This window comes from Anaerococcus hydrogenalis DSM 7454 (assembly GCF_000173355.1).
Classification (GTDB): domain Bacteria; phylum Bacillota; class Clostridia; order Tissierellales; family Peptoniphilaceae; genus Anaerococcus; species Anaerococcus hydrogenalis.
The window spans coordinates 1-57,671 of record NZ_ABXA01000003.1; the positions used below are offsets into that span (position 1 = coordinate 1).

General features: G+C 29.1%; 55 protein-coding genes and 6 pseudogenes (1 of these 61 running past the window's edge). 6 read left to right on the forward strand and 55 right to left on the reverse strand.

Annotated features, from left to right (window positions below):
- Positions 1-383, forward strand: a 383-nt coding sequence (locus ANHYDRO_RS00545; protein ID WP_004812319.1) for an IS110 family transposase, incomplete at its 5' end; no start/stop codon positions are given.
- 181 nt (positions 384-564) lie between these two features.
- On the opposite strand, the gene ANHYDRO_RS00550 is transcribed toward ANHYDRO_RS00545, so the two are convergent.
- The 19 genes and pseudogenes from ANHYDRO_RS00550 to ANHYDRO_RS00630 all read right to left on the reverse strand — a co-directional run bounded on the left by ANHYDRO_RS00550 (position 565) and on the right by ANHYDRO_RS00630 (position 20,255).
- Positions 565-771, reverse strand: a complete 207-nt coding sequence (locus tag ANHYDRO_RS00550) for a helix-turn-helix transcriptional regulator (protein ID WP_004812321.1) — start codon at positions 769-771, stop codon at positions 565-567.
- Between the two features lie 9 nt (positions 772-780).
- Positions 781-1,098 carry a DUF6442 family protein gene (locus ANHYDRO_RS00555; RefSeq protein WP_039913630.1) on the reverse strand — a complete coding sequence of 106 codons (318 nt, stop codon included), beginning with the start codon at positions 1,096-1,098 and terminating at the stop codon, positions 781-783.
- Between the two features lie 498 nt (positions 1,099-1,596).
- On the reverse strand, positions 1,597-2,019 hold the full coding sequence (locus tag ANHYDRO_RS00560) for a DUF5301 domain-containing protein (RefSeq protein WP_039913632.1): 423 nt from the start codon (positions 2,017-2,019) through the stop codon (positions 1,597-1,599).
- 319 nt (positions 2,020-2,338) lie between these two features.
- A complete protein-coding gene (locus ANHYDRO_RS00565) occupies positions 2,339-4,837 on the reverse strand; it encodes an FtsX-like permease family protein (RefSeq protein ID WP_039913634.1) in 2,499 nt (832 codons plus the stop codon).
- Positions 4,824-5,513, reverse strand: a complete 690-nt coding sequence (locus ANHYDRO_RS00570; protein WP_004812330.1) for an ABC transporter ATP-binding protein — start codon at positions 5,511-5,513, stop codon at positions 4,824-4,826. Before ANHYDRO_RS00570 ends, ANHYDRO_RS00565 begins: the two co-directional genes overlap by 14 nt.
- Before the next feature lie 98 nt (positions 5,514-5,611).
- Entirely contained in the window at positions 5,612-6,589 is a 978-nt protein-coding gene (locus tag ANHYDRO_RS00575) for a sensor histidine kinase (protein WP_004812332.1), read from the reverse strand.
- The gene (locus tag ANHYDRO_RS00580) at positions 6,582-7,241 is read right to left on the reverse strand and encodes a response regulator transcription factor (protein WP_039913636.1); all 660 of its coding nucleotides are present in this window, start codon (positions 7,239-7,241) and stop codon (positions 6,582-6,584) included. Before ANHYDRO_RS00580 ends, ANHYDRO_RS00575 begins: the two co-directional genes overlap by 8 nt.
- 495 nt (positions 7,242-7,736) lie before the next feature.
- Positions 7,737-7,994 carry a hypothetical protein gene (locus ANHYDRO_RS10165; RefSeq protein WP_004812334.1) on the reverse strand — a complete coding sequence of 86 codons (258 nt, stop codon included), beginning with the start codon at positions 7,992-7,994 and terminating at the stop codon, positions 7,737-7,739.
- A gap of 20 nt (positions 7,995-8,014) precedes the next feature.
- Positions 8,015-10,447, reverse strand: coding sequence for an ABC transporter permease (locus ANHYDRO_RS00590; protein ID WP_004812337.1), 2,433 nt, complete (start codon positions 10,445-10,447; stop codon positions 8,015-8,017).
- Positions 10,440-11,120, reverse strand: a complete 681-nt coding sequence (locus ANHYDRO_RS00595; protein ID WP_004812338.1) for an ABC transporter ATP-binding protein — start codon at positions 11,118-11,120, stop codon at positions 10,440-10,442. Before ANHYDRO_RS00595 ends, ANHYDRO_RS00590 begins: the two co-directional genes overlap by 8 nt.
- Positions 11,121-11,167: 47 nt before the next feature.
- Positions 11,168-11,327 (reverse strand): annotated as a pseudogene (locus ANHYDRO_RS10170) (sensor histidine kinase); the annotation flags it as partial.
- A 16-nt stretch (positions 11,328-11,343) separates the two neighbouring features.
- Entirely contained in the window at positions 11,344-13,815 is a 2,472-nt protein-coding gene (locus tag ANHYDRO_RS00600; protein WP_039913638.1) for an ABC transporter permease, read from the reverse strand.
- A complete protein-coding gene (locus tag ANHYDRO_RS00605; protein ID WP_004812342.1) occupies positions 13,808-14,488 on the reverse strand; it encodes an ABC transporter ATP-binding protein in 681 nt (226 codons plus the stop codon). The genes ANHYDRO_RS00600 and ANHYDRO_RS00605 overlap by 8 nt, the downstream gene beginning before the upstream one ends.
- A gap of 46 nt (positions 14,489-14,534) precedes the next feature.
- A complete protein-coding gene (locus ANHYDRO_RS00610; RefSeq protein ID WP_004812345.1) occupies positions 14,535-15,395 on the reverse strand; it encodes a sensor histidine kinase in 861 nt (286 codons plus the stop codon).
- Position 15,396: 1 nt separating this feature from the next.
- Positions 15,397-16,047 (reverse strand): response regulator transcription factor, encoded by a 651-nt coding sequence (locus ANHYDRO_RS00615; protein WP_039913640.1) that lies wholly within the window; start codon positions 16,045-16,047, stop codon positions 15,397-15,399.
- Between the two features lie 177 nt (positions 16,048-16,224).
- Positions 16,225-16,608, reverse strand: a complete 384-nt coding sequence (locus ANHYDRO_RS00620; RefSeq protein ID WP_052588902.1) for a hypothetical protein — start codon at positions 16,606-16,608, stop codon at positions 16,225-16,227.
- Positions 16,592-16,726 (reverse strand): annotated as a pseudogene (locus ANHYDRO_RS09495) (energy-coupling factor transporter transmembrane component T family protein); the annotation flags it as partial. The pseudogene ANHYDRO_RS09495 and the gene ANHYDRO_RS00620, both read right to left, overlap by 17 nt.
- 70 nt (positions 16,727-16,796) lie before the next feature.
- A pseudogene (locus ANHYDRO_RS00625) lies at positions 16,797-18,517 on the reverse strand (ABC transporter ATP-binding protein).
- Positions 18,501-20,255 carry an ABC transporter ATP-binding protein gene (locus tag ANHYDRO_RS00630; RefSeq protein ID WP_039913642.1) on the reverse strand — a complete coding sequence of 585 codons (1,755 nt, stop codon included), beginning with the start codon at positions 20,253-20,255 and terminating at the stop codon, positions 18,501-18,503. Before ANHYDRO_RS00630 ends, ANHYDRO_RS00625 begins: the two are co-directional and overlap by 17 nt.
- A gap of 160 nt (positions 20,256-20,415) precedes the next feature.
- Here ANHYDRO_RS00630 and ANHYDRO_RS00635 point away from each other — a divergent pair, with 160 nt between their 5' ends.
- Positions 20,416-21,408, forward strand: coding sequence for a helix-turn-helix domain-containing protein (locus tag ANHYDRO_RS00635; protein WP_004812356.1), 993 nt, complete (start codon positions 20,416-20,418; stop codon positions 21,406-21,408).
- 127 nt (positions 21,409-21,535) lie between these two features.
- Here the strand turns inward: ANHYDRO_RS00635 and ANHYDRO_RS00640 are convergent, their stop codons facing one another.
- The 7 genes and pseudogenes from ANHYDRO_RS00640 to ANHYDRO_RS00670 all read right to left on the reverse strand — a co-directional run bounded on the left by ANHYDRO_RS00640 (position 21,536) and on the right by ANHYDRO_RS00670 (position 29,726).
- Positions 21,536-23,272 carry an ABC transporter ATP-binding protein gene (locus ANHYDRO_RS00640; protein WP_039913670.1) on the reverse strand — a complete coding sequence of 579 codons (1,737 nt, stop codon included), beginning with the start codon at positions 23,270-23,272 and terminating at the stop codon, positions 21,536-21,538.
- Positions 23,265-24,987: pseudogene (locus ANHYDRO_RS00645) on the reverse strand (ABC transporter ATP-binding protein). Before ANHYDRO_RS00645 ends, ANHYDRO_RS00640 begins: the two are co-directional and overlap by 8 nt.
- Before the next feature lie 37 nt (positions 24,988-25,024).
- On the reverse strand, positions 25,025-26,377 hold the full coding sequence (locus tag ANHYDRO_RS00650; RefSeq protein WP_004812365.1) for an MATE family efflux transporter: 1,353 nt from the start codon (positions 26,375-26,377) through the stop codon (positions 25,025-25,027).
- Positions 26,378-26,389: 12 nt separating this feature from the next.
- Complete coding sequence (locus tag ANHYDRO_RS00655) at positions 26,390-27,838, reverse strand: ABC transporter ATP-binding protein (protein WP_004812368.1); 1,449 nt, start codon at positions 27,836-27,838, stop codon at positions 26,390-26,392.
- Positions 27,835-28,470 carry an energy-coupling factor transporter transmembrane component T family protein gene (locus ANHYDRO_RS00660; RefSeq protein ID WP_244261602.1) on the reverse strand — a complete coding sequence of 212 codons (636 nt, stop codon included), beginning with the start codon at positions 28,468-28,470 and terminating at the stop codon, positions 27,835-27,837. The genes ANHYDRO_RS00655 and ANHYDRO_RS00660 overlap by 4 nt, the downstream gene beginning before the upstream one ends.
- Positions 28,471-28,523: 53 nt before the next feature.
- Entirely contained in the window at positions 28,524-29,102 is a 579-nt protein-coding gene (locus ANHYDRO_RS00665; RefSeq protein ID WP_004812371.1) for an MptD family putative ECF transporter S component, read from the reverse strand.
- Between the two features lie 54 nt (positions 29,103-29,156).
- Positions 29,157-29,726: a TetR/AcrR family transcriptional regulator gene (locus tag ANHYDRO_RS00670; protein ID WP_004812374.1), complete on the reverse strand. Its 570-nt coding sequence runs from the start codon at positions 29,724-29,726 to the stop codon at positions 29,157-29,159.
- Positions 29,727-30,027: 301 nt separating this feature from the next.
- On the opposite strand from ANHYDRO_RS00670, the gene ANHYDRO_RS00675 reads away from it, so the two are divergent.
- The 3 genes from ANHYDRO_RS00675 (at position 30,028) to ANHYDRO_RS00685 (ending at position 32,076) form a co-directional block, all read left to right on the forward strand.
- Positions 30,028-30,384: a plasmid mobilization protein gene (locus ANHYDRO_RS00675; protein WP_039913645.1), complete on the forward strand. Its 357-nt coding sequence runs from the start codon at positions 30,028-30,030 to the stop codon at positions 30,382-30,384.
- A gap of 1 nt (position 30,385) precedes the next feature.
- Positions 30,386-31,717 (forward strand): relaxase/mobilization nuclease domain-containing protein, encoded by a 1,332-nt coding sequence (locus ANHYDRO_RS00680; RefSeq protein WP_039913647.1) that lies wholly within the window; start codon positions 30,386-30,388, stop codon positions 31,715-31,717.
- 155 nt (positions 31,718-31,872) lie between these two features.
- Positions 31,873-32,076, forward strand: coding sequence for a hypothetical protein (locus ANHYDRO_RS00685; protein WP_004812379.1), 204 nt, complete (start codon positions 31,873-31,875; stop codon positions 32,074-32,076).
- Between the two features lie 360 nt (positions 32,077-32,436).
- On the opposite strand, the gene ANHYDRO_RS00690 is transcribed toward ANHYDRO_RS00685, so the two are convergent.
- The 21 genes and pseudogenes from ANHYDRO_RS00690 to murB all read right to left on the reverse strand — a co-directional run bounded on the left by ANHYDRO_RS00690 (position 32,437) and on the right by murB (position 52,152).
- Positions 32,437-33,120, reverse strand: a complete 684-nt coding sequence (locus ANHYDRO_RS00690) for an ABC transporter permease (RefSeq protein WP_004812382.1) — start codon at positions 33,118-33,120, stop codon at positions 32,437-32,439.
- A 3-nt stretch (positions 33,121-33,123) separates the two neighbouring features.
- Positions 33,124-34,032: an ABC transporter ATP-binding protein gene (locus tag ANHYDRO_RS00695; RefSeq protein WP_004812383.1), complete on the reverse strand. Its 909-nt coding sequence runs from the start codon at positions 34,030-34,032 to the stop codon at positions 33,124-33,126.
- Between the two features lie 358 nt (positions 34,033-34,390).
- The gene (locus ANHYDRO_RS00705) at positions 34,391-34,987 is read right to left on the reverse strand and encodes a response regulator transcription factor (protein ID WP_004812388.1); all 597 of its coding nucleotides are present in this window, start codon (positions 34,985-34,987) and stop codon (positions 34,391-34,393) included.
- Entirely contained in the window at positions 34,968-36,125 is a 1,158-nt protein-coding gene (locus ANHYDRO_RS00710) for a sensor histidine kinase (RefSeq protein WP_004812389.1), read from the reverse strand. The genes ANHYDRO_RS00705 and ANHYDRO_RS00710 overlap by 20 nt, the downstream gene beginning before the upstream one ends.
- 2 nt (positions 36,126-36,127) lie before the next feature.
- Positions 36,128-36,766 (reverse strand): hypothetical protein, encoded by a 639-nt coding sequence (locus ANHYDRO_RS00715; RefSeq protein WP_004812391.1) that lies wholly within the window; start codon positions 36,764-36,766, stop codon positions 36,128-36,130.
- Positions 36,763-37,476, reverse strand: coding sequence for a hypothetical protein (locus ANHYDRO_RS00720; protein WP_004812394.1), 714 nt, complete (start codon positions 37,474-37,476; stop codon positions 36,763-36,765). The genes ANHYDRO_RS00715 and ANHYDRO_RS00720 overlap by 4 nt, the downstream gene beginning before the upstream one ends.
- Positions 37,473-38,135 carry an ABC transporter ATP-binding protein gene (locus ANHYDRO_RS00725; RefSeq protein WP_004812397.1) on the reverse strand — a complete coding sequence of 221 codons (663 nt, stop codon included), beginning with the start codon at positions 38,133-38,135 and terminating at the stop codon, positions 37,473-37,475. Before ANHYDRO_RS00725 ends, ANHYDRO_RS00720 begins: the two co-directional genes overlap by 4 nt.
- A gap of 368 nt (positions 38,136-38,503) precedes the next feature.
- Positions 38,504-38,935: a transposase gene (locus tag ANHYDRO_RS00730; RefSeq protein ID WP_316244749.1), complete on the reverse strand. Its 432-nt coding sequence runs from the start codon at positions 38,933-38,935 to the stop codon at positions 38,504-38,506.
- Between the two features lie 283 nt (positions 38,936-39,218).
- Positions 39,219-39,455, reverse strand: coding sequence for a hypothetical protein (locus ANHYDRO_RS00735; RefSeq protein WP_004812404.1), 237 nt, complete (start codon positions 39,453-39,455; stop codon positions 39,219-39,221).
- A gap of 76 nt (positions 39,456-39,531) precedes the next feature.
- Complete coding sequence (locus tag ANHYDRO_RS00740; protein ID WP_004812406.1) at positions 39,532-40,854, reverse strand: DNA/RNA helicase domain-containing protein; 1,323 nt, start codon at positions 40,852-40,854, stop codon at positions 39,532-39,534.
- Positions 40,855-41,280: 426 nt separating this feature from the next.
- Positions 41,281-41,538: a hypothetical protein gene (locus ANHYDRO_RS11020; RefSeq protein ID WP_316244750.1), complete on the reverse strand. Its 258-nt coding sequence runs from the start codon at positions 41,536-41,538 to the stop codon at positions 41,281-41,283.
- Complete coding sequence (locus ANHYDRO_RS11025; RefSeq protein ID WP_004812407.1) at positions 41,498-41,812, reverse strand: methyltransferase domain-containing protein; 315 nt, start codon at positions 41,810-41,812, stop codon at positions 41,498-41,500. Before ANHYDRO_RS11025 ends, ANHYDRO_RS11020 begins: the two co-directional genes overlap by 41 nt.
- A 59-nt stretch (positions 41,813-41,871) precedes the next feature.
- Positions 41,872-42,312: a hypothetical protein gene (locus ANHYDRO_RS10180; RefSeq protein ID WP_004812409.1), complete on the reverse strand. Its 441-nt coding sequence runs from the start codon at positions 42,310-42,312 to the stop codon at positions 41,872-41,874.
- A gap of 72 nt (positions 42,313-42,384) precedes the next feature.
- Positions 42,385-42,546, reverse strand: coding sequence for a TRAM domain-containing protein (locus ANHYDRO_RS10185; protein ID WP_004812411.1), 162 nt, complete (start codon positions 42,544-42,546; stop codon positions 42,385-42,387).
- Positions 42,546-44,318, reverse strand: a complete 1,773-nt coding sequence (pyk, locus tag ANHYDRO_RS00750) for a pyruvate kinase (protein ID WP_004812413.1) — start codon at positions 44,316-44,318, stop codon at positions 42,546-42,548. Before pyk ends, ANHYDRO_RS10185 begins: the two co-directional genes overlap by 1 nt.
- A gap of 19 nt (positions 44,319-44,337) precedes the next feature.
- Positions 44,338-45,296, reverse strand: a pseudogene (pfkA, locus tag ANHYDRO_RS00755) (6-phosphofructokinase).
- A gap of 10 nt (positions 45,297-45,306) precedes the next feature.
- Positions 45,307-48,757, reverse strand: a pseudogene (locus ANHYDRO_RS00760) (DNA polymerase III subunit alpha).
- On the reverse strand, positions 48,757-49,674 hold the full coding sequence (gene whiA / locus ANHYDRO_RS00765) for a DNA-binding protein WhiA (RefSeq protein WP_004812420.1): 918 nt from the start codon (positions 49,672-49,674) through the stop codon (positions 48,757-48,759). The pseudogene ANHYDRO_RS00760 and the gene whiA overlap by 1 nt, the downstream one beginning before the upstream one ends.
- Positions 49,675-49,685: 11 nt before the next feature.
- Positions 49,686-50,408 (reverse strand): tyrosine-protein phosphatase, encoded by a 723-nt coding sequence (locus ANHYDRO_RS00770; protein WP_004812421.1) that lies wholly within the window; start codon positions 50,406-50,408, stop codon positions 49,686-49,688.
- Positions 50,396-51,250, reverse strand: coding sequence for an RNase adapter RapZ (gene rapZ, locus ANHYDRO_RS00775; protein ID WP_004812424.1), 855 nt, complete (start codon positions 51,248-51,250; stop codon positions 50,396-50,398). The genes ANHYDRO_RS00770 and rapZ overlap by 13 nt, the downstream gene beginning before the upstream one ends.
- The gene (gene murB, locus ANHYDRO_RS00780) at positions 51,250-52,152 is read right to left on the reverse strand and encodes a UDP-N-acetylmuramate dehydrogenase (RefSeq protein WP_039913650.1); all 903 of its coding nucleotides are present in this window, start codon (positions 52,150-52,152) and stop codon (positions 51,250-51,252) included. Before murB ends, rapZ begins: the two co-directional genes overlap by 1 nt.
- A 158-nt stretch (positions 52,153-52,310) precedes the next feature.
- Here murB and rpmB point away from each other — a divergent pair, with 158 nt between their 5' ends.
- Positions 52,311-52,499, forward strand: a complete 189-nt coding sequence (rpmB, locus tag ANHYDRO_RS00785; RefSeq protein WP_004812430.1) for a 50S ribosomal protein L28 — start codon at positions 52,311-52,313, stop codon at positions 52,497-52,499.
- An 84-nt stretch (positions 52,500-52,583) separates the two neighbouring features.
- Here rpmB and rpe read toward each other — a convergent pair whose 3' ends face one another.
- The 8 genes in view from rpe to rlmN are tightly spaced (at most 13 nt apart) and all read right to left on the reverse strand, a layout consistent with a single transcriptional unit that may run on beyond the window.
- Complete coding sequence (gene rpe / locus ANHYDRO_RS00790; RefSeq protein WP_004812432.1) at positions 52,584-53,246, reverse strand: ribulose-phosphate 3-epimerase; 663 nt, start codon at positions 53,244-53,246, stop codon at positions 52,584-52,586.
- The gene (gene rsgA, locus ANHYDRO_RS00795; RefSeq protein ID WP_004812435.1) at positions 53,240-54,103 is read right to left on the reverse strand and encodes a ribosome small subunit-dependent GTPase A; all 864 of its coding nucleotides are present in this window, start codon (positions 54,101-54,103) and stop codon (positions 53,240-53,242) included. The genes rpe and rsgA overlap by 7 nt, the downstream gene beginning before the upstream one ends.
- Positions 54,100-55,083 (reverse strand): PASTA domain-containing protein, encoded by a 984-nt coding sequence (locus ANHYDRO_RS00800; RefSeq protein WP_004812437.1) that lies wholly within the window; start codon positions 55,081-55,083, stop codon positions 54,100-54,102. The genes rsgA and ANHYDRO_RS00800 overlap by 4 nt, the downstream gene beginning before the upstream one ends.
- Complete coding sequence (locus tag ANHYDRO_RS10190; RefSeq protein WP_244261603.1) at positions 55,059-55,319, reverse strand: hypothetical protein; 261 nt, start codon at positions 55,317-55,319, stop codon at positions 55,059-55,061. Before ANHYDRO_RS10190 ends, ANHYDRO_RS00800 begins: the two co-directional genes overlap by 25 nt.
- Before the next feature lie 13 nt (positions 55,320-55,332).
- A complete protein-coding gene (locus ANHYDRO_RS09505; protein ID WP_004812441.1) occupies positions 55,333-55,845 on the reverse strand; it encodes a protein kinase domain-containing protein in 513 nt (170 codons plus the stop codon).
- The gene (locus ANHYDRO_RS11030) at positions 55,805-56,116 is read right to left on the reverse strand and encodes a protein kinase domain-containing protein (RefSeq protein ID WP_004812443.1); all 312 of its coding nucleotides are present in this window, start codon (positions 56,114-56,116) and stop codon (positions 55,805-55,807) included. The genes ANHYDRO_RS09505 and ANHYDRO_RS11030 overlap by 41 nt, the downstream gene beginning before the upstream one ends.
- A gap of 7 nt (positions 56,117-56,123) precedes the next feature.
- On the reverse strand, positions 56,124-56,852 hold the full coding sequence (locus ANHYDRO_RS00810) for a Stp1/IreP family PP2C-type Ser/Thr phosphatase (protein ID WP_004812445.1): 729 nt from the start codon (positions 56,850-56,852) through the stop codon (positions 56,124-56,126).
- Between the two features lie 2 nt (positions 56,853-56,854).
- Positions 56,855-57,671, reverse strand: the 3' portion of a protein-coding gene (gene rlmN / locus ANHYDRO_RS00815; RefSeq protein WP_004812447.1) for a dual-specificity RNA methyltransferase RlmN. 215 nt of this gene lie beyond the right edge of the window; 817 of the gene's 1,032 nt are visible here — the last part of the coding sequence; its start codon lies beyond the right edge, outside the window; the stop codon is at positions 56,855-56,857.

Here is a 57,671-nt window from a genome sequence, read left to right on the forward strand (position 1 = left end):
TATGCCCTGTTATTACTTCTATCACTGGTATTGGTGATGTCTTAGGCGCTGCTATTTTCTCAGAAATCGGTGATGTTTCACGATTTGAGAGAGCTAATCAGTTAGTTGCTTATGCTGGTTTAGATGTTGCTGTTAAGCAATCTGGAAATTTTAATGCTACCGATACTAAGATTTCTAAACGTGGTTCTCCTTATCTTAGACGTGCTATTTGGCTTGCTGCTAGTGTTGCTGCCTTTAAAGATCCTGCTCTGTCTGTGTATTATCAAAAACTTAGACAAAGGGGTAAAGCTCATGGTACAGCTATTGGTGCAGTTGCTAGAAAACTTACTAACATTATTTTTGCTGTTTTGAGGGATAACAAAGCTTACATACCTAATATTTAATTGTTATTTAGTTTTCTAAGCCTAATTTTTAGGCTTTGTTTGACGTGCCATAAATTACAAGATTAATTATTTTCTATTTTCTCTTGACATTTGATAGCTGGTCTAATACTTAAATATAAAATCTCCCTTCAATAAACTATATTGTTTACTGTAGGGAGATTTTTAGTTTAACTATATTTGTCTAAAAATAGAAAAGATCCTCAAATTTCTTTTCCAAAGCAATGCAAAGTATCAAAGCTAATTTAGCAGTGGGGTTGAATTGACCAGTTTCAATTGAGCTAATTGTATTTCTTGAAACACCCACCTCATCAGCTAACTGTTGTTGTGAATAGTCTTTTTCTTTTCTAACTTCTTTTAAATGATTTTTGAGAACTAGTTTATCATCCATAATCCATCACTACTTCAATGTTATAAGGTTAGCTACAAATAAGGCAATTCCTATAATCGCCATAAGTATCCCCATTAACAATTGCTTTCTTTCTTTTAATTTTGTATACTTAACAAGCTCTTTCGTTGCTTCAATACTAAAATAAATACTTAGTATTCCATAATTAAAGGAATTGAAGAAAAAAGCTTCAATTCCAAATAGGATGGCAGCAACAGCTAATCCGATTTGGCTGGAAACTTCACCTGCTTTTTTAAAAATATCAACCATCATCTCATCGTGATTTCTATACTCCTCACGACTTCTTGCTAAAATTTCATCTCTTTTCATAGTCATTCTCCTTTATTCTTTTGCCAAGTTTACTTGGTATTTATATTATATCATGACAAGTTTTATTGTCAATAGTTGAGAATAAATATTTTCCCTTTTGAATGATATTCTTTAATACCCACTTGAACTCGTTTTTTTGTGCTTGAGAGGGCGGCACCGTTTGTGGGGAATCACTAGAAGAGATTTGTCATCCACATCTCACTAAAGCTATCCACCAAATCTGTATAAACCTATTTTTATTTCATACTCAATAAAACTTTCCCCAAACCATCACTTGATAAGCTAATATTTCCTAATTTCTTTATCATTATTTTCTCCTAATTCATGGATAAATATAAATAACATATAATTTTATATTCTTATTTTATTGAAATTAATACCATACTTTCGACATGGCTTGAGTGGTCTGTATAGATAAAATCAGAGATTTTGAAAAGGCTTGGTATGTGGGAATAGGTCAAGATGATAAGTTCGATAAACTCGGATGGTTGAATCTCATTATTTAATCAAATCACTACTGATTCTATCAAATGTTTCTTCTCTTAACTTCCAAATACCTGCATATGGCTGTTCAACATAACGACTGTTTTTGTCTTTATATAAATACGCAATGCTTGGACTTTCTTCTGCTTTTTTATAATGAAATTTAACGATAATACAATCCTTTATATTTGTGGGTTGATCATTAACACTTTCCTTACCAGTATCATTGGTGTTTTCCTTAATCTCTGCAATAATGCCGGATATTTCATCTTTATTCTCAATTTTCAAACTTTTTTCTGAAGTGTTCTCCATAATTTCAATTTCTTTTACTTCTTCAGCTTTTGGTAGAACTATTTCTTTATTACTGCCATTACTGCCACATGCAGTTAATGACAAAATAGTTATTAAAACGAATGCTATTCCAATATATTTTTTCATGATTTTCATCTCCATTTTCGTTTTATTGTAATGCTATCACAGTACAATTATTTTCTTTTTTAAGTCTAATTTACCCAATTTCTTTTGAAAGAATAGCTATTGCTTCCACGTGTCTTGGGTGTTAGTGTGGATAAGGTTTAATATTTCTCAAAAACCTCATATGTGGGAATATATTAATCAATGAGCATCTTATAATTATTATATCTTTTTAGAACTAAGACAAAACAGCCCTACATAATGCTCATTGAAAGAGAAACTGGTTTAGAATTCGTTAAATTACATGATAAAGGCTATGAGTTTAATGCTCACAGCCTTTTTCTTATATACTCTTGAAAGTATTATCTGAGTTTTCGTTTATTGTTTTAAAACCACTTTTTATTGCTACTAAAACTCCTGCAATCATAAATACAAATACTATTAATAGAGGGACATAATTCATATTTGTTATCAAACCTTTTATCGCAAATCCTAGTTCATAGTTGCTCCTGTAGGCTCTTAACACAATACCTATAGCGAACATAAAGATATAGACTAAGAAAATATTTTTAAACAATATTTTCCCCTCTCCAAAGACCATCTTTTCCATTTGTTTTTCTGTCATACCTGTAGTGGATAGGAGTTTAAAATCATTGGCTCTTGCTCTAAGGTTGCCTTTAAAACTATTATAGGCATTGGAAAGAGCGATTGTTATTAGAATGATTTGAATAGCTAGGTTTAAAAGTCTTTCATTCCTTGTTTGCTCTTTACTTGTTGCTTCTCTTAAAATTTCTGTAGCTGTTCCATGGTCAGACTTTGGTACATAATTTGAAATTACTTTTTCGGCATCTTCAAATACTTTTTTCTTGTTTTTTTCAGCCTTTATTTTTACAAAATAATAGTAAACAGGATCTGATTTATCTATTCCATATTCATCAATAAATTTTTTCATGGTACTTTCACTTGTAAAGATAGATATTTGATTGTCATTATAAGCTTCTAAGTCATAAGGCATTTCATCAATACTTGCGTCAATTTTTATATTTATTGGTTTGCCCTGTGCATTATATTTTAAAGTTACTTTTCCTGTATCCTTATCAGAAATTTTTATATACTCACTAAAAGCATACGGAGTTTTATTATCTTTTCTTATCTTATTAAGTAATAAATAAGATGCATTAGGGATGTTATTTTCTTTTAAAATTTTTTCAAAATCTTCATCTGTTAAAGCGTATAAACTTGCATATAGACTATCTTTTGCTATTTCCCCACTATCAAGAGAATTTTTTAAGTCTTTAGAAATAAAGTCTTTATTATCGTCAAGGTAAAACTTAGTGTCATTTCTTTGATATAGGTGAAGCTCTTTTATTCCGTCAACTTTTTCTAAATCAGCTAATAAGTTTTCATCTAAATTCTTATCAGTGTAAATACTTGAATTAAAATTGTAAGGACTTTTATAAGAGTTATATTTTTCGTTCAAAGTTCTATATGATTGGCTAACTAAGACTGTGGTCAGTACAAATGCAGAAAGAGCCATTGAAATTACAATAATTCGATAGGTTGAGCGATAAGACCTGTAATAATCTTTTGCTAAAGTCTTTTCTATAGGTCCATTTATTTTTGATTTTCCTAATTTTATATTTTTTTCTGTAATCCCATTTAAACCTTCTATTATCTTTAATTTTGCACTTTTCCTAGCAGGGATTGTCGCAGATAAATATACTGTCAAAAGCGATAATAAAATAATTATTAAAATAGAAGTAGGATCTAAATAAACTAAGTGAAAATCTGGTGCCTTAAAACTTTCTCCAATTATCTCAGACATATTCTTATAGGATACTGAGTTATTAAGCCACATTAAATACATTAATAAGTTTGCGAAAACCCAGGATAGAAGTGTACCTAAGGCTACTGGCAATGCAGATAGCTTAAAGGCTTTCTTTTTTATCATTTTTTTAACTTGTTTTGCAGTCATACCTGTGCTTTTTAATAGGGCAATTTCTTTTAAATCCCTATTGTTCCATACGTTAAATGCACCATAGATAATAAAAGCAAATAGAAGAACTAGAAAAAAATACGCACTATACTCTTCTACAGCAGATTTTATCACTGACTTAGGCGGAAATATTCCTTGAGGATAAATCAACTTATACTCTAAAATATCTGTATTATAAGATAGTCTTCCTATGTCTATTGAAGACTTCTCGTCTATATTCATAGTAGATAAAATTTCCCTAGTCTTTGTATAAGTATCTCTTGGATGCTTATACCAAATTAAGGCTTCTAAACCTCCATTGTTTTTTAATAAGTCTATCTTTTTATCACTATCAGCCAAAGTAAGAAACATAGACTTTTCAAAAGAATATCCATAATCATCATAGACTCCAACTATAATATAAGTTTTATCACTTGCAGTAATTTTAGAGCCTATATCATAATTTTTATTCTTTGTTAAAAATCTTTCTGGCACTAATAGTTCGCTTGAGTTATTAGGTTTTCTTCCTTTTTTAATTTCATAGCCAGTTAATAGGTTGCTATATTTTCCATTTTCATAAATATTTGCATTTAAATCTGTCTCTATGATTTTATTAAAAGAAATTTTTTCTATATCCGTATCATTTATTAATTTATCATATAGTTTTTCATCAACTTCAGTAATTGCTACATGGTAGTCTCCAATAGTTTTTCTTACGTAGTTATACTTGTCATATTTTAAGGATCCTACAATAAATACAACTGTACCTAGCAATATAACTGCTAAAAGTATGGAAATTTTAATAGCAAAACTGTCTTTCTTATTATCTTTTACAGCTCCATCAGCTAGATCATTAATAATTTTCATAAGTTTCATCTCCTAAGAAATTTAACCTACCATCTACCATTCTATAGACCTTATCACAAGAATTTGCTACTTTTTCATCATGAGTTATTATCATAATTGTAGAATTTAATCTCTTATTTACAAGTCTGAAAAGTCCTGTGATTTCTTCAGAATTTTTTCTATCGAGATTTCCTGTAGGCTCATCTGCTAAGATTATTGCAGGTCTTGTAATCAAACTTCTGGCAATAGCGACTCTTTGTTGCTCTCCACCGGATAATTGTTTTGGATACCTATCAAGCTTTCCTTCTATTCCTAGTATCGATAAAATTTCCTTTAAATATTCTTCATCTGCCTTTTTATTGTCTAATAAAAGAGGAAGTAAAATATTTTTTCGAACGTTGATGTTTGGAATCAAATTAAAAAATTGGTAGACAACGCCAATATTTCTTCTGCGAAAGATTGTCATCTCATCTTTGTTAAACTTGGTAATATTTTTATCTTGAATAAATATATCACCACTTGTTGGTGTATCTACTCCTGCAAGTAAATGAAGTAGTGTAGATTTGCCAGATCCACTGTCTCCAATGATGGCAACTAGGTCTCCTTTTTCTAGTTCAAAGTTTACATTTGAAAGGGCATTTACTTCTACTCCGCTATTGTAAGTTTTTGTTAAATCTACTGTTTTTACTATATTCATATTGTATCCTCCTTAACTTGTCTATATAATACTAGGCTTAAGTGACTGGAGAGTGACTAAAAAAATGGCTGTGCTTTATTTACACAGCCATGATTAAATCAGTTATAAAATCTCAGTTCAAAGGAATTTGATTTCTTTCCCTTATGATATAAAAGTTCTCCATTTTGTCTTTCCATAACAGATTTTGCCATAGGAAGCCCAATCCCATAACCTTTTGAATTTGGATCTATCTTATAAAAACGTTTAAAAACTTTTTCTAACATTTCACGATCCAAACCTTTAGAAAAATCTTCCACAAAAATACTTTTATATAAATTCGTTTCTTTTAGATGAATTTCTATATGTCTACCTTCTGTAGCTTCTATGCCATTTTTCATCACATTGAAAAGTGCTTCATAAGTCCATTTCTTATCGCATATAAGATCAAAATCTTCTCCATAAAGAGGAATTTCAATATTATCATTGATAAAATAATCTTTTAGCTTATGTATGATATCTTCAATTAACTCTCTAGCTGATATACTATCTTTTGCCATTTCTATTGTGCCAGAATCAAGGGCTGCAAGTTTTAATAAAATATCAGATAAGTTGTGGAGTCTAAGTAAATTATCTCTGAGTCTTTCTATATATTCTTCGGAAAAGTTGTCATTTTCGTCTTCTAATAAGTCTAGTAATAATAGAGATCCAGTTAGAGGAGTTTTTATTTGATGGGCAATGTCTTCAGTATATTCTCTTAAGATCTCTTTGTTTTTTTCAGCATTTTCAGCTATTCTCTTGTTTTCTATAATAATTTTAATAATCTCATCTCTGAGTTTGCCAAATTCATCGTCAATAATTTCGTAATTATCAGAGTTTATATCAAGTGAATGTAGTAGGTTAAATATATTGTTAATCTTATCCTCAAGAGCTTTTTCTTTTTTCTTTTCAATTTTTGAAATAACTATAAACAGAATTATATTTATAAGTAAAAAACCTATAAGTGTTAGAATGTCAAATCTTGGGTTGAGATAAATTACAAACAAAGACATTATCAAATTTAAAATTAAGACAAGTAAAATATTTTTGTTTTTACTCATTGTCCCACCTATATCCTATTCCTCTTATTGTTTTTATATGATTACCATAATCTCCAAGTTTAGATCTGAGTCTCTTTATGGTAACAGTTAGGGTATTGTCATTAACTTCATAAGAATCATAACCCCAAACATAATCTAAAATTCTCTCTCTTAATAGATTTATATTTTGGTTTTCTAAAAGCATTTCCAAGACAGCAAACTCTTTCAAATTCAAATCTAAATCTTTTCCATCTATTGAAGCTTGCTTTGAAAGAAGATCTAAAGATAAATTTTCAAAAGTCAATTCGTCCACCTTTTTAACTTTTCTGCTAAATACATTGTCTATTCTCGCCTTTAGGACAGGAAGAGAAAAAGGTTTTGTAATATAGTCATCTGATCCTTGGGAAAGACCTTTTATAACATATTCATCTTCATTTTTTACAGTAAGCATTATTACAGGAAGGTCAGAAAATCCCCTCAGCCACTTTAAAAAATTAAAGCCTGATCCATCTGGAAGATTGGCATCAAGTAGAATTAAATTAAAATCATTAAAATTAAGATTTTCTGTCAGAGAAAGATTGTTATAAATAATAGTTTCAATATTATGTTTGTTTAAGTAAGTTTTAACAGCAAAAGCAATTGTGCTGTCATCTTCAATCATTAGTATTTTCAATGAAATGCTCTCCCTTATATACAGCTTTAAATACATTATACCATTATCACTTATATTAAAAATAGACCCTTTACGGATCTGCTACTTGTCAATATAAGTATCAATTCCAGACTTGAATATTACCTTTAATTTCTCCTCGTAAACAACTACTTTATCTACTAATTTTAAAACAAAAATTCAATATAACTGTTTTTTCTAATTCATGATTTACTATAAACTCTAAATTTTTTCAAACTTTTTATAAATAAGGTATTTGAATCTAATATTAAATTCTCATAGCCTTATAATTTTCTATTTAATCTTCGTTGAAAAAACGGTTCCTGAATAGCTTAAGTGGTCAGTATGAATAAAGTTTCATATTTATAAAAATCTTGTATGTTTAAATATGTTAAATTATTATTTATAATGTAATTTATTATATTATTCTTAAGCACAGAAAAAACAGCTCATAAAAGAGCTGTTTAGATTATTATTTTCTTGTTTTAGACGCATTACTTATATTAGATGACCTAAAAGCATTGCTATAGGAAGTAATAAGATTAACATAATATTCAACACTATAATTAATCTGTCCTTTTCCTTTACCCCGAATATTAAACCTATTAATCCAATAATTGGGCAGACAAACATTAATGTCAGTCCAGTTAGTCTTAGACTTGTATAGCTTTGAAATATATCTACTGGAAGTAGGTAGTAAATCACAAAAATCGTGAGTCCAAGTAGAAATAATTTTCTACTGATATTTTTCTTCATACTATTCTCTTTATTTGAAATTATATTGTTCGAATTAAATCTATAGTCGGTCTGTCTAAAATTCTCTTTAAAGAAAAATGATAGATTATTAGATTAATACCATAGACGACTAGTGAGAATCCTAGGAAACTTTTGTAGTCATAATATTTTATTAGAGTACTCATTCTTAAATCAGGAGCGATTAATGATATTACAAATATAAGACCTAAGCTCACCATAATAGAAATTATAAAGGATTTTACCTGTTCTTCAATAAATTCTTTTTGATAGATGTTCTTTAACTCATCCACGTCCATCCCACAAGAGTAGAGACTGCCGATTTCTTTTTTTCTGCTCATAAGACTTAAATTAATGGATGAGTAGCCATTAGTTATATTTAGTACAAAGATGATTGATGCAATTCCTAATACAATTTTTATTAGACTTTTCAAATCGTTATATTCATTTTTTGCTGTTTCCTCACCTGTAGTAATATTAAAACGATCTTCCGGTGAGATTTTACTTCTAATCATGGCCTCTACATATTCTTTTATATCTTTGGTATCCGAATCTTTTATCTTCATATTTAATGTATAGGCATAATTTTTGTATTTCTCATCACCTGCTTCTTCCATAAGTTTAAAATAAGTGTCAAAATCTGTATAAACTTTTACATCGAAGGGGCTTGTTTTAGACTTATATTTTCCCAAATCTGTTATCGTCTTTGAAATTTTAATAGTCTTCTTATAATCATTTAAGTTAATATCTAAAGTCTGTGGGTTTTCAAAATATGGAATTCTCTTTGCCTTAGCTATTGGAATAGAAGAATCTTCTTGAATTGTATTGTAGAGAATAAATTCGCCCTTCTTTCCTCCAAGTTCTCTTAAGTCTTTTTCTTCCAAGGCGATGATAAACCCATCCATACCTTCTGACTTATGTTTTTTAATATTCTTTTTAGCTTCCTCGTCTAATCCAGCTGACTTTGCTTCTTTTGAGAATTCGTTATTGTTTTCTACTTTAACATACTTATCTTTTGAAATATATGACTTCTCGTTAGGAATTTTATCTACAATTTCATTTAATATTTTTGGGACTTGATTCTTTTCACTAAAATAATCAACAGAAAAATTATAGCCATTATCGTAACTAGAATAATCTCTGTAGTATTTTGATATGCCTATAGTGATTATAAATACTGAAATAATAATTATCCCTATTGCAGAAATATATCTCTGTGATTTTATTGAAGCTAAGTTGTTGAGTTTTAATTCCTTCCAAAAATCTTTGGCTCTTTTTTTCTTTGATTTTGAAAAATCTATATTCCCTCTTATGCCGTCTATGATATTTATTTTAGAAATCTTTTTAGCAGGGGATTTAATGGCTAGTGCCACAATCACAAAGGAAACTACAAGTATTGCCAAACTTAATAAGGGATTGAATTTCATCACTTCAAAGGCACTTACTCCTTCACCTTTTGTTATGTTTTTATACAAACAATACATAAAGAAAAATCCTGCAATGTGTCCTAAGAGTATTGGAATTGCAGTTGTAACAAGTCCTTCCTTTAGAAGTAAGAGATAAATTTGTCCATTGGTAGATCCAATAGATTTATAGATGGAAAGCTCTCTAATCTTCCTTAGTCCCCAAACCCAAAAGATATTTTTTATAAAAAACACAAATATTGCTACGCATCCAAGAACTGATAGAACAAGGACAGCCTTGCTCATTATATTTTGTAAGGGTTCATTTTCTACTCCGTAATAATTTATAAGACCTTCGGAAAATTCTAAATTAACTTTTTTACCCAAAGTCTGATTGATTTCTGCTTGTATTTTATCTCTATTTTTGTAAGCTTCTTCGAAAGAGTTAAACTTTATAAAGGTTCTAAATGTAGGGATTTTATCTTGTAGACCTAGAGCAAAACTTAGTTTACTGTACTTGTTGTAGACATCTCCATAAACACCAACTAAAGTAAAACTCTTAGAACCTTGGCTCTCAAATTTTTCTCTGTCAGTATTTGCACTTGTGGGTCCTATCTCTTCTCCGTCTAACAACCTTTTGCCTAAATAAAGTTCTAGCTTGTCGCCTATTTTAAGTTTATTTTTCTTTACTATGCTTTCAGATAGTACAATTTCATCTTCATTTTCAGCAAATCTACCTTCTTGAAGTCTTGAATACTCTCTCATTTCATTTATTGCTTCATCCTGATAATTAATGACAAGTAAATCATTATTATATTTAGCATTATCTGGATTAAGTGACATTTTCCCAATTAATTCGATATCTTCAATAGACCTTAGTTTTTCTACTTCTTCATTTGATAACTCATCCTTAATCTCAGCATGATAAAAATTATTTGACATGGCATATCCATAGTTGGCTTGTCTATTTGTATAACCATAATAAAAAACCACAGTAAAAAACAGACTTACAATAAATAATGAGATGAAAATAGGAAAATTCTTTTTATTCATGTTTCTCATCTCCTAGGATTTTTCCATCTACTATTGTAATAATACGATTTGCTTGTAAGGCTATTTCTTCGTCATGTGTGATTAGGATAATCGTCTGTTTTAAGGTTTTGTTAAAATATTTAAAAATTTCTATAATTTCCTTAGAATTTTTCCTGTCCAAATTACCTGTTGGTTCATCCGCTAATATGATAGATGGATTATAGATAAGACTTCTGGCTATGGCAACTCTCTGCTGCTGACCTCCTGAAAGTTCACTTGGAAATGAGTCAAGTTTATTTTCTATACCCAGTTTTTTTACTATATCTGAAAATTCATCTTGATTTATTTTTCTTTTATCAAGTTTTAATGGAAGCTCTATATTGTGACGAACTGTTAAATTTGGTATCAAATTATAAAATTGATAAATTAGTCCAACTTTTCTTCTTCTAAAGTAGGCTAATTCTTTTGAGGAATACTTTGAGATGTCATTGCCATCTATAAATATTTTTCCAGAACTTGGATTGTCAACTCCACCCAACAAGTGAAGTAGAGTTGACTTGCCTGATCCACTTGGTCCAACAATTGCAATAAATTCTCCTTTTTCTATTTTTAAATTAACATCATCAATTGCCCTTACAACATTTTCTCCACTTCCATAAGTTTTTGATAAGTTTTCAGTTCTAACAATTTCCATATGTACCTCCCTCTTTTTGTCTCAATAATAAAGGGTTAAAATGACTTTTAAGTGACATTGTAAAATTTAATTTTAAAAATCGCACCATCTTTTCCATTTTTTTACAGATATATCTCCATTGTTTGCCTCAACAATTGATTTTGCCATGGCAAGTCCTATGCCAAAGCCCTTAGAGTCAGGACTTTTGTAAAATCTTACTAATATTCTTACTCATAAGTCCCTCCTAGTCAAATCCTCTTATCAAATCAATGGGATCGATCTTTAAAATATTTTGTAAAGTTGTCTTGTAAATTAAAATATTTATACCATAAATCAAAATTCCAAAAGCAAGGAAATATTTATATTCAAAATAAGACAACAAAATTTTCATATCCAATGTTGGAGATATTTTTGCAATTACAAATAAAGCAGCAAAACTTACTATTAAAACTATTGCCAGTGATTTAATTTCTTCTAATATAAAATCTCTTGTATATATATGTTTTAGTTCTTCCTCATCTATTCCACAAGAAATTAAAGATCCAATTTCTTTTTTCCTTGCCATTAAACTCAAATTAATGGAAGAATATCCATTAGTTATATTTAAAATGAAAATTATACTTGCAATAGAAATTATCATAAGGCCAAAAGTTTTTACATCTTTCATGCGATTTGCCTCTACATCTTTGCTTGTAGTTAAATTATAAGTTTCATTGTAGGCAATGGAAGAATCTAATCTCTCTTTAACTTCATTCTTTATATCGTCTAACTTATTTTCATCAACTTGCATTGATAATTCATAGGTGTTTCTTCTCAATTCATTGTTGTTTTTTAAATAATATTTATTCCATTCATCTAATAATTTAAAATATGTTTCAAAATCAACGTATAAATTCACATAAAAAGGTAGTCTTCTTTGCCTAAAGTCCTTTGTGCTATCGATTAATTTATCTACTTTGATTGAATAATTGTAATCTTTTTTCTCTTCTGTTATAGAGTAATTTAAACTATTTATGTTTTTAAAATATTTTGTTGTTTCTGATCCATCAATAGGTGCATTTGGATTGACTTGGACCCTATTTAATAGCAAAGCCTCTCCCTTTTTGCCACCTATTTTTTCAAAAGTTTGATCATCTAAGGCCGTAATAATTCCATCGAGATAAAAATCTTCGCCATTATCATAATATTTGCGGATTGTTTCATCTAAATCAAGAGACCTAAACTCATCTGAATAATTTTGATCCTTACTAAGGGAAATATATTTTTCAGTTGAAAGGAAGGCTCTGTGATTTTCTGTAGTCTTCATTATATCCTTTAAGACATTTGGAACTTCAGCTTCATTTGAATGAATTAGTATATTAATATTCGTATTGTAAGTGTAAGTATTCTTCACCCTATTGTACTTTGCCATAGAGAAAACTATCAAAAAAATTGATACAATTATCATTCCAATTGCAGAAATATATCTCTGAGAAGAAATAGTTTTTAAATTATTTATCTTTAATTCCTTCCAAATATCTTTATTCCTTTTTAGTTTTATATTTTTGTCACTAAAGTTGCCCTTTATACCATCAATTATATTTATCTTTGCGATTTTTTTAGCTGGAGCAAATATTGATATGAAAATTATAAAAAAGCAAATTAATAGAACTACAAGTGAAAGGCTTGGCGAAAATTCTATATACTTGTACTTTTCCTCTACCTCTACAATCCTTTGAATTCCAAGATTGAGGAGGTTGATTCCTCCATATCCGAAAATATGTCCCAAAACTATTGGTAAAAATGAAATTTTTAATCCATCTTTTAAAAGCAATTTATAAATTTGATAATCTGTTGAACCAATTGATTTGTACATTGAAATTTCTCTTATCTTTCTTAGACCCCAAACTGTAAAAATATTTTTTACAAAAAATATAAAAATGAGGATTGTAGCAAATATTAAAATAGAGTCTACAATCACCTGCCTATTTTGTTGTAAAAGACTTCCATCAACATTATAGTAATCTTTCATTATCTCGCTAAATGCAAGTTCTACTTTATCTTTATTCAAGGCAGATGCTATTTCTTTTTCTAAATTATCTTTATTACTATAGGCTTTTCTAAAATTATCAAATCTTACAAAGCTATTGGTTTTTTGACCCTTTCCTATGACAGTAGAAGCATAAAAAACCTTCATATTTTCATTGTAAAGATTTCTTGTGAGACCACTTATTACATATTCTTTGCTATCTTTTCTTATAAATTCTTCATCCTTAGTAACACTTGAAACTGCTTTTATTTGTTTTCCATCAACCAATCTATTTCCAAATTCTACTTTTATCTTATCGCCAATTTTTAAATTTTCTTTTTTTGCAAGACTTTTTGGTATGGTAATTTCATTATCTTTTGTAGCAAAACTTCCCTCTTTTAACATATTATCTTCTAACATCTTGTTATAACCCTGGTCTATGTAATTTACCACTAAGACATTTTGAGATAGCTTGGCAGAATTATTTTCTACTGCAACTTCTCCCGCTTCTTTAATGTTTTTTATTTCTTTTAATTTGCTTGAGTCACTAAAAACTGTATCAGAAATAATTTTAGCATCATAAATTGATCTATTCCTAAAATGTTCATAATCAAACTTATTATTTACATATCCAAAGTAAACACAAAATGTAAAGAAAATTGCAGTTATAAAAAGTGAAAGTGAGATTGAGAGATTCTTCTTATTCATTATTCTCATCTCCCACTATTTTCCCATCGACAATTGTTATTACCCTTTCTGCCTCTAGGGCTATAGACTCATCATGGGTGATTACTATAATTGTCTGTTTTAAAGTCCTGTTAAAATATTTTAAAATTTCAATTATTTCTCTTGAATTCTCCCTGTCTAGGTTTCCCGTTGGTTCATCAGCGAGTACAAGAGACGGAGAATAGATAAGACTCCTTGCTATGGCAACCCTTTGTTGTTGACCACCTGATAGTTCACTTGGAAAAGAGTTAAGTTTACTTTCTATACCCAATTTTTTAACTATATCTGAAAATTCATCTTGATTTATTTTTCTTTTATCTAGTTTTAGTGGAAGTTCTATATTGTGACGAACTGTTAAGTTGGGAATTAAATTATAAAACTGATAGATTAGTCCAACTTTTCTTCTTCTAAAGTAGGCTAATTCTTTTGAGGAATACTTTGAGATGTCGTTACCATCTATGTAAACTTTTCCACCATCTGGACTATCCACTCCTCCTATGATATGTAGTAGGGTTGATTTACCAGACCCACTCGGTCCTACAATAGCAACAAATTCGCCTCTTTCAATTTCAAGGTTAACACCGTCTAAGGCAATAACCTTAGAATTACCCTCGCCGTATTCCTTTCTTAAATTTTCTACTTTTAATATTTCCATACTTTCCTCCTTAATTTAAGGTAAGTATATAAAAGTAAAGTGATTTTTAGGTGACATTGTAAAATTTAATTTCAAATCTTGCTCCACCACCATTATTTGAAACAGAAATTTCCCCCTTGTTTTTTTCGACAATTGTCTTCGCCATAGCAAGGCCAATTCCAAAACCATTTGAGTCTGGTGTCTTATAAAAGCGTTTAAAGATTTTTTTCATATTCTCTTTCTCTATTCCTCCGCCATTGTCTTCAATAATTAAGCTTGTATAGAGGGGGTTTTTGTATGATGAAAGCACAATTTTGTCACAAGTCGGTCTGTTATCAGCATTTTTCATAATATTAATGAGAGCTTCTGCCAACCAATAAAAATCTCCATTGATGCTATTTTCTTTTAAATCTGTTCTCTTTTCTACCTTCATAGATTTCTTTAAATTCAAACTATCTAGAGCATAATCTATTAATTCATCTAAACGAATTTGATCTTTTTTCATAAGATCTTTGTTTGCATCTAGGCTTGATAGTTTAAGTAAAATATCTGATAGAGAATTTAATCTGATTGTTTGCCTTTTTAAAATCTCTATATCTCTATTATCTGGAAAGTCCATCTCCAAATTTTCTATGGAAAAAAGCATAGATGTGATTGGAGTTTTTATCTGATGAGCAATATCTTCTAGGTATTCTATTTGCTTTTCGCTATTTTTAGTGCTTGTCTCTTTGGCTTCTACTATTTCTATAAAAAGCTTGTAAATTTTATCTTCTAAAATTGAAAAATCATCTTGCTTCATAGGAATTTTATAATTTTGATTTTTCATATTTTCTATCAGATCTATAAGCTCATTTATTCTATTTTTCTTTCTTTTTTTTAAAAAATAATAAAGAAGTAAAAGACTTATTATCCAAAATATATATAGCATCTCAATCCATCCTGTAACCAATTCCTCTGACAGTAGTAATAATTTCCCTATCAAGCTTTTCTCTGATTCTCTTAATAGTTGATGTGAGAGTATTGTCATTTACAAATTTATCCCTATCTTCCCAAAACATTTCTAAAAGTTGGCTTCTTGTGAAAACCCTGTGGGGATTTTTGATAAATAACAGTAATATTTCATATTCAAGTGGAGTTAGGTCTATTTGATTAGCTTTAAAATAAATTTTTGATTCTTTTAAATCTATTCTGATATCTTTATAAGCGATTTTTTTGTCTTGACTTAGAGGTATTGTTCTTAAAACTGCATCGATTCTAGCCCTTAGTATTGCAAGGGAAAATGGCTTAGTTAAATAGTCGTCTGCTCCTTGATCTAGGGCAGCGATTATAAAATCTTCGTCATTTTTAACTGTTGTTACAATAACTCTTATGTCCTTATCTTTCAATCTTTCTATCAAATGTTGACCGTCTTTATCTGGTAGATTTATATCAAGTAGTGCCACATCCACATCTACATTCATCTTATAGCTTGTTTCGTAAAAAGATGATGCAATCTCTACCTCATAACCATTATTAAGCAAATACTTTTCCATTTGTAAAGCAATTTCTTTGTTATCCTCTATAATCAAAACACTCTTCATTCTCATCCTCTCATGTATCAACTTTGAAATCTATTAAAAAATTTAGTTATATAGCAATCTTCTATAAGTAAATTAAAACTATATACAAATAATCACACTTATAGTATACCATTATCACTTATATTAAAAACAGACCCTCTAAGGATCTGTTTACTTTCAAATATTTATTTTATTTTCTCAAGAAGAGAAACTGATTCCACATGCATTGTCTTTTGCTTGGGAACATAATTTTTTATCCTCGTCATTCTTGTAGGAGCACAATTTATTAATGTCATTGTCTTTGGCGTTTTTTCTTTTATCTTTGAATTTATTAGAATTTTGACTATCTTTAACTCCTGTTTTGAAATAGAATGTTAAGTCATATGGATGAACTGTTCTGTTAAATTCCTCTATAATTTTTTTATTTTCTAAGACTTTTTTAAATTGCTTTAGTCTTTCCTTAATAGAGTTTTCATCTTTTATTGTTAACTCTAGGGTTTTCTTTTCATCAAGTAATTCTTCTTTTTGTTGTAGGGTCATAGCAGTATCCAAGGCAAGCTTGAAAACCAATAAAACAAACAATTGCTAGCTTAAAACGGATATTTATAGTATGCATAACTGTTAAGCCTTTTATGAATACAACTAATATCAATCTGATAGTATTTGGATTAAATAGAGCATTATAAGAAAAAGTAGGCATTATACAAAGCCTTATTTTTCAAAGTGTTTCTTGAATAGAGCCTTGCCTATATATGCTCCAATTATTGTTCCTAATAAATAAATTCTTCTGCCATTTTTGTTTTTCTATCAAATTCTTGTAAACTTTTGATTTTTGTAAAAGCTCTTCATGGTTTCCTTGGCTTTCTACTTTTCCATTTTCAAGAACTACTATCTTGTCTGCATTTTCTATGGATTTCATTCTGTGTGAAATGATTACAACCGTCTTATCTTTAATCAAATTATTTAAAGACTCTTGAATTTTTTTCTCGTTGTCAACATCTAGGCTTGCTGCTATCTCATCTAAGATTAGTATTGGCGCATCTTTTAAAAAGGCTCTGGCTATTGATAATCTTTGTCTTTCTCCTCCTGATAGCTCAGCACCGTTCTCACCAATAACTGTATCGAAACCCTTATCCATTTTTTCTATAAAATCTGTGCAATTTGCAAGTTTCGCTGCTCTTTTAACTTCTTCGTCACTTGCATTTTGATTTCCGATTCTAATATTTTCCATAACGCTTTGATTAAAAAGAACCACATCTTGGAAAACTATTGAGACCTTGTCAAAAAGAGATTCTGTCGATATTTCTTTTATATCTTTGCCATCAATTAAGATTTGTCCCTCGCCATAATCATAAAGTCTTGATATGAGTTTCAATATAGTTGTTTTACCGCAGCCGCTTGCTCCTACCAAAGCAGTAACCTCTCCCTGCTTTGCTTTAAAGCTTAGGCCATTTAAAACTTTTGCGTCTTTATTATAAGCAAATTCAACATCTTTTAGATCAATATCAAATTTTTGTAGATTATAGTCTTCGCCCTCTTGTAATTCTTGATTTTGAATTTCTTTTAATCTTTCAATCTTTGGTGTTAAATAAAATATCTCCATCATGCCCTCTTTAGATGCGTCTAGAGAGTCTTTTACCTTCATAGCAGCTAGTAAATATCCTACAAGGTAGAGTGTGCTTATTTCTTTATTAATAATTAGATTTACGCCAACAAGTATTACGACAGCAAGGGAAATAAAGCTAAATATTGAAGATATGGACATAATTAAGATGTTTGCAATTTCTGCTTTTAAGTGCACTTTTTCACCTTTATCCATTTTTTTATAGAGCTTTTCTTTCATTTCATCTGATAAGCCATAGGCTTTGATCTCCATTTGCATCTCGATGTTTTCTTGAAAGCTTTCTGAGTTTTCTCTTAAGACCTTATAATATTCTCTCTCTCCCTTAACTGAATGTTTTTTAGATAGTGGTATAAATATAAAGCTCAAAATCGTTGGAATAATTACAGCTAAACCCATCTTGACATTGCCAACTAGCATCATGACAGATATTAGTGGGAAGAAGAGTGCCATGCCGCCTACTTTTGGTATCGAGTGGCTCATTGCATGCTCTATACCTTCAATATCAGACATTATTGTTTGGGCTAGGTCTGAAATATCATGTTTAGAAAAGTATGATAGAGGTAGTTTTGATAAATTCTCAGCTGTCCTTATTCTTAAATCTGCACTTTCTTGATAGGTTGCCCTATATAATTTATCGTATTCGATAGAAAGCAAAATATACATTGCTATCAAGGTCAAAACTGAGAATACTATATAAAAGCCCTTGCTTCTACTCATATTTTCCAAAACTTCCTGAGCAAAAATCATTAGTAGTATGGCAGGGACCATGTTTATACAATAAACGAAAAATGAAGCCAGTGTTGCCTTAGATAAATTTCTCGCTCCTTTATCTGTAAGAGCAAATCTTTTTTTATAAAACTCCTTCATTTGAAACCCTCCATTCATTGGCACTATTAAACATCTCTTGCAGTCTCTTATAACTTGTATCCTTTGACATTAATTTTTTGTCGGAACCTCTTTCTATAATTTTTCCACCATCCATGACAATAATTTCATCAAGGTCTTTAATTGTAGATAGCCTGTGTGCAATCATGATAACTGTTTTATCTTTCATAAGATTTTTGAAAGCTTTTTGTAGTTCAAACTCGTTATCTGGGTCTATGGATGCTGATGCCTCATCCATAATAATAATTTTGGAATCCTTTAAAATTGATCTGGCAATTGCAATTCTTTGTTTTTCTCCTCCGGATAAATAAACTCCTTTTGAGCCTATGACTGTATTTTCTCTTTCTGGGAATTTTTCTAATATCAAATCACATCCAGCTAATTTTAAGGCTCTCATAACCTCATCTCTGCTCGCTTCTTTATTAGCTAAAGCAACATTATCATAAATACTTTTCTTGAATAATTTTGAATCTTGAAAAACAAAGGAAATGGCTTTAATTAAAGCTTCGTCAGAATATTCACTTATTGGAATCCCGCCTATCTTAATCCTTCCTTCATTAACATTGTAAAAACCTGATATAAGTTTTGCTACTGTTGATTTACCTGATCCAGATGAACCGACAAGTGCATAGGACTTGCCCTCTTCTAATTTAAAAGATAAATTTTCAATAACAGCCTTATCATTGTAAGCAAAGCTTACATTGTCAAACTCAATATTATAATTTTTAAAATTATTGACATTACCATGGACCAATTTATCTTTTTGCATATCTTCGTAAAGTGCCTCTAAGGTATCTACTGCATAATTTCCTTGAGAAATGTACATGGAGTACCACATCATTCTCATAAATGAAACAAAGAGAACTCCCGATAAAAATAAAATCATGATAAGCTCAAGTAAAATTACCTTTGCACTGCCTAAGCTAGTAATAAAATAAACTATAGGAATAATTAAAATTGCAATCAAACCAAAAAATAACCATTGGTACAAAACATAAGGCTTTTTACAAGATAGGGAATAATTATAAGCATACTTAGAGTAATCTTTTATCGCCTTATAAAAGCTTTTAAATGATTCGACATTTGCTCTAAATATCTTTACTACCTGCATTCCTCTAACGTATTCAACAGTTTCAGCACTTAGTTTTGATAGGGCTTCTTGGTATATGATCATAAATTCTTGCTCACCCATCATCGCCCCTAAAATTAAGCCCCCAATTATAGTAAGAGCAAGCAAAGTGATACCAACTCTTATACTTACTATAAAGCCAAGCACAAGTACAAGTATAGGTGTAATTATTGCCTGAGAACTATCGGGGATCATGTGCGCTACAACTTGATGAGTCTGTGCTGCATTGTCATCTATAATCTTTCTTATTTGACCAGATGGATTTAAGTCGAAGAATCTAAAACTAGCTTTTTCCAGACCATCGATTCCCCTTTTCCTCAAATTTGTTTCAAGCCTAAATCCCAATATGTGTGAAAATGTTCCTGAAACAAAATAAAATATCGCCCCACTTGTTAGTGTAATAACAGATTTTAATGCTATGTTCTCTGCACCAGATAAATTTGAATTAATTATTAACTTATCTAAAAATTTGTAGATTAAATAATATCCATATACTGTAAGTACAGCAGATATAGCAGAAAAAACTATAGCTAAAAAGCCAAGATATTTTTTATCCTGTACATAAGCAAATAGTTTTTTGTAAATCTTCATAATGACATCTCCTTTCTTTGATATCCCTTTTAGATATAAATTTAATTTGTTGATAATAACTATCATTGTATTTTTATTATACATCGGTTATAATTACTAATACAATAGTTTTGAATTAATAAGGCTAATTGGAATATTGTCTAAAAGGGATAGGTGTATTATGACTTATTTTGATTTTGTAAAAGATTATATGAAAGTAGATGAATGTAAGAATAATAAGAAGTATTCAAGTGCAGGCCATACTTTTTGTTGGAAAAAAGAGGACTCTACTTATGGAGAAGGCCTATATTGGTTTTATGAAGGAGACGTCTTCATTATCGATGTACATGATTTTTATATCAGAAAGGAAGTAGTTCAAAATAACACTTATAGTATGGCAGACTATGTTTCAATTTATTCAAGCTACATTGTCAGCGCAAATGGAGAAAAGTTTAGTCCTTATCAAACTTTGACCGCAAACTCCTTATGCACTCTTGATTTTGATAATATAAAAGATGACTTCCTATTTCTATTACACGAGAATTCATATTATCTTTGTGTTTCTATTGGATTTAAAAGAGAACTTTTGGAAAAGCAACTATCATCCATTAATATTGATCCAGAATCATTTTATGAGGCTTTGCTTGAGACTAATCAAATAATACTTACAAAGTCTTTAGAAAAAGTAGCAATGGAAATATTAAATTGTAAGATGGACCCTCCTGCTGCGGATTTTTTCTTTAAAGCTAAGGCAAATGAATGGGTAAGTATAGTAATTGATACCTACTTAAATAGAAAGAAATATAAAATTGAGTCAGACGATAATAAAGCACTTGAAGATGTAGCAAGATTCTTAGATGATCATTTCGCCATGAATGTAAATCAAGAAACCCTTGAAAAAATATCTAAAATGAGCGGAACAAAATTAAAAAATTTGTTCAAAGAAAAATATGGTCAAAGCATTACAGAATACACCCAAAGAAAAAGAATGAATGTGGCTGAAACTCTTCTCTTAAATACTGAACTTCCTATAAAAGAAATAGCTGAGTCTGTCGGATACACATCACATAGCAAATTTTCCATTTATTACAAAAGATACAAGGGAAAACTCCCAAGTGAGGTTCGTAATTTAGCTTGCAAACGTCATAATTTAAAATGCGATTATTGTGATTAAACTAATTTTTATATTTATACACCTTTATCTTATATGAGTTTATAGATATTTGTATAGGTATATATAAATTTGGTAAAAAGCAAAAAAAGAGACTAGCCTAATGCCAGTCTCGATATCTATAGTTCTATCAATTATTTAATTTCCATGATTCCGCCTTAGCTTTTGCATTGATAAGGTCAGAATAAAGTCCATTATTTTTAATCAGTTCTTCATGATTTCCACATTCTACTATTTCTCCATCTTTTAAGACTAAAATCTGGTCAGCATTTCTAATTGTCTTTAGTCTGTGGGCAATCATAATTACTGTTTTGTCTTTTGTTAATGATTCTATTGCTTCTTTAAGTTTATCTTCATTTTCTGGGTCTATATTTGCTGTGGCTTCATCAAATATAATTATGTCTGCGTCTTTTAGCATGGCTCTGGCTATGGAGATTCTTTGTTTTTCTCCGCCTGATAGACTTGCTCCACCTTCTCCGATGATAGTGTCATATCCTTCTGGTAAAGCTTCTATAAATTCATGACATCTTGCTTTTTTAGCAGCTTGAACTACTTCTTCATGGCTTGCGTTTTGTTTTCCAAATTTTATATTATTTTCAATTGTATCTTCAAATAGATATACATCTTGAAATACCATGGAAATAGAATTCATTAAGTTTTCTATCTTATAGCCCTTAATATTCTTTCCTCCAATTAAAATTTCTCCAGAGTTTACATCCCAAAATCTCGCTATGAGATTACAAAATGTTGTCTTACCAGATCCAGATGGACCAACTATGGCAGTCATGGTATTTTCTTTTATCTCTGTTGATACATTTTTTAAAATTGGTCTGTCATCATAAGAAAAGCTGACATTTTTAAAGACTATATTGTGATTTTTTATAGGCTCTATAATACTTCCTTCTTTCATATCAGGCATAGAGTCGATAAAACCTACAGAATCTATAGCATTTTCGCAAGCTCTTAGGATTGCCATGTTTGATCCTGCCCCGATTAAGCCTTCAAAGATAATAAAGGATGCCATAATCATAAGAATTGTTTCAGCAAGTGGAAGTTCACCAGATAAATTTAATTTTAATGATACATAGACCATAGCCACTGTTGTTATTCCCATTACAATTCTTTGGATAACTGTGTATGGTGCTACAGATTTCTCCAGGTCTAAGAGTATTCTTGATGTGTCTTTTATAGACTTTCTTAAAGCCCTGTTATTTTCTCCACCAAGATTATAGGATTTTATAACCTGCATTCCTTGTAAAGTTGCTAATACTTCTTTTGTAAGTCTTGTTTGTGTTTCTGTCATTTTGTCTGCATTAGCTGATGATTTTTTCTCCATCATTGATGTAACGATGAAAAATACTACCACACCTGCTACAGCAACCAGTCCTACCTTTACGTTAAAAATTAAAGTTCCAAGGACAAAGACTAAAGTATTTAAAACTCCACCAAGTACAAGAACCAAAAGCATAGGCACCCACATTTCTGCTTGGGAAAGTGAAGATGTGGCAATTGTAGTTAATCTTCCAAGTGAAAAGCTTGAAAAGAAACCCATAGGAACTCTTTTAATTTTTTCTCCTATTTCTATTCTCTTATGGGCTGCCATAAAATATCCAGCGTGTGTTTGTGCCATTTGTGAAATTTTTAGTGTCATAATTTTGCCAACAAGAGATATTACTAATATGCCGAGACAAATAAAGATTGCCTTATAGTCTAAAGTTTTAGAGAATATATTTACTAGCATATAGTAAATTGCTCCAAACTCAAGGGCATTAAATACTGCGTGCAAAAATCCAGCGAGAATGGATTTCTTAATATTTACCTGTTCTTCTTTTGAAAAATTCCATATCTTTTTAAACACATTAAGCATTTTCATCACCCCTTAAATTTGCAGCATACATTTCCTTATAAAGCTCTGATGACTTTAATAAGCCCTCATGAGTTCCATAGGAGTTTAATTTACCATCTTTTATAACAAATATCCTATCTGCATCAACAATTGTCTTTAATCTATGAGCGATTATGATTAAAGTTTTACCCTTAACTAGATTTGCCAAGGCGTTTTGTATGAGAGCTTCATTTTCAGGATCTATATAAGAAGTTGCTTCATCTAAAATTACGATTGGTGCATTCTTTAGCATGGCACGAGCAATAGATATTCTTTGTCTTTCTCCTCCAGATAGATGACCTCCACCTTCACCAACTCTTGTATCATAACCATTAGATAGATTCATAATAAAATCATGGCAGGCAGATTTTTTACATACATCTATAATTTCTTCGTCAGAGGTATTCTTATTTCCAAGCCTAATATTTTCCTTTATAGTCATATCAAAGAGGAAATTGTCTTGGGATACAAAAGAAATAAGTGAAGACAAGTTTTCGAGCGACACATCTTTTGTTTCTACTCCGCCAATTTTAATAGATCCCTTATCTACATTCCAAAATCCAGCAATAAGTTTTGCTATTGTGGACTTGCCTGACCCAGAAGGACCAACGAGGGCTGAAACATTAGATTCTTTTATTTCCATAGAAAGATTATCTATAACCTTATTTTTTCCATCATAAGAAAAGTCTACGTCTTGAAGTTCTATATTATAGGATCCTATTTTTTCTCCCTTGTCAATATTTTCTAACTCTCTTGAGTCTAAAATCTTTCCTATTTCAGAAGTTATAGTTGATATTCTTGACATATCATCCATATAGTTCATGATTTTTAAAATACTAGAAACTGTAGCAAATGATAAGACGATTAAGGTAATTAAATTTCCTAAATCAAGGCTTCCATTGATATAAAATAAAATTCCAAAGGGTATGATTGTAAGTATCCCCATAGGAGAAAGTAACCTACCTATGGCAACCTTATTCATAGACTCGTCCATCCAAGAATAATAAAATTTTGCATTGTCATAGACGGAATCAGTATATTTTTTATAAGATGATTCGCTTTGATTAAATGTCTTTATTACTTCTATCCCATTTATATACTCAACAATGGAATTATTCATATGTTGACCAATGGCAACTGACTTTCCAAACATTTCCTTATAATGAGCATTCATAACAGACATCATAATAGACATGCCAAGGACAAAAGGAACAAGAGAAAGTAGAGTCAATCTCCAATCCAAAGTAAACATATAGATAAATAATAGGATAGGCCCAACTAAATTTGCCGTAAATTCTGGCACTAGATGGGCAAGGGACGTTTCCATAGAATCCACCTGCTCAACTATAATATTTTTAAGTTCTCCAGATGATCTTGATAACACATCTCCCAGTGGCATTTTAAATAATTTTTTAGAAATATCATTTCTGATTTCTCCTAGTGCATTAAAAGTCGCCGTATGAGAAATACTTGTAGAAATTCCTGCTGCCACTTCTTTTATAACAAATGTTATTAAAATACTTATACAAAGTGGAGTATATAAACTCATATCACTTATGCCATTAATCAAATTTACAATGATTTTTGCCATGTATATATAGGAAAAAAAAACCTGCCACCACTCCCACTATCGCAAGTAGGACGGATGCAAAATATGATCCTTTTCTTTTACTTACATATTCTTTTACTAAATTCACTTTAAAACCTCCTTTAGTAATATTTTTAAATAGTTTATTATATTTTTTTTATTTCAGAGGGCATTCTATTAAGCTCTCCAATCATCATTGCTATTCCCGCTAAAATCATAATTAAATCTACAAGGGGTTCAGCAAACCATACTGCTTTTACTCCAAATATCATTGGTAAAATAATCATGGCAGGTACGAATAAAAATAACTGTCTTAGCATTACTATTATCCCAGCTTTTTTAGCGTTTCCTATTGATTGGAAGAATGTTATAGTTATTACCATTACTCCATATAGGATAAAGATAGAATAAAATAGTCTAAAGTTTCCTATTCCTTGAGTTATAATACTTTCTTCTACTCCAAATAAAGAAAGAATATTCTTTGAAAATGCTAATGCTGGTATCCAAAATATTGATGCAAGAACTAATCCTCCGATAGAAAATACTTTCATAGCTTCTTTTACTCTGTCGTATTTTTTCGCTCCAAAATTTGTACCAACTACAGGTTGTAAACCTTGACTCATTCCCCAAAGAGGAATAAATGAAAAGGCATATATTCTAAGTGTTGCTGCCATCAAGATAGCATTTGTATCTCCGCCATATTTAAATGACATTTTGTAAAGCATGGTCTGCTGAATCATAAATAAAACTTGCATCATCATGGCAGATGTTCCGACAGCAAACATTTCTTTTTTTACTTCTGGCTCAGACTTTATTTTATTTATTTTTACAACTTTACTCTTGTTTTTGAAATAATGTAAAGTAATGGCTGCTTGGACAAATTGGGCTGTAATAGTTGCAAGTGCAGCTCCTTCAATTGCGTATTTTCCCATTAATTTCATTAGAATTGGATCAAGAATTATGTTTAAAAAAGCCCCTAGACCCATAATAAGCATTGCTTTTTTCATTAATCCTTCTCCACGCATAACCATATTTGCTGATTGAGTAAAGTTTACAAATAAAGAACCAATGAAAATCACTCGTAAATATCTGATACCATATTCTTTAATTTCTCCACTTGCTCCAACCATATCTAAAAAATGTGGTGCAAGTAAAATTCCGCCTATTGTAATAATTAATGAGAATATAATAACCCAAAAGATTAAATTCCCCATAATTTTATCAACTGTTTTTTGGTCGCCCTTTCCTATAGCTCTTGATAAAACTGATGCTGAACCTACACCTATGAGTGTAGATACTCCACTATTAAAAAAGGTAAGTGGCATAGCTACACCACAAGCTGTCATTGCAGTTTGTCCTATAATATTTCCTGCAAAAATTCCATCCATTAGTGGATAAAGACCTATTACTATCATTCCTATTACAGCAGGGATAGATAATTGAAAAAGTAAATCTATAGGTCTTTTTGTTAATAATTGTTCTTTCATATCTTGTTGCATAAAATCAACTCCTTACGCAATCAGTCCATCTTTAATAAATTCCAAAATTTCTTTTTCATGTCCCTGGATATTTACTTTCTTGTATCCATTTTTTCCAAGCATTAACACAGAGTTACAAACCTTAAAAATAAGTTCTATATCATGAGTTATTATTGCAAAGGGATAAGTTTTTGAATATCTTTTTATTATTTGAGAAATGTCGTTCATCCTCTTATAATCTAAACCTGATGTGGGTTCATCAAGAATTATTAACTTTCTACCACTTAAACAAGCTGTCAATAGGGCAAGTCTTTGTTTTTGCCCACCAGATAGATTTTGAGGGTGATCATACCTATTTTCCCAAAGGTCAATATGTTTTAATTCTTTTCTAAGTCTATCTAAATATCCATCGTCATTAATTCTATCTTTTTGTAAAAGCTCGTTTTCTACTGTATCAAAGAAAATCTGATAATCCACGTCCTGCATCATATAATAAGAGTTTTTTAACCTTTCTTTTTTATTTTTTCCATAACTTGTTTTCCCATTATTTTTAATTAAGCCTGATAAAGTCTTTCCCAAAGTTGTTTTACCAATTCCATTTTGTCCAATAATTGCCATTATTTCTCCAGAATTGAGACTAAAGTAAAGATTTGTTATTAATTCATTATTACCTATTTTGATATTTAAGCCTGAGACCTCTAAGGCTTGTTCTTGAGGACAAACTAAATTTTCTGCTTTCAAAGATTTATAATTAATTGCTCTTAGTCCATATTCTTTGCAAGCATCTTCTGTAAGCTCTCCACGTGAAAATATTCTCTCTATTGTTCCGTTTTTCATATAGATTAGCCTGTCATACAAGTCATTTAAAAAGAATAATCGATGTTCAGCTATAATAACAGTTTTTCCCATTTTTCTTAAATTAGAAATGATATCCTTAAACTGTAGAATCCCGTGATAATCTAAATTAGACGAAGGCTCATCAAAGAAAATAATTTTTGTATCATATAGTAACGTGGAAGCTATTGCTACTTTTTGTTTCTGACCTCCAGATAGTTCTGAAAGCTTCCTATCCATCAAGTCGCTAATTCCCATTTTTTCAAAAGTTTCTTTTGTTTTTAACTTCAATTTATCTAAGGGCATTCCTAAATTTTCACCAACAAAAGCAACTTCCTCATCGGCAATAGTTGCAAAAAACTGGTCTGATGGATTTTGAAAGACATTGCCTATATATTTTGCAAGTTCTCCTTTTCTATAATCCATCAGATTTTTATCTAATAGTTTCACTTCTCCATTTAAAATTCCATTATAATGATTTGGGATAAGCCCATTTAGAATTCTTGTCAAAGTTGTTTTACCACAACCCGATAAGCCTGTAATTACAACTAATTCACCCTCGTAAATTTCTAAATCAATATTTTCAAGAACGGAAGAATTGTCTTCATCATATCGGAAATTCAAAATTTTAGCTTTTAATAAGCTCATCCTTCTAACCTCCATAATGCAAATACCATCAAAAAGGAAAATATGACAATATAATCTAAAATACCAAAATATATTGGATTATAACTTGTTTTTTCACCCTCATACTCAATACCTCTTGTTATTATAGAAGATGTTAATGTTTCGCTTACTTGAAGGCATTTATAGATAAGTGGAATAAGATAAAATTCAAATGAACGCACAGGATGTAAGAGGCTTATTTTTAAGCCCCTCACCCTCATTCCATTGCGTATTTCTTTAATTCTAGATTCTAATTCTCCAAGATATCTTAATGCAGTTACAAGAGCTATACTTACCATTTGTGGAAAATGAACCTTTCTTAAAGCTGCCATTATTTTGAGAGGGCTAGTGAGGATCAATACCCTACCAATATTAAAAATTGGATATAATTTTAATACCAAGGCAATTAGACCTATTATTGCCCCAGTAGTTAATCCTAAGTCAATATAAGATAAGATTTTTATTAACACATATAATCCTAAATAGATGCTCAACCTTTTGATAGCTTCTAAGTATGAAAATAACAAGACAACCACAAAGCTCATTCCCAAAAGAACATAATAAGCTATTCCATTAACAAGAAAAACCAAGAAAGACGAAATCAATATTATCAAAAAAAGAGTGATTGGATTTATATCTTTTGTCTTACTTTTTCCAAAATTGTTCACTACAAAATTCCTTTTTCTTTTCTCTTTTCAAAAAATTTATTGTTTATATATATGCCAAAGCATCCTGCAAGTAGTTCTAATATTACATTACATCCCATAGCTATTGCTATTACTTTATTCGTATAAAAGCTCGCCATCCACTCAGCTTGCTCTCTGCCTATAGAAGACGCAAACTTAACTATTCCTTCCACTCCTAAAACTTTAACAAAGATAATAGGATGCATAGCAACAATAAACATAGCCACTGAAAATGCTATTCCTACCTTCGTATTATTTTTATAATCACCTATTATAATTTCTGCCAATATTGCTGAAACTAGGCAGATAGGAATCATAATCCAATATCCCATCACTGAATATAGTAGACCATATATAATCCAAAATAGGGCTGCAGCTCCTCTCTTCTGAATTCTTTTTGCCATTATTACAAAAACTGGTCCAACAGCAAAAGCTGCAAATCCAGCTGAAGCATAAAGAGCGATAGCTCCAAGTGTTCCTGTAAACATTGAAACAGCCATTCCAATAGCAAAACCAATTACTGTTAATACTGCAATTTGTACTATATCTTTTAATTTCATATAAACCTCCAATTTAAGATATATTTTTTCTTTCTGAGTAAACCCTAAGATTTACTAAGCATTATTATCTAAGATAATTACTATCATTTTTTTTAATGCAAGTTTATTCTTCACAAAATTTTCTCTTGCATTTAGAACTTCACAACCTAGAATAAATGTGTTAATCAAATCAGTTATTAATTCGATAGCTTCACTTAATTCACCTCTTACATCTTCATCAAATAACATTAGAATACTATCAGATGATGATTTTTTTAGTTTATTATATAAATCTTTTAACTTATCGTCATGATTTAATTCCTGCAAAAACATTGCATAAATTGAAACATAGTCACTCTGATATAGCATTTTTTCTAAAATAATCTCAGATAAAACTTCGCTAAAATCCTGACTTGTTTTATTCATCTCATCATAGATCATCTTCTCTCTGTGTTTATTTCCTTCTACCATAATGTCGTATAAAATTTCATAGGTAGAACCATAATGATGATACAAGCCACCTCTAGAAAGCCCAGTAGCTTCCATTATGTCATTCATAACTGTATTTCTAAATCCTTTTTCTAAAAATACTTTTATAGTTGCTTCTCTAATCTGCTTTTTTCTTTCATCAGCTTCCATTTTCATTTCATAAATAACCTCCAAACCGACGCTCTTGTCGGTATTATTGTATCAGAACTGATAATCATTGTCAATAGCTTCGCTTATACCTCTTTATTAATTTCTTTAAATGCGGTATAATTAATAAAACTGAATACACGCTTAACGCTTATAACTTTAATAGCTTTAATAGCAAGCACAGTAAGTGAGTACCCACTTACGAAAAATTGATGAAGCAGAACCTTTATGGACTGCTTCTTTTTTTATCAATTTTACCTTGTTAGGGAGAACCCTAAGACCCCAATATTTTATGATAAGGAGATATACTATGGATAATAGAAAAAGAAATAATCAATTAAAAATATATTTAACAGATGAAGAAAAAGAAATTTTTGAAAAGAAAATGAAACTTGCTAATTGCAAAACTATGTCCCACTTTCTTAGAAAATGTGTATTAGAAAAAGAAATTTATGTTGTAGATTTAGAACCATTTAGAAACTTACAATGGCTACTTTCAAATGCAACAAATAATATAAACCAGATTGCAAAAGCTACTTATACAACTGGTGTTATTTACAAAAATGAAATCGAGTCAATGAATAAACAGATAGAAAAATTATCAAAAGAAATATTGCAGATCCATTCCCTACTTCTTAACAAATCAAAAGAAAGTTCTGGTGATTAATATGGCAATTACAAAAATACATCCTATAAAATCAACTCTAAATTTAGCAATAGATTACATTACTAAGAGCGAAAAAACTGATGAAAAAGTCTTAGTATCTTCATTCAAATGTCATCCATCTACTGCCCATATTCAATTTATAAAAACTCGAAAAGATAATGATACTAAAGGAACAGTCTTAGCTAGACATTTAATTCAATCTTTTCTACCAGGAGAGGTTGATCCTATAAAAGCTCACGAAATTGGAATGGAATTATGTAAGAAAATTTTAAAAGAGGATTATGAATTTGTTCTTGCAACTCACATAGATAGAGGACATATCCATAACCATATTATTTTTAATAATGTTAATTACAAGACTGGTAAGTGCTACCAATCTAACAAAAAAACTTACCATAAAATTAGGTATAAAAGTGACGAATTATGTAAAGAAAATAAGCTTTCAGTCATTGATGAATATTATGAAGCTTACAAAAGAAAATATAAAACTTCTGGTAAATCCTGGTATGAATATGACCAAAATAAAAAAGGAAATTCTTGGAAGTCTAAACTGCAATTTGATATAGATAGAATGATTAATAAGTCTAAATCGTGGGAAGAGTTTTTAGATAATATGAAGTCTCTTGATTATGAAATTAAATTTGGTAAACACATTGCTTTTCGTCATAAAGATAAGCAAAGATTTACAAGAGCTAAGACTATCGGAGAAGATTATACTGAGGAAAAAATCAAAGAAAGAATAGATTTAGCTATTAAAAACAAAGCTAACCCTATTAAAAAACGTGTAGGAAACGTCATTGATATATCTACTAATGAAAAAGCTCAATCCTCAAAAGGTTATGAAGTTTGGGCAAGAAAACATAATATCAAAACAATGGCTGATTCAATAATTAAACTTAGAGAACAAGGAATTAATTCAATCACTCAACTCGATGATCTAATCAAAAAATCTGCTGATGATAGACAAGACTTGTTAGATAAAATAAAGAAAATTGAACCTGAAATGAAGAGTTTATCACAAGATATGGAAAATATAAATACTATAAATAAATATCGTGAAATCTATAAATACCACAAGAAAAATCCTGAAGATAAACAATTTGCTGAAGAATATTATAGTGAACTTTCCGTCTATAAAATTGCCGCTAAAGAAATTTTAGAAAACTATAAAAAACTACCAAAAACAAAAGAAATATTAACGAAACTCGATGAATTGCAAGAAAAAAAGAATACCCTTATGCAAGAGTATTCTTTGAATAAAGAGCAATTTTCTGACCTTGTTCAGTATAGGAAAAACTATGAAAATTATTATGGAAAGGAAGTAGAGAGGTAACTACTTCCTTTCCTAATATCTTCTTTGAATTAGCTTGAATTTGAATAGTGATAATCCTCTAAATAAAATTTTTTATCCTTGTGAGATTATATAATATTCTGTGTATGGAAAACCTCCTGTTTAGAATGAAGTATAACTAATCAGGAGGAATTTTTATGCCAAGAAAAAGACCAGAAACAAAAAGAAGCAAAATAGCAAAAATGTTAATTGAAGAATATGAGCCTCAAAGCGTACAAGATATTCAAGAAGCTCTAAAAGACCTTCTAGGCGATACAATGGAAGAACTTTTAAAAGCAGAATTAGATGAGCATTTAGGCTATGAATATGGAAAAAAACACTATCCTAAATACAAGAAATAACAAAAAGCTGTTAAGTCATATCACTAAGAACGGATCAAATATTGTCATAGTTATCCATATATTTTGAAGAGTGGTAACTTAGGAAAATAAATAGTAAGTTATCTTCAAATTATAAAAATTTTACAGTTTATTAAAGTCATATAAAATTAAGTTAAGCTCTATTTAGATAGAAATTGACATCTATTGATACAATCAAGTAGAGGCTAATCTGTAGCCCCTAAAATACGCTACGCTTTAACTATTGGCAAATTCTTTTAATAAAATTAATTTAGCTTTTAGAAAGCAAGGAATCAATAGATTTTTATTGTACCAATACTTTACACAAGATGAATAACTTAGCAAAATATTTGCTTGGGCTTTTTAGATAGACAATGTATTTATTGCCCTTTCTTTAGTTATTTTAAGATAACAAATAATCGCGTATAATCCAATAACCATTAGTATTATCCATGTTCCTATCCAATTATATATTTTAAAATCATTAGGCACTATATACATGGTAAATATAGAACCTAAATACATAATAACAGATATAAACTGAATAGTTTTAGCATAAGCCAGACTAGCACACCACATTGCATAACAATTTATCACTGAATAAAATATCTGAAATATTGTAGAGATTACTAATACCTCCATTAAAGGAACTATAGAAAATATTTCTATATTGAACATTACAATACCAACAATGAAAGAAATAACATAGAATATAATTGATACTATTATACTCATTAGTATTGGCAAAATTATCTTTCCTAGTATTATTAAGTTTATGCTTGCTGGTAAGCTAAATAAAACTTCTAACATACCCATATTTTTTTCATACCAGAATCTTAAATTTGAAATGTATATAATATATCCAATGATTGCTGTCATATATGTTATGTTATTTTTATAAATTTGAGGTGAAAAATGTGATGCTTTTGATTTTACATATAGTAATAAGAATATAAACAGAATCGTACCAACTGTCATTACAAATTTTGATTTAATATTTTTTTGTAAACTCCTAAGTTCTTTCCAAAAAATAGCTTTTACTACCATTTATTACCTCACTTTTTCAAAATATAAATCTTCTAATTTTTTCTCTATGCGGTTTATTTCATGAATATTAATATTATATTTATTAATAATGCAAGATATAATATTGTTCTCAACATTGCTTATTTTGTTATCAAATTCAATAAACAATATGTTCTTTTCCAATTCTGCTTTCAAAACGCCCTCAATATTATCTAAGTTTTTAATTACATTTATATCAAAATTACTATTATCACAAACCACTTTAAGCTTTATAATACTATCCACATTAATACCTTTAACATCTCCAAAATATTTTAAATTCTGATTTAAAATTATGACCTTGTCACAGATATTTTCAATAAGAGATAGATTATGGCTACTTATTATTATTAAAGATTTAGAACTTAATTTTATTAAAACATTATTTAGTTTTCTCTGATTTTCTAAATCAAGCCAATTCATTGGTTCATCCATTATAATTATAGGAGAACAAGTAATTATAGATCTGATTAAAGCTACTTTTTTTTTCATGCCTTTAGATAAATTCTTCGTTTCATTATCTAATTCCTTATGAATATCGAATAGCATAGATAAATGTTCAATTTTTTTATCACTATCTTTAATGCTATAGCATCTAGCAATAAATTCTAAATTCTCTTTTACTGTTAAATCTTCATAAAGGTTATCTCCGTCTGAGCAATAGCTAATTTTTTTTCCTATCTCACAGCTATCTAACTTTCTTCCCCATAATCTTACTTCACCATCGGTTGGCTCTATCAGACCCATAATAATCCTAAATAATGTAGTTTTGCCAGCGCCATTTGGTCCTACAATGCCAATAATTTCATTTTTATCTAAACTTAGATTAATATCATCTAAGGCTAATTTAGCATTATATTTTTTTGAAATATGCTTTAAACTTAATATGCCCATACTAACCTCCTAACACAACTTATCTTTTCATCTATCGTTGATCCTAACTTCATTTCCATACTTCTGCAATCATTACAAGCGTACCTAAGTCCACAATCTCGATATTTATTGATTTTACTATTATTCAAATTCCGGAATTTCAACAAATTTTTTTCAGTAAATATTTTATTAATATTTAAATAATTACCTCCATATGAAAAATCTAAAAGAGCAACCATTTACTTAATTAGAATAGCTTTATATTCTTCTTATAGGATACAATACTTTTATTTATTTTACATGAGTAAAAACTGCAAAGTTCACAAAAAAAATTGGAGATAGAATATTCTAATCTCCAAATATTTTTAATCAATAAATTTTACATGACTGGATTGATATATCCAAGTTCCATAGCCTTATTATAGGCTTCAACAATATTTTTAGCCCTTAATTTATCGTATATATTTGCTATATGGTTATAAAGGGTTCTCTCGCTAATAAAAAGCTTAGCCGCAATATCTTTTTTGCTTGACCCCTTTATTAATTCTTCAAGTACTTCTATCTCTCGTTTAGTCAGTGGATCAGCAATGTACTTATCTATTTTCTTGAATTTTCCTTTATATACATTTTTTATTCTTTCTAAAAGTTCTTCAATTTCTATAGACTTATTAATAAAATCCTTTACTCCTAAGTCAAAAGCCATATCCTTGTAATTATCTAAATCATAGGAGGTTAAGACTATTATCTTTTGTTTTGGATTATCATTTACCAAGTCTTTAATTAAATCAAGACCTGTCTTATCATCTTTTAAATTTATGTCAATTAAGAAAATATCATAAGCTTCTTCTTTTATCATTTTTAAAAACTTTTGAGCATCAGATACATAAGAACATGAGATATAATCTGCTTGCTCTTCTAAAAGCATCTTTATAGACTGACCAAAAATTTTATGGTCATCAAGCAAAATAATTTTCATTTCTATCCACCTCCAAGGAAACTTTAGTTGAAAGTATTCCCTTGTTTAATCCGTAAGAAATATTTCCTGAATTTGAATCTATTAAAAGATTAAGAAGCAATACTCCTCTTTTTGATTCCTTAATTTTATTAAAATCATCTAAGCTTGCTCCATCACTATCCATTTCTATAACTATAAGACTTTCCTTCCTATATAATTTATAGTTTAAATAAGACGCATCTGAGTGCTTATAAACATTATTTATAAGTTCTTTTGATATTATTGAAATCAACCTAATTAATCTTTTATCTTCTGTTAGATCACTATCTATATATTTGGTAACTTCAATATTTTTATCTGGATATAGTGAACTTACATTATCAAATATAGCTAAGAGCGATGTTTCCAAATTTGCTTTTTCAAATAAAGAAGATTGATAGAATTTCATTATATTTCGTGCTTTTTTCTCAAGTTCCCTTAGAATGTTTTTAGTATATTCTATATCAGGATTTTTTGAAGACAGATAATTTTTACTTGCAAATATGTCTTGGATAATATCATCATGGATAATTCTTGCAAATTCATCTCTTTCGCTCGCCATATAATCTGACAGGTAATAGAGTTTGAAAGTTTTATCATATGCTAATTCTTTTTCCTTTAAAAATAGAATAAATAAGAACTCTGTAATAAGGAAAATTATCTGGATAAATATATTTATCATTACCGTTCCTATATCAAATAAATAAATCACTGCAAAAATAAAAAATACAAGTCCAATAGTAAATATTTGTGTAGATTTTCTAGATATTGGCAAGATGTTTATATATTTTATATTCTCCAATACCAGGTATTTTTTTATAAATAGGCTTGTCGAAATTATGCTTATAAGGGCGAATAGAAACTTATAAGGTAAAGCATTTATTAAAATCAAGCTTAGTGGCAAAAGTGATGTGAGTATAGCTAAAATAGAAAATTTTCCTGATATCTTTTTATTTGAAATTTCTGTGTATATAAGTCCATATAAAGTAAAAAATAAAATAAGTGAAACTGCATTTAAAATCGGGCCCTCTTTTATTAACATATTGTTTTTAAAAAGAAGACCCCAAAATAAAATTATCATTAAATGGCTGATTAAAATTTTTTCTAATTTCTTATACATATCTAATAGTAGCTAACTACAATCCTTTCTTTATTAGTATTTATACCCAAAATTATAATTACTGATCCTAAAATCAAAAGCTTAGTTATCAAGTAGCCAGGCAAGGAATTTGTAAAATTATATACTAGGTAAGAACTTATCAAGACTACTAAGGATAGTCCTATCAAACGAATTTGGAGAGAATTTACTTTATTCATGTTTCTAGTATTAAGAATTACAAAAACTATTATTAGAGTGTAAAGAAAACTTGATGTAATTAAGTTTATACCAATGGTTAAGCTTAGATCAAGTTTAACTAGGTTTAATATAAAGCTTGGAAGGACTATAATTAATGTCGCTAAATAGATACTAAACAAATATTTAATTAGAATTTCTTTAATAGAAAGTCCATTTGCAAGTAAAAATTCAAGCTTTTTACTAATCTTATCTGATACCAAGGTATTTTTAGCGATTTCTACTCCAAACATTACAAAAAGTATTAAAATCCCATCAATTTTAACTATATTCATGACCTTATTTATTTCTTGACTTCCTACATCAGCAAAAAACAAAGCCATAAAGGAGCAGATTAGTGCCATAAGAGACATTAATAAGGCATTTTTGTCTAAAAGTTTTCTTAAATCGTTAATGACTAACTTCATGACCATGACCCTTCTTTATTAATTACAGATTCATTATTCATTTTAGACAAATCTTTCATAGAAAATATTGCAAATATTAATCCTAATCCTATATTTATTCCTAGAATGATATAAATAAGGTTTAAATTATATCTTTCTATCAATAAGAGAATCTTCTCTGAAAATGTGCCTATCATGTAAATTAGAATTGTAGTTCCAAAGAAAACTATATTTTTGAAAAACTTAAAGTTTTTTTGGGATAAAGATATAAGGTTAAAAAATAGGATTTCAAAATATGTCATTCCTATCATTGTAACAAATATGCCTACAATCCACTTAAATTCAATCTTATAGTCATAGAGGACATAAGATAGGAAAAATAATAAAAATGGAATTATAGAAGATAGTCTCCACATTTCTATTGCATAGGCTTTAATCACATCTTTTATATTAATTCCTGATGCTAGGATAAATTCAATACGTTTATTTAGTTTATCCTTGACTGTTAAATTTACAACCATAGAATTAGACATAATCAGTGAAATGCCAAGCATTAGCACGTATAGCATCAATACAATATAATCATTTCCTCTTGAATTAAACATCCCCTTATATAGTAAAAAAATAAAGCCAAGGGAAATCAAGGTAAATAATAATAAATTCAAAATAAAATCTTTATCTTTAGTTAAATAATAGCGACAAGCCCTATTAATATTCATCTTATCATTCATTTTGTACCTTCCTCTATAAATAAATCTTCTAAGCTCTCTCCCTTAATTTCTCCTATATTTTTCGTAAAAAGTAAGACTCCTGATTTTATCATAGATACTTTATCGGCTACTTTTTCAATTTCAGAAAGATCATGACTTGTAATTACTATTGTTTTACCCTCATCTTTTAGAAGCTTAATAAGCTTTCTTATCTCGACCCTTGATATTGGATCTACTCCACTTGTTACTTCATCTAAAAATATTATCTCCCTATTCATCATTACAATAATTAACAAAGATAATTTTCTCTTCATACCCTTAGAATATGTCGAAACATTTCTACCAAGATCATTTGTAATTTCTAACAAGTCAGAATATTTTTGATAATTATCTAGACCATATCCAAAATACAAACCGTATAATTTAATATTTTCAAGTCCAGTCTTATCTTCATACAAGTAGTCATTTTCAAGTAACATCGCATGATTTCCCTTAATCTTAACTTCGCCACCATCTTCTTCATAAAGACCAGTAAGTATCCTAAGCAAAGAAGTCTTGCCGGAACCATTTGGTCCAACTATTGCATGGACCGTATTTGCTTCAATCTCTAAGGAAAAATTATTAAAAAGCTTCTTGTTTTTAAAATTTTTACTCATGTTTTTTACTTCGATTACATTCATATATAAACCTCCTATCAATAATTCTAATTTTCTTATATTTATATTTTAAAGAATCTTAGACTTATTTACATGAGTAAATACTGCAAATTTAACAAAGAATAAAGGCAGTCCGAAGACTGCCGATATTTATCTATCTGCACCTTTGTTATGTCTTTCCTATTTGACTTAGCTTTGTCATCTGTCTTAATTCTTTCTATTTGCCATAATATAGACTTTTTATTTTTATCTTGACTTTTTGCTTTTAAGAGCTTAGAAGACAAATACGAACATTCTTATGTTCCTTCCCATTGTTATCAACGCTTGTTTTATGTAACTTTTCTTAGTTACCTATTGAAGTTTTCCATTGCATTTGTTGTATATATTAGTTTTCATACTCCTTCTGGATATTTAAAATATTTGGATAATTCTGCCCAGTTGTTTTTCCAAGAGTTTACACACATTGGGTAATTTTTACCCCATTTTTCTTCAAAGATTCCTAGATTTGTTAAGTCTAAGTCTTCTGTTGGTGGCTTGTATACTGATTTAAGGTATTTCATTAATTCTTTTATATCTCTGTATGACACATATTTAGTTGAGTTTCTTATTTGATGGATTATGTATTTTTGTATTTCTGCTTTTGGATATACTGCTTCTATTGCTTGGTTAAATCCTGGTAGATTGTCTGTTGAGAAAATTAATACATCTTCTAACCCTCTTTCTTTTAGTCCATTTAATACTAAAATCCAATATTTGCTTAATCTATTTTCTCCTACCCGTGGTATTACTAGATTTTTCTTTTCATTAACATTATAATTTTCTATTTCATTTAATACATATTTTTTCCAGTGTTATATAAAGTTTTGATACTCTAAAACCAAGCTTTTCTATAAAATATTCCTGTATATCTTTGTATATTTCATACTTTGAAATTAAATTTCCAATTGTTCTTCTTATCAAAATTCCAGCTTAATATGATTATTGAAATCTAGTGTGGATAATATTTCAGTAATGATTATTGCAAAGGATTATTCATTAATACTCATTTTAATTATAATTATTTATTAAATTATTCTAATCTTTTCATAAGTTGTGATAGCTTTGATTCTAAACTCTTATTTTTTCTTTTAATACTTCATTTTCTCTCTTAAGCTCCTCATTTACCTTACTAGCAGAATTTTTTCGCCAATTTAATATTTCAAGAACTGTTTCATATAATTTAGGATTATTAATAATAACTATCTCTAGCTTATCTTTAACTCTAGTTAAAGCTTCAAAATAACAGTTTCTTTCAATGTATGGATAATGGCTATAATCATCACTTTTATTATAATTCGAATTCAATAAAGCGGTGATGTCGTCATAAACTATATATTCATCAAATATTACAATTACATTATTATATTCCTTACCAACAACATCATGAGTGTTTTTTTGAAAAAGACAAAAAATTATCCCTTTGTTTTTTACCAGTAGTTTTAGTACGATACTCTGTTAGTTCTATTGGAATAAATTTATTACACTTATTCATATGATGAATATAATTTGATGCTGTTTCTTTATTATCAAAATATTTAACTGATACTTTATTAAAATTAGAAGGCTGACTTTTTTTATTTTTAGGATTTAATAATTTCTTGATAAACCATGACATTTCATTATTTTGACGTATTTTTTCTCCTAATCTATGCTTTTTTACCCTACTGTTATTTATTAGTTTTTCTTCAATATCTATTAAGACTTCTTTATGATGTAATGTTTGAACTTTATCTACACTATAGACAACCAACTCATTATTCAACTTTATTAATTTCTCATAATTCTCCTCTCTAATTCTTTGAAACTCATCAAATAGAACTACATCATATTTCTTGAGTTTAGAAATATCATTATTTATAGATTTTATTTCTACAATATCAAATTTATGAATACTACTTAATTCACTATAATTCTCTAATTTCCCACAAAATACTAAAATCACATCCTTTTTCATTTTCATACACTTTGTTGCTAAATCAAAAATTACCAATGATTTTCCAGTTCCAGCTCCACCTAATACACAATGATATTTATTGTCAAATTTTAAAATATTTTTGACTATTAACTGCTGTTTATCATTTAAATAATAAGATTTTCTTGTAAACTTTTCAGGTTCACTATAAGGAGATATTATTAAATCTGAAGGAACTAATTTTTCAAGCAAATTAATATTGCTATAATCTTCAGATATATCTCTTATCAGATTAGAAAAATTAGATTCTTTCAGTATATAATCATCATTACTATCACTATCTTTATTCAAATATAATTTATATAGTTTCTCATCGCTCAAAACATATGCATAATTATATACTTTTTCTGTACAATTTAGTAGAATATGATTTTGACGCTTTAAATCATATTCTAATTGTTTTTTTCCACCTTTCTGATATTTATACTTTAATTCTATATTTAATGTTTTTCCAGCTGTAAATCTTATTAAATCAAATTCTTGGTTGATGGATTTACTATTCTTATATCCATAATAAAATCCATTTTTTTGTGCGTCAGTTAATTCATTACCTATTTTCTCATACAACGATTTAAAAGTTTCCAGTTCTCTATTTTTTATTTGTATTTTTGAAATATCACGAATTTCATCATCAAGTGTTCCCAAAAAATTTTTCATAATATTCTCTCTTTGATATATACTTGGATTATTTATCATTTGATATAATGATTCTAAATTAATACTTCTACTCATTTTCTACCTTCCAATTTATTATATTATTTTGAAGTTGTATTATGCACTTCAAATATTTTATCTACATTAATATAATCAAACTAACTAATTTATACTTTATATTATTAATTAATTTATTGATAATTCCATCGTAATAGATATAATAATATTTATCTATAACAAGTAAAAATTGAATTCAGTTTATATCATTTTCTAGTTTCAAATCGTCCCAAGCCAATTAAAGCGTCTTAAATAGTCTTTACTTTCTCCTATGGAGATAGAGGCTACTGCCTTTTCATCTTTATAGATTGCATTATAATTTTATATTTACTTGGCTATGTAAATATTTGAAACTTTAAAACCTAATCTATCCAATGAACATTCTTGTTATTCTTTTTAGGTCTGATCATTTAAAACTTCTATTTTCTGTAATTCATTTTCGCTTATTTATAACTCTACTTTGTGCTCTGCATATAGTTTTGATAATATAACCACACTCTCCACATGCATAGTCTGAGAAAACATATCGCATCCCTTTATTTTTTCTAATTTATATCCTTGATTTTGAAACCTATTTATGTCCCTAGCTAGTGTTTGTGGATTACAGGATATGTAGACAATTTTTTTAATTTTTGTTTTTGCTATAGTTTTTATTATTTCTTTATCAAGACCAGCTCTTGGCGGGTCTAGAACTATGGCGTCTATTTTTCTTTTTTATAAATTTATGATCTATATAGTTTGCATTTTTAGCTATAAATTTATAATCTGTTAATCTGTTTAATTCAGCGTTTTCTTTCGCATCTTTTATAGCATTTTTATTTATTTCTATTCCTACTACATGATTACCATTTATGGCAATTGAGCTTGTTGCTGATCCACAAAATAAGTCTAGGACTTTTTGATTTTGACCTAAAAATTCTTTGGCAGTTTTGTATAATTTCTCTGTCATATAGTCATTTACTTGGTAAAAATCATTCATAGATATTTTGAATTTTTTTCCAAAAAGATTATAAATTAAATAGTCTTTGCCCGAAATATTTACTTTTTCTTTTTATTTATTAGGTTAATATTAAAAGATGAATTTTTATATTGCTTTTTTATATACGGAATTATTTTATCGTCTTTTATTTTTATATTTAAAAGAATTTCTTCATCGTTTGCTCTAATTGTTATTTCTTCTAGGCTATTTGGATATTTTTTTGAAATTTCTTTTGTTATGGTTTCAATTTGTCCTAAATTATCTCTAATTAAATCTTTTGCCAATAGACAATCTTTTATTTCTACAAGGTCATTTGAATATTTTTTATTATAGGCAAGTTTTCCATCTTTTGTAATTTGTAGTCTTATTTTATTTCTATAGGAAAATTCTTTACTTTGAAGAACTTCTATATCCTCTAATTCTATTTTTGCAGATTTAAGTAGAGCATTTTTTATTAGGTTTTCTTTTAATTTTATTTGACTTTTATAATTTATATCCATAATAGAACAACCACCACATTCATAATAATATGGACATGGTGGTTGTTTATAATGACAGCTTTGTTTTTTGTTTTATTTTTTTGCTTCTATAAAATTTTTCTTTTCATTTGTTATTTCTATATCACAAATTTCGCCGAAACTAGCATTTTCTATAAAATAAACTTTAGAATCGGCTTTTCCAACTCCCCTGCCATCTTGTAGGATATCAACTATTTTGATATCTTTTATTCGCATTATAGTACCTTTGCTTCTCCCTTGTAGATTATTCCTCCAAGTGGATCAATTGTTACTACATCTCCATCTTTTAATGAACTTGTTGCATCTTTTACACCTAAGATTGCAGGTATTCCAAAGTGGATTGATACTACTGCTGTATGACTTGTTAATCCTCCGTTTTCAGCTATTACTCCAGAAGATCTTTCCATAAATTCATTGATATCTTTGTCTGTGTATTTTGCAACAATTATATCTCCATCTTCAAATTTTCCTTCAAGTTCTTCTTTTGTAGATCCAACTACAACTTTTGCTGATACAGATTTATTTCCTACACCAGTACCATTTGCAATTATATCTCCTATCACATGAACTTTGATAAGGTTAGATGTTCCTGATACTCCTAGTGGAATTCCAGCTGTTAGTACAGTGATATCTCCTTCTTGTACATAGTTTTCTTTTAAAGCACCAACTATAGCTCTTTCGATTAGTTCGTCTGTTTCGTGTGCTTTTTCAACTATTACTGGATATACACCCCATGAAACTGAAAGTCTTCTTGCAACTTTTTCATCAATTGTACATGCTATAATGTTTGTTTTTGGTCTAAATTTAGAAACTGCTTTTGCTGTATTTCCTGATGCTGTACAGGTAATAATTGCTTTTGCATTTAATTGACTAGCTATTGTACATGTTGATTTTGAAATAGCATTTGTTGTTGTAATTTTTCTATCAATTTCTGCTTGGTAGATATTTTCTTCGAAGTCATCAGAAAGTTCTGTTGTTATACAGATATCTCTCATTGTTTTTACAGCTTCTACTGGATATTTTCCTGCTGCTGTTTCTCCTGAAAGCATAACACAGTCTGTTCCATCTATAATTGCATTTGCTACGTCAGTTGTTTCTGCCCTTGTTGGTCTTGGGTTTCTTTGCATTGAATCAAGCATTTGTGTAGCAGTAATTACTGGTTTTGCAGCCTTATTACATTTTCTTATTACTTCTTTTTGTACTAATGGAATTAGCTCTGTTCTAATTTCTACACCAAGGTCTCCTCTAGCAACCATGATTCCATCACTTGCTTCTATAATTTCATCAATATTATCAACACCTTCTTGTGATTCTATTTTTGATAAAATTAAAATATCTTCTCCACCGTGATCTTCTAGTACTTTTCTTATATCATAAATATCTTCTTTTTTTCTTATAAATGATGCTGCAATCATATCGATACCGTTTTCGATACCAAATTTTATATCATCAACATCTTTTGGAGTAATTGCTGGAAGATTTGTAACTCTGCCTGGAAGATTTACTCCCTTGTTATTTGAAATTACACCATTATTTTGAACTCTACATACAATATCTGTACCGTCTTTTATTTCCATAACTTCAAGTTGGATTAAACCATCATCTACAGAAATAATTGATCCCTTTTCAACATCATTTGGAAGTCCTGAGTAAGAAACTGAAACTATATCCTTATTACCAATTATATCTCTTGTTGTGATTGTAAAAATATCATCTGGTTTTAAAAAATATTCTTTTTCTTCAAATCTACCAATTCTAATTTCTGGTCCTTTTGTATCAAGCATTAGTCCCAATGGTACATTTAATTTTCTTCTTAGTTTTTTAATTGTTTTGATTTTTTCAAGATGTTCTTCATGAGATCCATGAGAGAAGTTTAATCTTGCTACGTTCATTCCGTTTTTTACTAATTGTTCCAAAACTTCTGGTGATTCTGAAGCTGGACCTATTGTACATACAATTTTTGTTTTCTTTAAAATATCTGGTTTCATAATAATCCTCCACTTATTTCTATTTTGACAATTTATTTGCTAATGCGTATAGACCTTCGTTAAAGTCGCCTTTTATTGAAACAGCTTCATCTAGGCTTACTTGAGTAATTTTACCACCTGTATATCCTAGTGCAATATTTGTTTTTCTTCTTTTAATAATTCAACGGCCTTTGCACCCATAATTGATCCTAGTAGCCTATCAGTTGCTGATGGTGATCCACCTCTTTGGACGTGACCTAAAACTGTAACTTTAGTTTCAACACCACTTCTTTCCTCAACTTCTTTTGCTACTGTATATGGATTGCCAACCCCTTCTGCAAGAACTATTAGGTGGTGTAATTTTCCTCTTTTTCTACCATGGTTTACTTTTTCAACTATTTCATCGATTGAAAACTTATGCTCAGGAACTATTATTGATTCTGCTCCACCAGCAAGTCCTGAAAATAGAGCTAAATCTCCACAGTTACGTCCCATAACTTCAATTACAACTGCTCTACCGTGAGATGAAGAAGTATCTCTTAATTTTCCAATTGCATCTGTAACTGTTTCAATTGCAGTAAAAAATCCAATTGTAAAATCAGTATATCCCATATCATTATCAATAGTTCCTGGAATACCTATAGCTTTAATTCCCAAATCACTAAGGGCCTTTGCTCCCTTATATGATCCATCTCCACCGATTACAATAAGTCCTTCAATTCCATAGTCTCTAAGAATTTGAGCACCTCTTTTTTGACCTTCTGCATGCTTAAATTCTGTAGATCTTGCTGTTCCTAGAATTGTACCACCCTTATGTATGATGTCTGCTACTGATGATACGTTCATTTCATATATATCACCTTTCATAAGTCCATCATAACCATTTCTAATTCCTTTAATTCTCATTCCATTGTTTAGGGCTGTTCTTACTGCAGCTCTAATCGCTGAATTCATTCCTGGTGCATCTCCACCACTAGTAAGTATACCTATTGTCTTCATAGTATCTCCTTTAATTTAATTTAACATTATCCTTTCCAATCTTTAACTTTAGATAATTTATTATATCTGAATTTTGATCAATCCACAAACTTTCATCAAGCTTGACTGTCTTTTTCTTGTCAGTAAAATAAATTATCACGGGCGTTGTGCCATGATTATCTAATAAATCTTTTCGTATCTTATTATACCTTATATAATCCATTTTTATATATAAATTTTTAAAAGAATTTTCATCTATCTCTTTTATATTTGATACAATCAATTTCAACTCATCATCACTTGATTGAAGATTTCCCTTAACCATAACTAGTGTATCATTTTCAACAACATTTCTAAAATCTTTATAGATGTTTGGAAAAATTATCATCTCTATTGATCCATACATATCCTCAAGCGTAGAAAAAGCCATTAAGGTATTTTTTTTAGTCATAGTTTCAGATTTGTTTGTAATTACTCCAGCCATTACTACTTCTTTATTATCATATTTATCAAGATCAATTGGCCTTAATTCACTTAAAATTTCTGTTGAAAAATTTGTATATTTTTTTACCCTATCACTAAGTGAGTTTAGAGGGTGGTCTGATATATAAAAACCTAAAACCTCCTTTTCAAGACTAAGTTTTTGCTTATTTTTGTATTCATTTACAGGAGGAAATTTTATATCATCTTGTTCGTTTTGATCTTTTTGGTCAAAATCAAGTAGGTTCATTTGTCCTTTTAGATTTACTTTTTCATTGTCATGGATTGATTGAAGGGCTGTTTCATGAACTGCTATTAGTTCTGATCTTTTGTAACCAAGTGAATCAAAGGCACCTGATTTTATTAAAGATTCTAGGGCTTTTTTATTTAAGGCTGTTGGATCATTTGCTTCAATTCTTTCTAGAAAATCTTTAAAGGTCTTATATTTTTTCTCATCCCTAATTTTTACTATCAAATCTATAAGATTATCACCAACATTTTTTATAGCAGACATTCCAAAAATTATTTTATTTTTTTCAGCTATAAACCTTCTTTCAGATTTATTTATATCTGGTGGAACAATTTCTATCCCCAATCTTTTAGCCTCTGATATATAAAGATATACCTTGGAGCTATCTCCCATTATAGATGTTAATAAATTTGCCATATATTCTTCTTTGAAATAGCATTTTAAGTATGCAGTTTGGATAGCAACCAAAGAATATGCAGCAGAGTGTGATTTGTTAAAGGCGTATTTTGCAAAAGATATCATTTCATCATAAATCTTGTTGGCATTTTTTTCTGAAATTCCATTGTTTACACAACCTAAAACTTCATAATTTCCCTTTGCATCTTTTTTCCCATGGACAAATATTTCCCTATTTGCCTCCATTACGCTCATTTTCTTCTTACTCATAGCTCGTCTTAAATTATCAGCTTCTCCTAGAGAAAAACCTGCAAGTTGTTGAACTATTTGCATAACTTGCTCTTGGTAGACAATTATTCCATAAGTAACTTCAAGGATTGGCTTTAAGGATGGGTCTATATAAGATACATTTTGTGGGTGCATTTTATTTTTTATATAATTTGGTATTTGATCCATTGGACCTGGTCTAAAAAGCGAATTTGCGGCAACCAAATCGTCAAATCTTGTTGGCTTTAAGTTTTTCAAAAAATTTCTCATCCCTGCAGATTCAAATTGAAATATTCCAATGGTCTCCGCCTTTCTAAATTGTTCAAGAACTTTAGGGTCATTTTCATCAATATTATCCAAATTTATATCTATATTTTTATATTTTTTAACATCTTTTATGGTATCTTGAATTACTGTAAGGTTTCTAAGTCCCAAAAAATCCATTTTTAATAGGCCTAGTTCTTCTATTTCAGTCATATTAAATTGGGTAACTATTTGGTCATTTGAAAGTGCGAGTGGGACAATATCAGTCAAAATTTCTTTACTAATTACAACACCTGCAGCATGAATTGAGGTATGTCTTGGAAGATTTTCTATATTTCTTGCCGTATCAATCATTCTTTTCGTCTCTACGTCATTTTCATATTCGTAGGCTAATTTTTCTGTATTTTCAAGAGCCTTATCAATGGTCATTCCTATAGCTTGGGGAATCAATTTGGCAATTTTGTCGACTTTTTTAAAGGAAATATCCATTACCCTTCCTACATCTCTTATAGCATTTCTTGCCTTCATCCTTCCAAATGTCACAATTTGTGAAACGTGGTCTTTTCCATAAAGATCATATACATAGTCTACAACCCTATCCCTATTTTCATAGCAAAAATCTATATCTATATCGGGCATGGACACTCTTTCTGGGTTTAAAAAATCTTTCAAAAAGTAAATTGTATTTGATTGGATCAATTTGTGTAATATCTAGGGCATAAGAAATTATAGATCCTGCAGCAGAACCTCTTCCTGGTCCTACTGCAATTTTATTATCCTTTGCATATCTTACAAAATCCCAAACTATCAAAAAATAATCAACATAGCCCATATTATTTATTACAGAAATTTCTTTTTCAGCTCTTTTTTGAATTTTTTCATCAACTTTTCCGTATTTTTTTGCAAGTCCCTTATTTACCAAATATTTTAAATAGTCTAAATTTGTCATATTCTCTGGAACTTTTGTAAAGTATGGAAGATGGGGATTGTGAAATTCTAATTTCACATTGCACATATCTGCTATTTTTTGACTGTTTTCATAGGCTCTTGGAAAATCTTTAAAAATTTCACTCATCATTTGCTGATCTTTTAGATAGAATTCATCACATGGCATCTTCATCCTTTTTTCATCTTCTAAAAAAGAGCCTGTTTGTATACAAGATAAAACGTCTTGGTAGAAGGAATCATTTTTTTCTACATAATGGACATCATTTGTACAGACCATTTCAATTTTTAAATCTTCATGAATTTTTAGTAAGTTTTGATTTACTATTTTTTGTTCTTTTAATCCGTGATTTTGAATTTCTAAGTAAAAATTTTCCCTACCAAACAAGTCTAAATATTTTTGGGCTGTTTGATAGGCTTTTTCTATATCATTTTCTAAAATCCTTTGGTTTATTTCTCCATTTAAGCAGGCAGAAAGGGCGATTATATCATCCTTATATTCTTCTAAAACTTCAAAGTCAATTCTTGGTTTATAGTAAAACCCTTCTGTGTAGGCCTTTGACACTATTTTTATTAGATTTTGATAGCCCTTATTGTTTTTTGCCAATAGTATTAAGTGATAATATCTTTTATTTTGAGGATTTTTTATCTTATGATCATTTTCACTTACATAAACTTCACATCCTATTATGGGTTTTATCCCATTATCTTGACATTTTTTATAAAATTCTATAACCCCATACATATTTCCATGGTCTGTTATGGCACATGAATTCATCTTATATTCTTTTAATTTTTCCATTAATTTATCTATCTTGGTAAAGCCATCCAAAAGAGAATATTCGGTATGAAGGTGGAGGTGGGTAAAATTATTTGTCATTAATCCTCACTTTCTGCAAGTTTTATAAGTTTTTGTAACCTATAATTCACCTTTGCCTTGGAAAGGGCTGGTGTCATCATTTTTCCTAATTCTTCTAGGGAAATGTAGGGATAAGTTAGTCTAAGTTCTGATATTTCTTGTAAGTCTTCAGATAAATTTTCTAAAATATTCTTATCTTTTAATTTATTTATGGCATCAATCTGCCTAAAGGCTGCCTTTACAGTCCTATCTATATTTGCCTTATCAAAATTTGTCTGCCTATTTATGTCATTTCTTATTGATTTCATTGCTCTAACATTTTCAAGGTCAAAAAGAGACTTATTAGCCCCAATAATAGCCAAAAAATCTGATATTTTATCTGAATCTTTTATATAAACACAATATAGGTCATTTCTTAAGTTTAATTTAGGATTTATAGAAAAATCTTCCATAATTTTTCCAATTAATAGGGCCTCTTCTTTTTGTTGGAGATTTATCTCAAGATTATAGCCCCTATAAGGATCGTTTATTGAGCCTTTTAATAAAAAAGCTAACTTTAAAATTATCTTTTTTTGCTCCCTTGTTTTCAAATTCTCATAAAATTTTTCCATTTCGTAAAGATCATACTGATCAGCAAGTTTTAAAATCTTATCAGAAACAAGGCTATCTTCTACTAAAACTATAAATGACCTATCCTTTGAGAATTTTCTCTTATTTTGTATCTCCATAGCCGGAGAATACTTATATTTTTCTTTTATAATTTTATAAATATATCTTGCCTCTATATTTTCACTAGCCTTAAATAAAATTTGGTAAGAATTTTTAACAATCCTAATAGAGCCTTGAAAATAAAAGTAGGCTAATAGTTCCATATCAATCTCTTTATATTCAGGCTCTTTTTTTAATATTTCTTTTTTACATCTTTTTGAAAAAGACATCAAATCACTCTCTATTCAATCATTTTTTCTTTTAATTTCTTAAATGTTTTTTTATCAATTCCAACTTTTTCTAGGTAGGTTTCTATATTTTTATATTTATTTTCAACATAGTCCATGGCTTCTTTCATATTATATGGACTTGTAATTCTAAAAATCGATTCTGCCTCATCAGCTTCAAACCTATCTATATAACCTAAATTTGCTGATGAGACTTCATAATCAGCCATAATAATTTCTCTTGATGATTTTGCTAATAAAAGAAGAATCATAGAAATTATTCCAGTCCTATCCTTTCCTTCTTGGCAGTGATACAAGACACGTCCATCAGCATCTGCCATTATTTCAAGAATTTCTTTGACAGCCGAGAAATTGTCTATCAAGTAAGAGTAAGAATTTCCAATAGAAATTTTTCTTTCAATAATATTTTGTATATCTTCTTGTTTCATTGGCCAAGGCATAAGGGAAATTTGCTTATAGGAAAAATTGTTTTTTATAATTTCAATTTTCTCACCCTTATTTTTTGTCTCTTCCTCTCTTCTTAAATCGATTATTGTAGATACATTTAAATCTTTTAGTAAAGCCATATCATTTTCTGTAAGACTATCTAGATTTGCACTTCTTATAAAAGAATCCCAGGAAGTAATCTCTCCATCATGAGTTGGGTATCCTCCCAAACTCCTGGCATTTTTAATATTCTCAAAGGGTAAGATTTTTAAATACTTTATTTTTTCCATTTTTCCCTATCCCTATGTTTTTTTACTACAATATAATCGCTATCTTTCAAAAGCTCATATATTTTTTCGCACATATAAACTGACCTATGCTGGCCACCAGTACAACCAAATCCTATAGATATAGAATTTTTGCCTTCTTTTATAAAATAAGGAATTAATTTGGTCAAATTTTCATAAACTATATTTTTAAAATCATTTGCAATTTCAAATTTATCAAGATATTCCTGTAACTTTTTATCACTACCATTTAGGTGTTTTAATTCCTTTATATAAAAAGGATTTGGCAAAAATCTCAAATCAAATACAACATCAACATCCAGGCTTAGACCGTTTTTGTAACCAAAAGAAAATAAATTTATGATGAAATTTTCCTTTTTTTCAGAAACATCTAAAATTACCTTTCTAAGGTCTTTATTATTATAGTTACTAGTGTCAATTATTAAATCAGCTAACTTTTCGACACTCTTTAATTCTTTTTTCTCTTTTTTAAGCCCATCTTCTACATCACCAAAAGATCCTAAGGGGTGAGGACGCCTAAGCTCATTATATCTTTTCATTATTATTTCATCTTGGCTTGTAAGATAAATTATTTTGGTATCCTCATTTATTTTTTTAAGATTTTCAAGATTTTTAACTAAGTTTTTATCTACTTCCATAGACCTAAAATCAACTACACAAGCAAGTTTATCAATAGGATTATCCTGGGACATATTTAATTTAATAAAAGATTCAATCAGGCTTGATGGGACATTATCCATGGCATAATAATCAAGATCTTCAAAAATTCTAAGGGCAGTAGTCTTTCCAGAACCACTAAGACCTGTTATAATTTTTACCTTCATTATTTCTCACCTATAACCTTAACTTCTCTTTCAAGTTTAAAACCTGTTTTTTCAAATACGATGCTTGCAACTTCTTCAATAAAATCAATCATTTCATTGTAAGTTGCATCCCCATTATTTATCAAAAATCCACAATGCTTTTCACTTACTTGGCAATCTCCTTTTTTATATCCCCTAAGCCCGCATTCATCAATTAACTTTGATGCGTAGGAGCCCACTGGTCTTTTAAAAGTTGATCCAGCTGATTTTTTTTCTAAAGGTTGTTTTGTAACCCTTCTATTTGTAAAATCATTATATTTTTCATTAATTTCTTCTTGATTTCCCTCTTTAAGTTCAAAAATAGCTTCAGAAACAATTAAGTCATCATCAAAGACTTTTGAATGTCTATAAGAAAAATCCATATCTTGGTTAGAAAGTTCAATTATTTGACCATCTCTTGAAATTAATTTAACACTTTTTATAATATCTTTCATCTCAACACCATAGGCACCCGCATTCATTGCAACAGCTCCGCCTACAGTTCCTGGGATTCCTGATACTTCTTCCATACCTGTCAAAGAATTTTTGAAAGAAAACTTGCTAGCTTCAGATAAGAGAGCACCAGCACTAACCTTTAAAAGATTTCCATCTACTGAAATCCTATTATAATTTTTAGAAATTATTATAACACAGCCCCTAATCCCCTTATCGGTGACCAAAATATTTGTACCATTTCCAATAATTGTAGTTTTTATATTATTTGCCTTACTAAATTTAATCAAATCTACAAGTTGATATTCATCTTCAACCTCAACCAAAACATCGGCACATCCCCCAATGCCAAAATTTGTATAATTTTTTAGTTTTTCATTAAATTTAATAATTCCAAAATCTTTTCCTTCATACAATGATTTATAATCCATAAACACTCCTTCTAACTTACTAAAATCTAATCTTATTATACTCTTATTTGATTTTTTGTCCGTTTTTCTATATAATAGCAAGTAGCGATTATATTTGTAAATTTTTAATAAATTTGGTATAATAACTAAGATAAAATTAAGACTTGGAGGTGTAAAGTATGGCAAGAGAATGTGATATCTGTGGAAAAGGTACAAAATTTGGAAACAAAGTAACTTTCTCACACAGAAGACTAAATAGAAACTTTAAACCAAACGTTCATAAATTAAGAGCTAAAATTAATGGAAGCGTAAAAACAATCAACGTTTGTACAAAATGTATAAAAAGCGGTAAAGTAGAAAAAGCTTAATAGAAATTTTATAGTGCTAAAAGCACTATTTTTTCATTAAAAAAAGAAAGTAGCCTTGAACTACTTTCTTTTTTTTAATTTCTTTTATTCATTTATTATCTCATAATATTTATTTACTTGCTCTATTATAGAATTTTCCTTGTGGGAGAAAATGTCAGATCCACTAACAACGACATCTACTCCTGCATCTATAACTTTTTTCAAATTATGATCTTTAATTCCACCATCAACTTCAATTAAGCATGATAGATTATTATCATCTATATAAGACCTTAATTTTTGAATTTTTCCAATAGAATTTTTAATAAAACTTTGTCCACCAAAACCTGGTTCTACACTCATTACCAAACATAAGTCAATTTTTTCAAGGTAAGGAATAATTTTTTCTATGTCGGTTTTTGGTTTAAAACTTAATCCAACTTTTAGACCAGAATCTTTGATTTTTTCAATAGTTTCATCCAAATTTGAACATGCTTCATAGTGAACAGTTATAAGGTCAGCTCCACTTTTTTTAAACTGATCAATATATCTAATTGGTTCATCAATCATAAGGTGGGTATCAAAAATAAAATCATTATCTTCACGAATCGCCTTGATAATTGGAAAACCGAAAGAAATATTTGGAACGAATTTTCCATCCATAATATCAAGGTGTAAATATTTTACCTTTGTCTTTTTCAATTGGTCTAAATCATTTTGCAAATTAGCAAAATTTGCCGATAAAACTGATGGGGATATTTCTACCATGTTTGTCTCCTTTTTTTAATTTCTTCAAATAAAGTTAAATAATTCTCATATCTTGTTTTTTCAATTATGTTTTTAGATAAGTCATCTTTAACCTTACATTTAGGTTCATTAATATGGTTACAATCCTTAAACTTGCAAGAATTGTTATCAAATTCTCTAAAACAATATTTCAAATCTTTTTCATCATCGATAAAGTCTATATCAAAACTATCAAATCCAGGTGTATCAAAAATGTTTGTATTTTTTTCTAGATTAAATATCTCAACATGTCTTGTTGTATTTTTACCTCTTTTTGATTTTTCCGAAATTGAGCCAATTTCAATATCTTTTTCAACTAAGTTAGATAAAAATGTAGACTTGCCAACACCGGAAGATCCAGAAACAGCTGAAGTTTTTCCTCTTAATATTTCTAAAATCTCAGATTCAGGAAAATCCTTATAATTGTCTATAAAAATTAATTTATAACCAATTTTTTCATACATTTTTATAAAATCTAAATCTTTTTTATCAGCCAAATCTTTTTTCGAAACAATAATTATAACATCTACATTTATATATTCACACATAGATATGTACTTATCGATATTAAAAAGATTTAAACTAGGATTTTTTATAGTTATAAAATATAAAATTTGGTCAATATTTGCAATATTAGGTCTTTTAATTTGATTTTTTCTATCTAAAATTTTCGTAATATAACCTTTAGAATATTCAGTAACATCAAATTCAACATTATCACCAACCAGGGGCTTTATATTTTTATTTCTAAAAACGCCCCTAGCCTTACACATATAGCTTTTTTCATCACTTAACACATAATATATTTCTTTTTGAGATTTTATAATTTTACCAATCATCTATTTACTTCATATACTCCCTGTGACTTATCATCTATAAGTATATTTACCTTTGTTCCTACTACAGATTTAAAATCTAAATTTAAATTTCCATTAGAGTCGAGTTCATCTTTTGTATGGTTTTGATTGTATAAGAGATCTGAATTTTTATTATTATCTCCAAGCTTATAAACTTTTACATTAAATGAGTCCTTATCAGTAGGAACTGAAATAGTAAATTTAACATTCACTTGTTGTGATTTATTTCCATCATCTGTATCCTCATCACTAGAATCATTAGGATTTTTTCCTCTTGATACAACAAAATCTATACTAGAGTGTTCTGCTACTTGAGTTTTAGCTGCTATTGATTGGCTAATTACAACTCCTTTTTCATATTTATCAGAGTATTTATATGTTATGTTACCTACAGTAAGACCATTTTCATTTGCTAGACTTATTGCATCTTCTTCGTAATTTCCTATGAAATTTGGAACTTTTACATTTTTCACATCATCTTCTTCTTTACCCAAACTTACTGTAACATCTATTTCACTTCCAGCTTGGACCTTCTCATTTTTTCTAGGATCTTGGTCTATAATTTTATCTTTTTTTACGCTTTCACTAAAATCTGTACTGGTTTTTCCAAGTTCTAAATCCAATTCTTTTAATTTTTCCTCAGCTTGTTCTAAAGTTAGACCTGAAAGATCTGGAACTTTTACTTCTCTTCCTTGACTTACAACTAAGTTTACTGTTGAATTTTTCCTAACTTTAGTCTTTGGTGTTGGATCTTGTTCCATTACTTTTCCAGCCTCATAGTTATTGCTTTGAGCATAACGAGAAATATTAGCTTTAAGATTTTTTTCTTCTAGAATCTTTACTGCCTCTTCTTCACTTAAATTTAAAACTGTTGGAACTTGAACCATATTTGAGTTACTTGATTTTACATAGTAAAATCCTCCAGCAAGAACAGCTATTAAAAGTAAAATAAAAGGCCACAATTTTCTTTTTTTCTTTTTTTCTTAGGATTTTTTTCATCCTTATCTGTAGGTGTTACATAAACAGCTTCATTTTCTATTTCTTCTTTTTTTCCTTCTTCTTTATCTTTTTTCTTTTTATTTTCAACGACAGGAATAAAAGTTGTTTCTGTAATTTCTTTTGGCTTTTCTATCTTTGCAGTATCTTCTTTTTTTATGACTCCTATATCATAAGAGTTATCTTCCAAAGCTCTTATCAATTCATTTGCATTTTTAAATCTTTTTTTGAGGATCTTTTTCAAGAAGCTTCATTATTATATCGTTTAATCTTGGTGATAAATTCTCATTTAATTTTATTGGACTTTCTGGTTCATCTTGAATATGCATCACAGCAATTCCAACAGAGTTATCAGCATCAAATGGAACTTTGCCTGTAGCCATTTCATACATTACAACTCCAAGAGAATATAAATCTGATTTTTCGTCAACAAATTTACCCTTGGCCTGCTCTGGTGAAATATAATGAACAGTTCCTAAAATCGATGAAGTATAAGTTATAGTTGCATTTGTTGAGACTCTTGCTATTCCAAAATCCGTTACTTTTAATAAACCATACTTATCCATCAAAATATTTTGTGGTTTAATATCTCTATGGATAATATTTGATGAATGCGCTTGGTTTAAAGCTTGAGCAATTTGTATTGAATAATCAACTATATCATGATTCGATATAATTTTTTCCCTATCAATAAGGTCTTTTAAGGTTTCTCCATCCACATATTCCATAACTATATAGTGGATTTTTTTTGCCTTCTATCATATCCTCACCAATATCATAAACACTTACTATATTTACATGTGTAAGTCTTGCAGCAGATAAGGCTTCATTTGAAAACTTTTTTACAAATTCATCATCTTCTGCATATTGGTCCTTTAAAATTTTAATTGCTACATCTCTTTGTAAGAGTCTGTCCGTCGCCTTATAAACTTTGGCCATCCCTCCTACACCAATTAGATCTTGCAATTGATATCTATTACCTAAAATAATATTGTCCATATTTACCTCAAATCAAAATTGTAGTTACAGTGATATTATCATGTCCACCATTTCTTATAGCTAAATCAACTAGGCTAGATGATATTTTATCTGCTGTTGAATTATTAGCAATGATTGACTCAATTTCTACATCACTGACTTCATTTGTCAACCCATCTGTCACCATTAGTAATATATCACTATCTTTCATATCAAGTGACCTTGACTCTGGTTTAATTTTACTAGCTACTCCAACCGCTCTTGTTATAGTAGATTTGTTAGCAAAATTTTGGGCTTCATCCTCTGTTATTGATCCTGAATCAATTAAATCATTAACCAAGGAATGATCTCTGGTTATTCTTTGTAACTTATTATCAGAATAAATATAAGCCCTTGAATCACCAATATGACTTATGTGGTAAGATTTTTTTTCATAATCTATACAAACACAAACAGCTGTTGTACCCATATTTGAATATTGCTCATAAGATTTTGATAGTGAATAAATTTTATTATTTGCATCCCTTAAGGCTTCTTCTTGTAAATCGATAATTGATGGAAAATCCTCAATATTTGCATCTTTAATAAAATCTATGTAATATTTAGCAGCAAGTTTTGAAGCAATCTCACCACCATTGTATCCACCCATACCATCAGCAACTATAAAAAAGCAATACTTATCTAATTCTAAATTACCATAATAATCCTGGTTTTCGCTTCTTACCTTGCCGATATTTGAAATAGTACTAAATTTCATTTTTACCTCGCATAGTTATTTCTCAACTGACCACATGATGCATCAATATCAGAACCCATCGATCTTCTAATAGTAGCATTTAGGCCTTTTTTTGTAAGTTTTTGTTGAAATTGATCCATTACATTATTTTTAGTCTTTGAATATTTAAACTCTTCTATTGGATTTAAGGGGATCAAATTTATATGAATATTTTTTCCCTTAAAAAGTTTTTCTAACTGATCAATGTCTTCTCTTAAATTATTTACCCCATCAATTACAACATATTCATATGAGACTCTTCTTTTGGTTTTTTCAAGATAATAGTCACAAGCTTTTATAATATCTTTTATTTTATATTTATTTCCACTTGGCATATAAGCCATTCTTTTTTCATCAAAAGCATAGTGTAGGGAAACTGCCAGATTAATATCATAACCTAAATTTGCTAAATCATATATTTTATCAACTAGACCAACAGTAGATACAGTTATAGAACGATGGGATAAATTTCTCCCCTTTTGATCTGTTATAATTTTAATAAATTTTTCAATATTTGAAAAATTATCTAAAGGTTCTCCTATTCCCATAACTACAATATTGCTTATATCAGAATTTTCTCTTTCCAAAAGATAAATTTCTTCAATTATCTCAGATGCTGAAAGAGATCTTTCAAGGCCATTTTTTGTAGATGCACAAAATTTGCACCCCATCCTACAACCTACTTGTGATGAAATACAAATAGTATTTCTATTATTATATTCCATAAAAACAGCTTCTATTATATTTTTATCATCAAGTTCAAATAAATATTTTTTAGTTTTATCAAGATTGGATTTAAAT

Coding starts and splice junctions, on each gene's coding strand:
- ANHYDRO_RS11025 (WP_004812407.1), bottom strand. CDS start 41,812: ATGAATGATTTTTACCAAGTAAATGACTATATGACAGAGAAATTATAC.
- ANHYDRO_RS00570 (WP_004812330.1), bottom strand. CDS start 5,513: ATGAATATAGTAAAAACAGTAGATTTAACAAAAACTTACAATAGCGGA.
- rpe (WP_004812432.1), bottom strand. CDS start 53,246: ATGGTAGAAATATCCCCATCAGTTTTATCGGCAAATTTTGCTAATTTG.
- ANHYDRO_RS00630 (WP_039913642.1), bottom strand. CDS start 20,255: ATGAAGATTTACAAAAAACTATTTGCTTATGTACAGGATAAAAAATAT.
- ANHYDRO_RS10185 (WP_004812411.1), bottom strand. CDS start 42,546: ATGCGAATAAAAGATATCAAAATAGTTGATATCCTACAAGATGGCAGG.
- ANHYDRO_RS00610 (WP_004812345.1), bottom strand. CDS start 15,395: ATGCTATATATATTTTGGATAATAAGTCTTTTACTTCTTTATTATTTT.
- ANHYDRO_RS00675 (WP_039913645.1), top strand. CDS start 30,028: ATGGATAATAGAAAAAGAAATAATCAATTAAAAATATATTTAACAGAT.
- ANHYDRO_RS00635 (WP_004812356.1), top strand. CDS start 20,416: ATGACTTATTTTGATTTTGTAAAAGATTATATGAAAGTAGATGAATGT.
- ANHYDRO_RS00605 (WP_004812342.1), bottom strand. CDS start 14,488: ATGGAAATATTAAAAGTAGAAAATTTAAGAAAGGAATACGGCGAGGGT.
- ANHYDRO_RS00590 (WP_004812337.1), bottom strand. CDS start 10,447: ATGAATAAAAAGAATTTTCCTATTTTCATCTCATTATTTATTGTAAGT.
- ANHYDRO_RS00710 (WP_004812389.1), bottom strand. CDS start 36,125: ATGTATAAGAAATTAGAAAAAATTTTAATCAGCCATTTAATGATAATT.
- ANHYDRO_RS10180 (WP_004812409.1), bottom strand. CDS start 42,312: ATGGATATAAATTATAAAAGTCAAATAAAATTAAAAGAAAACCTAATA.
- ANHYDRO_RS00725 (WP_004812397.1), bottom strand. CDS start 38,135: ATGAATGTAATCGAAGTAAAAAACATGAGTAAAAATTTTAAAAACAAG.
- rpmB (WP_004812430.1), top strand. CDS start 52,311: ATGGCAAGAGAATGTGATATCTGTGGAAAAGGTACAAAATTTGGAAAC.
- ANHYDRO_RS00740 (WP_004812406.1), bottom strand. CDS start 40,854: ATGAGTAGAAGTATTAATTTAGAATCATTATATCAAATGATAAATAAT.
- ANHYDRO_RS00595 (WP_004812338.1), bottom strand. CDS start 11,120: ATGGAAATTGTTAGAACTGAAAACTTATCAAAAACTTATGGAAGTGGA.
- ANHYDRO_RS10165 (WP_004812334.1), bottom strand. CDS start 7,994: ATGAAGAAAAATATCAGTAGAAAATTATTTCTACTTGGACTCACGATT.
- ANHYDRO_RS00720 (WP_004812394.1), bottom strand. CDS start 37,476: ATGAATGATAAGATGAATATTAATAGGGCTTGTCGCTATTATTTAACT.
- ANHYDRO_RS00615 (WP_039913640.1), bottom strand. CDS start 16,047: ATGAAGAGTGTTTTGATTATAGAGGATAACAAAGAAATTGCTTTACAA.
- ANHYDRO_RS00695 (WP_004812383.1), bottom strand. CDS start 34,032: ATGGGCATATTAAGTTTAAAGCATATTTCAAAAAAATATAATGCTAAA.
- ANHYDRO_RS00640 (WP_039913670.1), bottom strand. CDS start 23,272: ATGCTTAATGTGTTTAAAAAGATATGGAATTTTTCAAAAGAAGAACAG.
- ANHYDRO_RS00685 (WP_004812379.1), top strand. CDS start 31,873: ATGCCAAGAAAAAGACCAGAAACAAAAAGAAGCAAAATAGCAAAAATG.
- ANHYDRO_RS00555 (WP_039913630.1), bottom strand. CDS start 1,098: ATGAAAAGAGATGAAATTTTAGCAAGAAGTCGTGAGGAGTATAGAAAT.
- ANHYDRO_RS00705 (WP_004812388.1), bottom strand. CDS start 34,987: ATGAAAATTATTTTGCTTGATGACCATAAAATTTTTGGTCAGTCTATA.
- ANHYDRO_RS00670 (WP_004812374.1), bottom strand. CDS start 29,726: ATGAAAATGGAAGCTGATGAAAGAAAAAAGCAGATTAGAGAAGCAACT.
- ANHYDRO_RS11030 (WP_004812443.1), bottom strand. CDS start 56,116: ATGGACAATATTATTTTAGGTAATAGATATCAATTGCAAGATCTAATT.
- ANHYDRO_RS00715 (WP_004812391.1), bottom strand. CDS start 36,766: ATGAAGTTAGTCATTAACGATTTAAGAAAACTTTTAGACAAAAATGCC.
- whiA (WP_004812420.1), bottom strand. CDS start 49,674: ATGTCTTTTTCAAAAAGATGTAAAAAAGAAATATTAAAAAAAGAGCCT.
- pyk (WP_004812413.1), bottom strand. CDS start 44,318: ATGAAACCAGATATTTTAAAGAAAACAAAAATTGTATGTACAATAGGT.
- murB (WP_039913650.1), bottom strand. CDS start 52,152: ATGGATTATAAATCATTGTATGAAGGAAAAGATTTTGGAATTATTAAA.
- ANHYDRO_RS00680 (WP_039913647.1), top strand. CDS start 30,386: ATGGCAATTACAAAAATACATCCTATAAAATCAACTCTAAATTTAGCA.
- ANHYDRO_RS09505 (WP_004812441.1), bottom strand. CDS start 55,845: ATGGAATATGTGGATGGAGAAACCTTAAAAGACCTTATTGATAGGGAA.
- ANHYDRO_RS00650 (WP_004812365.1), bottom strand. CDS start 26,377: ATGCAACAAGATATGAAAGAACAATTATTAACAAAAAGACCTATAGAT.
- ANHYDRO_RS00690 (WP_004812382.1), bottom strand. CDS start 33,120: ATGGTAGTAAAAGCTATTTTTTGGAAAGAACTTAGGAGTTTACAAAAA.
- ANHYDRO_RS00565 (WP_039913634.1), bottom strand. CDS start 4,837: ATGAAAATTATTAATGATCTAGCTGATGGAGCTGTAAAAGATAATAAG.
- ANHYDRO_RS00655 (WP_004812368.1), bottom strand. CDS start 27,838: ATGAGCTTATTAAAAGCTAAAATTTTGAATTTCCGATATGATGAAGAC.
- ANHYDRO_RS00770 (WP_004812421.1), bottom strand. CDS start 50,408: ATGGAAAAAATAAAGTATTTAAAAATCTTACCCTTTGAGAATATTAAA.
- ANHYDRO_RS00665 (WP_004812371.1), bottom strand. CDS start 29,102: ATGAAATTAAAAGATATAGTACAAATTGCAGTATTAACAGTAATTGGT.
- rapZ (WP_004812424.1), bottom strand. CDS start 51,250: ATGAAGGTAAAAATTATAACAGGTCTTAGTGGTTCTGGAAAGACTACT.
- ANHYDRO_RS00560 (WP_039913632.1), bottom strand. CDS start 2,019: ATGAAAAAATATATTGGAATAGCATTCGTTTTAATAACTATTTTGTCA.
- ANHYDRO_RS00600 (WP_039913638.1), bottom strand. CDS start 13,815: ATGAATAAGAAGAATCTCTCAATCTCACTTTCACTTTTTATAACTGCA.
- ANHYDRO_RS00810 (WP_004812445.1), bottom strand. CDS start 56,852: ATGAAATTTAGTACTATTTCAAATATCGGCAAGGTAAGAAGCGAAAAC.
- ANHYDRO_RS00575 (WP_004812332.1), bottom strand. CDS start 6,589: ATGAGTAAAAACAAAAATATTTTACTTGTCTTAATTTTAAATTTGATA.
- rsgA (WP_004812435.1), bottom strand. CDS start 54,103: ATGATTGGTAAAATTATAAAATCTCAAAAAGAAATATATTATGTGTTA.
- ANHYDRO_RS00550 (WP_004812321.1), bottom strand. CDS start 771: ATGGATGATAAACTAGTTCTCAAAAATCATTTAAAAGAAGTTAGAAAA.